Annotated in this window: 33 protein-coding genes and 2 pseudogenes; 12 read left to right on the top strand and 23 right to left on the bottom strand. The window is 70.0% G+C overall.

Features of this window, described 5'->3' with window-relative positions; translation table 11 throughout:
* Nucleotides 1–31 precede the first annotated feature (31 nt).
* The 8 genes from fxsT to ACFU53_RS21375 all read right to left on the bottom strand — a co-directional run bounded on the left by fxsT (nucleotide 32) and on the right by ACFU53_RS21375 (nucleotide 12,227).
* On the bottom strand, nucleotides 32–3,985 hold the full coding sequence (gene fxsT, locus ACFU53_RS21410; protein ID WP_383994563.1) for an FxSxx-COOH system tetratricopeptide repeat protein: 3,954 nt from the start codon (nucleotides 3,983–3,985) through the stop codon (nucleotides 32–34).
* Nucleotides 3,982–5,322 carry an FxsC protein gene (gene fsxC / locus ACFU53_RS21405; protein WP_383994560.1) on the bottom strand — a complete coding sequence of 447 codons (1,341 nt, stop codon included), beginning with the start codon at nucleotides 5,320–5,322 and terminating at the stop codon, nucleotides 3,982–3,984. Before fsxC ends, fxsT begins: the two co-directional genes overlap by 4 nt.
* Nucleotides 5,323–5,326: 4 nt before the next feature.
* Nucleotides 5,327–5,914, bottom strand: coding sequence for a TIR-like protein FxsC (locus ACFU53_RS21400; protein WP_383994557.1), 588 nt, complete (start codon nucleotides 5,912–5,914; stop codon nucleotides 5,327–5,329).
* Between the two features lie 237 nt (nucleotides 5,915–6,151).
* Nucleotides 6,152–8,620: an FxsB family cyclophane-forming radical SAM/SPASM peptide maturase gene (locus ACFU53_RS21395; RefSeq protein WP_383994554.1), complete on the bottom strand. Its 2,469-nt coding sequence runs from the start codon at nucleotides 8,618–8,620 to the stop codon at nucleotides 6,152–6,154.
* A 33-nt stretch (nucleotides 8,621–8,653) separates the two neighbouring features.
* Nucleotides 8,654–8,809 (bottom strand): FxSxx-COOH cyclophane-containing RiPP peptide, encoded by a 156-nt coding sequence (gene fxsA / locus ACFU53_RS21390; RefSeq protein ID WP_383994551.1) that lies wholly within the window; start codon nucleotides 8,807–8,809, stop codon nucleotides 8,654–8,656.
* A gap of 333 nt (nucleotides 8,810–9,142) precedes the next feature.
* Nucleotides 9,143–10,117: an ATP-binding cassette domain-containing protein gene (locus ACFU53_RS21385; protein WP_383994548.1), complete on the bottom strand. Its 975-nt coding sequence runs from the start codon at nucleotides 10,115–10,117 to the stop codon at nucleotides 9,143–9,145.
* A gap of 8 nt (nucleotides 10,118–10,125) precedes the next feature.
* Nucleotides 10,126–11,202, bottom strand: coding sequence for an ABC transporter permease (locus ACFU53_RS21380; protein WP_383994545.1), 1,077 nt, complete (start codon nucleotides 11,200–11,202; stop codon nucleotides 10,126–10,128).
* Between the two features lie 5 nt (nucleotides 11,203–11,207).
* Nucleotides 11,208–12,227, bottom strand: a complete 1,020-nt coding sequence (locus ACFU53_RS21375; RefSeq protein WP_383994542.1) for a sugar ABC transporter substrate-binding protein — start codon at nucleotides 12,225–12,227, stop codon at nucleotides 11,208–11,210.
* Nucleotides 12,228–12,559: 332 nt separating this feature from the next.
* Between ACFU53_RS21375 and iolC the strand changes: the two genes are divergently transcribed.
* The 3 genes from iolC (at nucleotide 12,560) to ACFU53_RS21360 (ending at nucleotide 16,626) form a co-directional block, all read left to right on the top strand.
* Nucleotides 12,560–13,516, top strand: a complete 957-nt coding sequence (iolC, locus tag ACFU53_RS21370) for a 5-dehydro-2-deoxygluconokinase (protein WP_383994539.1) — start codon at nucleotides 12,560–12,562, stop codon at nucleotides 13,514–13,516.
* A gap of 25 nt (nucleotides 13,517–13,541) precedes the next feature.
* Nucleotides 13,542–15,698 carry a 3D-(3,5/4)-trihydroxycyclohexane-1,2-dione acylhydrolase (decyclizing) gene (iolD, locus tag ACFU53_RS21365; protein WP_383994536.1) on the top strand — a complete coding sequence of 719 codons (2,157 nt, stop codon included), beginning with the start codon at nucleotides 13,542–13,544 and terminating at the stop codon, nucleotides 15,696–15,698.
* A 157-nt stretch (nucleotides 15,699–15,855) separates the two neighbouring features.
* Nucleotides 15,856–16,626, top strand: coding sequence for a GntR family transcriptional regulator (locus ACFU53_RS21360; protein WP_383994534.1), 771 nt, complete (start codon nucleotides 15,856–15,858; stop codon nucleotides 16,624–16,626).
* A gap of 44 nt (nucleotides 16,627–16,670) precedes the next feature.
* Here the strand turns inward: ACFU53_RS21360 and ACFU53_RS21355 are convergent, their stop codons facing one another.
* Nucleotides 16,671–17,822: a Gfo/Idh/MocA family protein gene (locus ACFU53_RS21355; protein ID WP_383994531.1), complete on the bottom strand. Its 1,152-nt coding sequence runs from the start codon at nucleotides 17,820–17,822 to the stop codon at nucleotides 16,671–16,673.
* A 143-nt stretch (nucleotides 17,823–17,965) separates the two neighbouring features.
* On the opposite strand from ACFU53_RS21355, the gene ACFU53_RS21350 reads away from it, so the two are divergent.
* The gene (locus ACFU53_RS21350) at nucleotides 17,966–18,970 is read left to right on the top strand and encodes a LacI family DNA-binding transcriptional regulator (protein WP_383994528.1); all 1,005 of its coding nucleotides are present in this window, start codon (nucleotides 17,966–17,968) and stop codon (nucleotides 18,968–18,970) included.
* A 47-nt stretch (nucleotides 18,971–19,017) separates the two neighbouring features.
* Here the strand turns inward: ACFU53_RS21350 and ACFU53_RS21345 are convergent, their stop codons facing one another.
* Nucleotides 19,018–19,509 carry a MarR family winged helix-turn-helix transcriptional regulator gene (locus tag ACFU53_RS21345; protein ID WP_383994525.1) on the bottom strand — a complete coding sequence of 164 codons (492 nt, stop codon included), beginning with the start codon at nucleotides 19,507–19,509 and terminating at the stop codon, nucleotides 19,018–19,020.
* Between the two features lie 189 nt (nucleotides 19,510–19,698).
* Between ACFU53_RS21345 and ACFU53_RS21340 the strand changes: the two are divergent.
* Nucleotides 19,699–19,845, top strand: a pseudogene (locus tag ACFU53_RS21340) (DoxX family protein); the annotation flags it as partial.
* 182 nt (nucleotides 19,846–20,027) lie between these two features.
* Here the strand turns inward: ACFU53_RS21340 and ACFU53_RS21335 are convergent.
* The 5 genes from ACFU53_RS21335 to ACFU53_RS21315 are packed head-to-tail and all read right to left on the bottom strand — an operon-like array spanning nucleotide 20,028 to nucleotide 24,216.
* A complete protein-coding gene (locus tag ACFU53_RS21335; protein ID WP_383994522.1) occupies nucleotides 20,028–20,447 on the bottom strand; it encodes an ankyrin repeat domain-containing protein in 420 nt (139 codons plus the stop codon).
* A gap of 42 nt (nucleotides 20,448–20,489) precedes the next feature.
* Nucleotides 20,490–21,098 carry a hypothetical protein gene (locus tag ACFU53_RS21330; RefSeq protein ID WP_383994566.1) on the bottom strand — a complete coding sequence of 203 codons (609 nt, stop codon included), beginning with the start codon at nucleotides 21,096–21,098 and terminating at the stop codon, nucleotides 20,490–20,492.
* Nucleotides 21,099–21,110: 12 nt separating this feature from the next.
* Entirely contained in the window at nucleotides 21,111–21,986 is an 876-nt protein-coding gene (locus tag ACFU53_RS21325) for a carbohydrate ABC transporter permease (protein WP_383994519.1), read from the bottom strand.
* Entirely contained in the window at nucleotides 21,983–22,924 is a 942-nt protein-coding gene (locus ACFU53_RS21320) for a carbohydrate ABC transporter permease (protein ID WP_383994516.1), read from the bottom strand. Before ACFU53_RS21320 ends, ACFU53_RS21325 begins: the two co-directional genes overlap by 4 nt.
* Complete coding sequence (locus ACFU53_RS21315; protein WP_383994513.1) at nucleotides 22,921–24,216, bottom strand: ABC transporter substrate-binding protein; 1,296 nt, start codon at nucleotides 24,214–24,216, stop codon at nucleotides 22,921–22,923. The genes ACFU53_RS21320 and ACFU53_RS21315 overlap by 4 nt, the downstream gene beginning before the upstream one ends.
* Before the next feature lie 64 nt (nucleotides 24,217–24,280).
* Between ACFU53_RS21315 and ACFU53_RS21310 the strand changes: the two genes are divergently transcribed.
* Entirely contained in the window at nucleotides 24,281–25,630 is a 1,350-nt protein-coding gene (locus ACFU53_RS21310) for a Gfo/Idh/MocA family protein (protein ID WP_383994510.1), read from the top strand.
* Nucleotides 25,631–25,668: 38 nt separating this feature from the next.
* Here ACFU53_RS21310 and ACFU53_RS21305 read toward each other — a convergent pair whose 3' ends face one another.
* Entirely contained in the window at nucleotides 25,669–26,970 is a 1,302-nt protein-coding gene (locus ACFU53_RS21305; protein ID WP_383994507.1) for a cytochrome P450, read from the bottom strand.
* 427 nt (nucleotides 26,971–27,397) lie between these two features.
* Here ACFU53_RS21305 and ACFU53_RS21300 point away from each other — a divergent pair, with 427 nt between their 5' ends.
* Both ACFU53_RS21300 and ACFU53_RS21295 read left to right on the top strand, forming a co-directional pair.
* On the top strand, nucleotides 27,398–27,853 hold the full coding sequence (locus ACFU53_RS21300; RefSeq protein ID WP_383994504.1) for an SRPBCC family protein: 456 nt from the start codon (nucleotides 27,398–27,400) through the stop codon (nucleotides 27,851–27,853).
* Between the two features lie 136 nt (nucleotides 27,854–27,989).
* On the top strand, nucleotides 27,990–28,643 hold the full coding sequence (locus tag ACFU53_RS21295; RefSeq protein WP_383994501.1) for a class I SAM-dependent DNA methyltransferase: 654 nt from the start codon (nucleotides 27,990–27,992) through the stop codon (nucleotides 28,641–28,643).
* Nucleotides 28,644–28,674: 31 nt separating this feature from the next.
* Here ACFU53_RS21295 and ACFU53_RS21290 read toward each other — a convergent pair whose 3' ends face one another.
* The 6 genes and pseudogenes from ACFU53_RS21290 to ACFU53_RS21265 all read right to left on the bottom strand — a co-directional run bounded on the left by ACFU53_RS21290 (nucleotide 28,675) and on the right by ACFU53_RS21265 (nucleotide 35,268).
* Nucleotides 28,675–29,454 carry a hypothetical protein gene (locus tag ACFU53_RS21290; protein WP_383994498.1) on the bottom strand — a complete coding sequence of 260 codons (780 nt, stop codon included), beginning with the start codon at nucleotides 29,452–29,454 and terminating at the stop codon, nucleotides 28,675–28,677.
* Between the two features lie 87 nt (nucleotides 29,455–29,541).
* Entirely contained in the window at nucleotides 29,542–30,696 is a 1,155-nt protein-coding gene (locus tag ACFU53_RS21285; protein WP_383994495.1) for an XdhC family protein, read from the bottom strand.
* Between the two features lie 26 nt (nucleotides 30,697–30,722).
* A pseudogene (locus ACFU53_RS21280) lies at nucleotides 30,723–31,235 on the bottom strand (NCS2 family permease); the annotation flags it as partial.
* A gap of 132 nt (nucleotides 31,236–31,367) precedes the next feature.
* Entirely contained in the window at nucleotides 31,368–33,755 is a 2,388-nt protein-coding gene (locus ACFU53_RS21275) for a xanthine dehydrogenase family protein molybdopterin-binding subunit (protein WP_383994492.1), read from the bottom strand.
* Between the two features lie 2 nt (nucleotides 33,756–33,757).
* Nucleotides 33,758–34,378 carry a (2Fe-2S)-binding protein gene (locus ACFU53_RS21270; RefSeq protein WP_383994490.1) on the bottom strand — a complete coding sequence of 207 codons (621 nt, stop codon included), beginning with the start codon at nucleotides 34,376–34,378 and terminating at the stop codon, nucleotides 33,758–33,760.
* Complete coding sequence (locus ACFU53_RS21265; RefSeq protein ID WP_383994487.1) at nucleotides 34,378–35,268, bottom strand: FAD binding domain-containing protein; 891 nt, start codon at nucleotides 35,266–35,268, stop codon at nucleotides 34,378–34,380. Before ACFU53_RS21265 ends, ACFU53_RS21270 begins: the two co-directional genes overlap by 1 nt.
* Nucleotides 35,269–35,674: 406 nt before the next feature.
* Between ACFU53_RS21265 and ACFU53_RS21260 the strand changes: the two genes are divergently transcribed.
* Both ACFU53_RS21260 and ACFU53_RS21255 read left to right on the top strand, forming a co-directional pair.
* A complete protein-coding gene (locus ACFU53_RS21260) occupies nucleotides 35,675–37,357 on the top strand; it encodes a PucR family transcriptional regulator (protein ID WP_383994484.1) in 1,683 nt (560 codons plus the stop codon).
* A 304-nt stretch (nucleotides 37,358–37,661) separates the two neighbouring features.
* Nucleotides 37,662–38,438 carry a hypothetical protein gene (locus ACFU53_RS21255; protein WP_383994482.1) on the top strand — a complete coding sequence of 259 codons (777 nt, stop codon included), beginning with the start codon at nucleotides 37,662–37,664 and terminating at the stop codon, nucleotides 38,436–38,438.
* Between the two features lie 210 nt (nucleotides 38,439–38,648).
* On the opposite strand, the gene ACFU53_RS21250 is transcribed toward ACFU53_RS21255, so the two are convergent.
* Nucleotides 38,649–39,539 carry a GntR family transcriptional regulator gene (locus tag ACFU53_RS21250; protein WP_383994479.1) on the bottom strand — a complete coding sequence of 297 codons (891 nt, stop codon included), beginning with the start codon at nucleotides 39,537–39,539 and terminating at the stop codon, nucleotides 38,649–38,651.
* 198 nt (nucleotides 39,540–39,737) lie between these two features.
* On the opposite strand from ACFU53_RS21250, the gene ACFU53_RS21245 reads away from it, so the two are divergent.
* Complete coding sequence (locus ACFU53_RS21245; protein ID WP_383994476.1) at nucleotides 39,738–40,604, top strand: (2Fe-2S)-binding protein; 867 nt, start codon at nucleotides 39,738–39,740, stop codon at nucleotides 40,602–40,604.
* Between the two features lie 337 nt (nucleotides 40,605–40,941).
* Nucleotides 40,942–41,997 carry a DUF2637 domain-containing protein gene (locus ACFU53_RS21240; RefSeq protein WP_383994473.1) on the top strand — a complete coding sequence of 352 codons (1,056 nt, stop codon included), beginning with the start codon at nucleotides 40,942–40,944 and terminating at the stop codon, nucleotides 41,995–41,997.
* Nucleotides 41,998–42,020: the final 23 nt, after the last annotated feature.

Below are 42,020 nucleotides of genomic sequence, written 5' to 3'. Positions count from 1 at the left end.
GGCGACGACCGCACAGCCACACTCGTCATGGCTAGATGGGGTGCGGCTCCAGGTCGAGACAGCTGAGTCTCCATTCCTTCAGGCTGTACGTCCGGGGATGATCCTCGCCGATGCGCTTGATCAGCGCGGCCACCGTGGCGTGGTGCTTGGTGTGGGCCTCGTCGGACCGGCCCAGATGACTCAGGATGACAGCGAGGTTGCCCGCACAGGTCAGAGTCGACGGGTGCAGGGGATCGAGAACCTCCTTGAGCGCCTGGTACGCGGCATGGCTGGTCATACGGGCGTCAGCCCACCTGCCGAGCGCTGCCTCCGCGACGGCCAGGTTCGCGCGGCAGATCAGCGTATAGGGATGGTGCTCGCCATTGAGTCTGGAGAAGCTTTCCTGCGCCCGGCGCAACAACTCCTCTGCCTCGACGGCCGCTTCCAGGCGAATGGACCCCACGTCATGGAGCAGCATGACCGCGTAGTTGACGGAGCAGGCCACCGTATGGGAGTGGCTCTCCCCCAGGCTGTCTCTCAGGCCTGCCTGAACCGTGCCGATCAGCTCCAGGCCCTCGCCGACGCGGCCCTGGGCAGCCATGTCACCGGCCAGGCTCATCTGCAGCAGCAGCTGTTCCGAGGACGACTGCTGCTCGTCGTCGGGGGTGCTTCTCATCACATGCCGCACGAGCTCCTCGGCCTCCGCCGCCCGTCCCGCCCTGCGCAGGGAACCAGCCAGGCCCTTGGCCGTGTTCAGCACGGTCGGCGACCCCTGGGTAAGCCGAGGATTGCGCAGACAGCGCTCGTAGGCGAGCCGCAACAGGGTGACGGACTCCTCGTATTCTCCGCAGTCACGCAGGTCACGGCCCAGGTTCACCGATGACTCGATGGTCAGAGGGTGGTCGTGGAGCTGGATCGACTCACGGAGTTCCAGCGTCCTGCGGTCGTAGGCGCGGGCCCTGGAGTAGTCACCGGAGAGCCTCAGGGCGACAGCGAGGTTGTTGGCCGCACTGAGAGTGCGCGCGTGGTCCTCTCCGTAGTTCTGTTCGTACCTCCCATACGTCTCCTCGTCGTACCGTAGAGCCTCCTTCAGCCGGCCCAGCCCTCGCAGGTCGGCCGCGATGCTACTGGTGGTCATGAGGATGTGCTGGTCGTTCTCGTCACCGAACACAGCGCGCTGTCGGTCCAGGACGTCCTGGTCCACGGCGAGGGACTCCTCGTATCTTCCCTGGGCGCGCAGAATGTTGGCGATCTGGAAGCGCATGTGCAGCGTCCAGCGTTCGTCCGGCGACCCCTCCACCGACCACGCGGTCACTCGCTTGTGGCTGTAGTCCATCGCCTGGCTCAGCTCGCCCCGGCGGCGCAGCTGGCGGACCCGGTCCACGAAGAGTTCCTTGATGCCTTCGTCGGGCGCGACCTCGGCCCAGGCCGTACCGAGATGCGGCCAGATGATGCGGTACTTCTCCCAGGTGTTGGGGTTCTCCGGGTCATCCCCGCTCGGTCTCGCGGCGATCAGCGAGCGATAGACGACCCCCCGGGCCGCCTCGCGCTCCGCCTCGGTCATGTCCTCCCGCATGGCGCTCTGCATCATCCGGTGCACCGTCACGGTACGTGCCCTGCGGTCCACCGTGACCAGCGAGAACTTGCTCAGCTCCTTGTAGGCACGTGAGACGGTGAGAACCCCGCCCAGCGCCTGGGAGATCTCGAAGCCCTCCAGCAGGTCCATGGAGATCGGCTCGGGACTGTAGTAGGAGCAGATCTGCAGGAGCTTCACCGCCGCCGGGAAACTGTTCCTCAGCTGCCGGAGACCGAACTCCCAGGTGTTGGTGCTCGACTTGACGAGCCCGCCGACCTGGTTGTCGTCGGGGGCTCCGGTGGCTTGGGGCTGGAGTTGCTTGATGTAGCCGCGGACATCGGCTCTGGTCTGCTCGATGTACGCGGCGGCCCGCTCGATCGCGATCGGCAGGTCGCCCAGGGCTTCGGCGATCTGGTCGGCCTCTGGCCAGTCACAGTCGGGCAGTCGGCTGTGCAGGTGGGCGATGCTCTCGTTCCGCTCGAAGACGGGCACCTCGACGGTGTCCACGAATCGTCCCCAGCCCTCGGCGCGCTGGCTGGTGACCAGGACATGGCCACGTCGGCCGTCCATCATGTAGTCGGGCAGGTGGTCAGCCTCCGTGACGTTGTCCAGGATCAGCAGCCAACTGTCGTACTTGTCACTCTCGTTGAGTACCTCGTACACGTTCCTGGCTGTGTCGCTCGGATTCGTCCGAACGGGCAGACCGAGCTCCTCGGCCATGGCGGCGTACCGTTCGACGGCCAGGATCTTCTGCTCAGCCTGGATGTGCCAAACGATGTCGTAGTCGCTCTGGTAGCGGTGCGCGAACTCCTGGGCCAGCAGGGTCTTCCCCACCCCGCTCATGCCTTTGAGTACGAGAGCATGGGTCTCGTCCTTCGACAGCTTCTCCCGGATCTCCTCCAGCAGTTGCGTACGGCCGGTAAAGGACGACGTACGCAACGGAATCCCGAAAACCAGGGGTTCGGTGTTCGGGAATCGAGGCAGTTCCGGCTCGGTCCCGGTGAAGTGGCTGTGCGTCAGCGATTCGGTGCTTCGGCCGAACCAGGTCAACAGGGCGTCTCGCCCCTCTTCTCCGGTTTCGCAGCGTGTCATGTCGACGAGTTGTTCCCTGAAGGGCGCTTCCAACGACACCTGTGGGTCGATCTGCATCGCGACCAGCTGGTGCGCACGTCGGTCGCTCTCCGCGTAGACCGCTTCCCACGTGGTGCGGAAGCGGGACGACCTGCGATAGGTGTCGGAGAAGATGAACAAGGTGTGCGAAGCCGACTCGACACCACGTTCGACCTCGTCCCTGACCTGGGCCCCATCGGCCATGCCCTCCTGTGCCAGATGGACCTTGAAGCCGGCCTGTTCCAGGACGGCGCCCGCCCAGTTGGCCCAACTCCGGTCCTGGGGAACGAAGCTGACGTACACATCGGAGATGCGCGGCGGGCGATGGCGGGTGTACCGGTCGAGCGTCTTGCGGCGCAGTGGCTCGTCGATGCGTGGCATCGAGTCGACGTGACCGTCCGTGATGACCGCGGTCAGCCTCTCGTAGGCGGCGAGCAGGCTCTTCGGGTCGCCGGGCTGCTCACGGAACGGAGCCAGCGTCTCCTCGTAGGAATAGATGGGCCGGTAGGGGATCTCCACGCTGCCCCAGTAGTCGTCCGGATCCCGGTCGGTGATGTGCTTGCGCACGATCCGGTCGAAGCGGTACTGGATCTGCCCGCGTGCTGCGTCCAGCCGGTCGGCCTCGGCGTTCTCCACCCGCATGGGGACAGGAAGGATCCGAATGCCTCGGTTCTGGTACATGCCGTCGATGCGTTCGGCGACACCCGCCGCGCCCTCGATGCTCTGGCTGCTCGGGGTGAAGCAGGTGACCAGGGTGTGCGGCAGGCTGACGGTGCAGATGTCGGAGATGTCGTTGAGGCCGGTACGACTGTCGATGAGGACGTAGTCGAAGTTCTCCACGAACTCACGCTTCAGACCTTCCAGGAACCTGGTGGGCAGGTCCCCGTCCATGAAGGGCTTCCAGTCGAACTGTGAGAACGCGGAGAGGTAGCCCTTGTTCTTCGTACCGGCCGGAAGATAGTAGAGCTGACCTCCTACGGGGAAGTCCCAGTCGACCTGAATGAGGCAGCTGTTGAGGGGGATCCCGTCGGTCGACCAGATGTCGGCCCCGGCCGACGGCCCAGCACCGAATTCGGCCTGACGCTGCATTGAACGGCTGAATAGTTCGAGCACCCCTGGCTTGGTCCGCAGTTGACTCTCATGCAGGAAGGGGTGCAGGAAGCGGTCCAGACCCGGAGCGTCGAGGTCCCAGTCGACGACCAGGACGGTCTTGCCCGCGGACGCCAGAATCCAGGCCGTGTTGGCGAGCGCCATCGTCCGTCCCGTACCGCCCTTGTACGAGTAGAACGTGATAATCCTGCCCGCGTCGTCGCCGGTCATGGCCTGCCCTCCATGCGACGTCCGTCGCTCGGTGCCCCGTTGCCCCTGCCGGCGTCGGGCCGTCGTGGCAGGTCCGCACCGGATTCCGGAACATCCCGGGCGTCAGCGCCGCTCCGGGATAATTGCGAATGAATGTACCGCAAATAGCGGATCTTGGTTGCCTCAGCCAGCTCGCTGAACCAGCGGGTGAAGACATCCGCCCCGGCCAGACCGCGTACCGCTTCCTGCTCCCCCGCCCGGCCCTCGCTGAGGAAGCGGGGGAAGTGCGTCAGCAGCAGCCCGCGCAGTCGATCGGACTGCTCCTTGGTCTGCAGATCGTCCCCCGCCAGGGTACTCAGCACCCCCGTCCACGGTTGCCGGGCCCTGTCGAACTCCCGTGCCTGGCTTGCCATTTGGGGATTCTCCAAGGCCCAGGGGTCCACGACCAGAATCCAGGGAGCCGTCGGGATCTCCGCGCTCCTCAGCTCGGCCTGATGCTTGTGGAAGGGATGCACGGTGGGCTCGAAGCCGAGATTGCGGGCCAGGGCCTCCACCTGCTCGACCAGAGGTCCCACCGCCTGGCCGTAGGGCCGCCAGTCGTCGACACGTGGCCCATAGCGCGTGTTGTCACGGCCGACCGGTAACTGTTCCTCGGTCGGGGCGAGCACGGTGATGTGCAGCGGTGAGGCGAAGGGCGGGTCGGCGAAGGCATCGTCCAGCCCGGCCAGTGTGGTCGGTTCGGTCGCCCGCCCCCCGCCGGAGAACATCCGGGGCCGCCTGGGCACCGTGGCCGCCTCATCGACGATGCGCCTGGCGAGCCAGTCGGTCATCTGGGCGACCTGGGCGGAGAACTGCGCCGCCGTGTGCTCGTCCTCCTGGTCCGGCCGTTCACCCAGGTCGAGCACCTGGTCGAGCAGTCGGTGCAGCCCCATGGAGGCGTAGTTCTCGGCGGCTTCACCGAAGCCTTCCGGCATTTCGGGGTACTGCTCCTTGACCCTCTCGGGGAGCGACGTGGGCGAATACGGCGTCCACAGCACCGGGACGATACTCGGCCGAGCCCCTTGAGCGGTTCCCTGGGTGACGGCGGTCCACTGCCGCCCGCACTGCGGATTACTGAAGTACCGCTTCGAGTACAGCGGGACGAAGACCTGGCAGCCGAGGAGCGCCTTGATCGACTTCTCCCCCGGTGCCCCGGGCCGCTCGACGAAACCGGCCTCCTCCCGCGACACTCTCGCGTGGCGCGCCACTTTCCCGCACAGTTCGTCGAAGAACTGGAAAACCAGACGATTGGGGTCCTGCGAGATGTCCCGGTGTCGGGGAGCAGGAACCCGCGCATAGCTCAAGAAGAACATCGGCATCCCGCTACTCCCCCTCGAAGACGTTCCGGAGGTCACTGAACAGCTCCACGTCACACGGTTCAAGGCTGGTCTGCTGAGCCACTTTGACGATCATCTGGGCGAGCGCCCATACAGAGCTGCGGTACTTGGCGTGGCGGCCCGCCTGCTTCAGTCCGTAGAGGCCGGACTGCAGGTAATCCTTACCCAGATCGGAGTGGGCGTACTGCACCTTGGCCGCCACGGTCGGCAGAGTCAGATGCTGCTCTCCCACCCAGAGGACGGGGATGATCGCGTTGCCCGTGTACGGCCTGGTACGGAGCTGCTGACGCCGCGCGAAGGCGTCCCATTCCTTTCCGCACCATTCTCTCCTGAAGTACCGACTGTTGTAGATCGGTACGAAGACCCGGCAGGTGGCCAGGGCCTGTTTGAGTCTGCCCTCCCAGTCGTCGCCGGGATGCATTCTCCTGTCCAGGAACCCGGGCAATTCCTGACCGTCGTGGTCGGTCAATTGCATGATGTCGCTGCATAACTGGACATGGAACTGCTCCAGCGCCACATCCGACGCGTCTTTTTTGACCCGCACCCCCGCCAGCGGTGTCCGTGCGTAGCTCATGAAGAACACGTACGGATCGGAGGAATCCGCAGACTGAGTTGCTCGAGAAGCCACCTGAACCATGGACTCGCCTTTCCCCTCCCCCGTAGCCCACCGCGGGCCCCTCCCAGGCCCCGGACATCGCAGCTGGATCTCCTCCGGAATCCATTGGAACGCGAAAACCACTGCCGGTGCCAGGGGTTGGGCCAGTGCAAGTTGTACCGGACACCGGTGCGGGGAACGGGAGTTGGCTGACCATTACACCGCGATCGGACCGGTTTCGGCCACTCCACCCAGCGTTTCGGCCTCGCCCCGAAGCCCGCGCACGAAGCGGTGCCCCAGTGCGGTCAAGGAGCCGGTTCCGGCCACGGTGGCAAGGGCGTCCAGCACGGCCGTACGCCACTTGTCCGCCTCCACGCGGGAGCGTTCGTACAGGGCGGCGCCGACACCGGCCGCACCGCGGCGGACCCTGATCCGCCACACATCGGCGACCGCGAGATGGGCGTACGCGCCCTGGACGATGGCGTCGAGCGGCCTGGGCTCGGGCCGCCACAGCACTCGGTAGCGGCGCTCGTCGAGGCCGTCGAGCAGGTCGAACATGTCGAGCATCGCGCCCAGTTTGACGTGCTGGTACTCGTGGATGAGCAGCATGGCCAGGTCCTCGGCCGAGCGGGGCAGCGCGATGCCGACCGCCCCGAAAGCGTGCCGGGAGGTGGCGCTGACGTCGTCTCCGGACGGTGCGGGCGCGAGCGGGGTCACCGTGGTCAGGCCGGCGGCGATCCCCTGTGCGTAGTCGGGGTATTCGGTCCGGATCAGCTGCCAGGCTTCCCCGAACATCGCCTCCCACCGTCGGAATTCGGCCTCGGCCAGTCGGGGCCGGGGCTGGTAGCCATAACAGTCACGGGAGGGATCCAGGTCGTCCAGTGCCACTTCCAACCCGTCCGCGGACAGCTGCCGCAGCGGCTGCCAGATCATGCTTTCCGGCGGCTGCTCCCGGCCCAGGGTGCGCCCTTCGACAGTGATCGCGGTGTCGGCAGCCGTCACAGTGACGGTCCGGGACAGCCGATCGCGGCTGTCGGTACGCAGCAACAGCCGCCCGACGCCGGGCAGATGGATCGCCGAGCCCTCGGGCCCGTGCCGCAGTGGGACGGCCAGGGTCAGCTGCCCGCCGGTGCGCGCGACGGCCGACAGCGCGGCCTCGGCCGGGTGGCCCTCGGCCCGCCGTCGCACCGACTGGCCGCAGGCGAGGGCCCACACGCGTAGATACGGGTCGGCCAGCAGCACGTCCAGTGCGGCGGCGGGCAGGGCGAGGATCGCCTCCCAGCCGCGTGCCGAATCCGCCGAGCCGCCGATCCCCGGGCCAAGCCCGGTACCTGAACTTGGACCCAGTCCTGTACCTGGCCCCAGCCCTGTAGCTGTAGCTGTAGCTGTACCTGGCCCCAGCCCGGGGCCCTGGGTGTCCGCACGGCGGGCGGCCGCCAGCAACGCCCGTCGCTGGCTGTTCTGTGCCGCGGCCAGTGACCGGACGGCCGCCGAGCTGCCGTACCCGGCGGCCAGTTCGTCGAAGTGGGTCCAGGACAGGCCGTGCCAGCCGTGGCGGACGTCGGCGTCGTTGCGTTCCGTCGTCTGGACGTACTCGATGATCTTCAGCAGGTCCGCGCAGTAGACGGAAGGGTTGTCGAAGGCGTTGGACCTACGGTGGCGGTGTCCGTAGAGGCCGCCGCCGCAGACCGACACGACGGGGCAGGCGCGGCACTGCGCGCTCAGCCCGTCCAGTCCGGCGCGGCGGGCCTGGATGCCCCGGTGTTCGGCGGCCTCCCCCAGGCGGTGGGTAGCGATGTGCATGCCGGTCGCGGGGGCTCCCGGATAGGCCGTCTTCAACCAGTCCGCCTGCTCGATGGCGCCGTCGGTCTCCACCACGAGCAGGTCCGAACTGCCCAACCCCAGTGCCTCGGTGAGGCTGCCGCGGCCGCGGCTCAGGCGGCTGATCGACTCGAACATCCGGATCCGCATCGGCATGCCGTCCGCGGTCCACTGCTTGTGCACGGCGATCAGCCAGTCGGCGTATTCGGAGCCGCTCTCTCCGCCGGGGCGGGGCGGCGGGGACTCCCAGGTGGCGTGCGGCAGCAGGAAGTCGATGGCGGGCGGGCGGAGTTCGGCCAGCGCCCGGTACACCTCCACCGGGTCGTTCTCGACATCGATCGTGCAGAGCAGCCCGCCGAAGGCACCGCGGTACGCCGGTGCGGCCAGGAGGCGCACCGCGCGCACCACATCCCGGTAGGAGCCGGAGCCGTCCCGTCTGATCCGGTGCCGGTCGTTGGACGCCTCGTCCCCGTCGAGCGAGATGCTGGTGCCGATGGACTCGTCGACGAGCATCGCGCAGAACTCGTCGTCCAGTCGGAGTCCATTGGTCTGCATGCGCAGATCGAGTTCTGCCACGTCGCGCAGCGCCGAGCGCAGGTCGCGGGCGAAGCCGCGTAGTCGTTCCCGACCGGCGAGCAGGGGCTCGCCGCCGTGGAGCACGACATGGACGCGGGTGAGCCGGTGTGCGGCGGCATGCTCGGCGATCCGCTCGGCCGTACGACGGAACGTTTCCTCCGACATCGTCACCGGACGCCCGCGCCAGCTCTGGTCGGCGTGCTGGTAGACGTAGCAGTGGTCACAGGCCAGATCGCAACGGCTGTGCACCTTGATCACAAACTGGCGGAAGGGCCGCGCCACCGTCACCGGTACGATCCCTGGTCGTTCCGGCCAGGCCGGTCAGAGCGACGACTGGAAGGCGGCCACCGGCTCTCCGCCGTTTGCGAGCATCCTTGCCATGGTCGAATCCTGAGCGGACTCCGGCACCTCACCGAGTGAGGTGTCGTGCAAGTCCCTGACGACGCTCGTGGCGAAGGGCTGCTCGTACCTGTCCATAGGCGTCTCCTCGGGCGTACGGCTCCGGGCGGCACACCTCATGGTGACGGCCCGGTAACCGAACATCAAGGCGATCGCCAGCCAAGTGCGCGAATCGAAGAGACACCGTCAAACGGCTTGGCACAGCGCTGAAACGCGGGTTCCGGGCTCTTGAGCCGCACTGATCGGCAGCGGACTCGCCGCCTGAAGCACCGTCAGCACGAGCGGCCGCGATCGTCAGGATGCCCTTCCTGGACGCCCCTTCGGCAGAAGGGGCCGTCGTACCAGGAAAGTCGTCCTGACGACCCGGCCGTCGTCATCGGCGTGGCTGCCCGCCGGGAGCAGCCGCCACCGTTACGCAGCCCCGTCCTTCGAGGAGACCACGGGTGCGGTGAGGTCCTCCTCCTCGGGGAGTTCCTCGACGTCGACGCCGCGCACTTGGGCCAACTCGTGTTTGAGGGCGGCGAGTTCGGTGCCGCCGGCCATGTGGTTGGTGAGTTCTTCGAGGCTGACCTGGTCGCGGGCGGCGCTGAGTTCGAGGGTGCCCAGGCGCAGGACGCTGAAGTGGTCGCCGACCATGTAGGCGTGGTGAGGGTTGTGGGTGATGAAGATGACGCCGAGGCCGCGGTCGCGGGCGGCGGCGATGTACTTCAGCACCACGCCCGACTGCTTGACGCCGAGGGCGGCGGTGGGCTCGTCCAGGATCAGGACGCGGGCGCCGAAGTAGACGGCGCGGGCGATGGCGACGCACTGGCGCTGGCCGCCGGACAGGGTGCCGATGGGCTGGTCGAGGTCGTCCAGGACGATCCCCATGTTCCGCAGTTCCTCGTCGGCCGTCTTCTTCATCTTCTCGATGTCGAGGCGGCGGACGGGCCAAGGCCCCTTGGTCATCTCCGAGCCGAGGAAGAAGTTGCGCCACACCGGCATCAGGGGCACGGTCGCCAGGTCCTGGTAGACGGTGGCGATGCCCGCGTCCAGCGCCTCGCGCGGGGTGGAGAAGCGCACCGGTTTGCCGTCGATGACGAACTCGCCCTCGGTGTGCTGGTGCAGACCCGAGATGATCTTGATGAGGGTGGACTTGCCGGCGCCGTTGTCGCCCAGGACGCAGGTGACCTTGCCGGGGTGGACGGTGAGGTTCACACCGTGCAGGGCGCGGATGTTGCCGTAGGCCTTGCCCGCGTCGCGCAGTTCGACGATCGGCTTGTCCTGGCCGGGCGCCGCGTCGTGGACGACATCCTTGCCGGTGTCTTTACCGGTGTCCTTGCCGGTGTCCTTGGTGACGTCCTTCGCGGGCGCACCGTTGGCCGCGGATCCGTTGGTGTTGGTCATGGGGTGGTTCACCTCCGGGTCGCTTGGCTGCGGACCCACAAGTTGACGAGGGCGGCGATCAGGAGCATCACGCCGAGGAAGGCCTTGAACCAGTCGGGGTTCCAGTTGGCGTAGACGATGCCCTGGGAGACCATGCCGAAGATGAAGGCACCGATCACCGGGCCCACCGCCGAGCCGTAACCGCCGGTCAGCAGACAGCCGCCGATCACCGCCGCGATGATGTACAGGAACTCGTTGCCCACGCCCTCACCGGACTGGACCGTGTTGAACGAGAACAGCAGGTGCATCCCGACGAACCAGGCGCCCGCGCCGACACCCATGAACAGGGCGACCTTCGTGAAGTTCACGGGCACGCCGACGGCCCGCGCACTGTCCTTGCTGCCACCGACCGCGAAGATCCAGTTGCCGAACTTGGTACGCAGCAGCAGCCAGGTGGCGATCGCCGCGAAGGCCAGCCAGTAGAAGACCGTGACCTTGACATCGACGCCGCCGATGCCGATCTCGGAGGCGAAGACGCTCTTGGCCTGGTCGAAGCCGTCCATGTCGCTGATGGAGTCGCTGGCGACATTTTCGGTGAAGATCTTCGTCACCGCCAGGTTCGAGCCCTGCAGGATCAGGAACGACCCGAGCGTGACGAGGAAGCTGGGCAGCCCGGTCTTGATCAGCAGCCAGCCGTTGAACGCGCCCACCGCCAACGACACGATCAGCGCGACGAAGACACCGGTCCACACGTTGACCGTCAGCTGGAAGCTGATGATCGCGGCGGTCAGCGCGGAGGTGGTGACCGCGACACCGGCGGACAGGTCGAACTCCCCGCCGATCATCAGCAGGGCCACCGGGATCGCCATGATGCCCATGACGGAGGCCTGGTAGAGCACGGTCGCCAGCGAACTGGCCTCGCGGAAGGACGGGGCCACCGAGAAGAAGAAGACGTACACACCGATCGCGGCGATCAGCGCGCCGACCTCGGGGCGGGCCATCAACCGGCGCCCGAGCGAGCGCTGCACGGTGCGCCCGTCCTTCTGCGTGCCGGCCGGCGGAGCCGGCGGCGAGGAACTCGCCGCCGGTGCCGTTGCTTGGGTCATTCAGATCACCGGGTACCCTTCGCGGCGAACTTGGCGATCGTGTCGACGTTCTTCTCGTCGACGAACGCGGGGCCGGTCAGCACCGCTTCCTCGCCGCCGCCGCTGTAGTTGCCGTTGTTCTTGTAGAGCCACAGCGAGTCCACGGCCAGGTAGCCCTGCAGGTACGGCTGCTGATCCACCGCGAACGCGATGTCACCGCTCTTGATCGAGTCCGTCAGCTCCTTGTTCAGGTCGAAGGTGGCGACCTTCGCCTTGCTGCCCGCGTCCGCGACCGACTGGACCGCGGTCAGGGCGTAGGGGGCACCGAGGGCGACCACGTAGTCGATGGCGGTGTCCTGCTTGAGCTTGGCGGTGATGGTCGACTTCACGGACGGCATGTCGGTGCCCGTGACGTTGAGGATCTCGGTATCGCCCTCGAAGGTCTTCTCCACACCCGCGCAGCGCTGCTCCAGGCCGACGTTGCCCTGCTCCTGCACGACACAGACGGCCTTCTTGGCGCCGACGTCGTTCAGCCGCTTGCCGAACGCCTCGCCCGCCACGCTCTCGTCCTGCCCGAAGAAGGACATCAGACCGAGGTTCTGCCAGTCGCTCAGACCGGAGTTCAGGCCGACCACGGGGATACCCGCCTTCGTCGCCTTGGCCACGACGTCCTTCATCGCGTCGGGCTTGGCGAGGGTGATGGCGATGCCGTCGACCTTCTGGTCGATCGCGTTCTGCACCAGGTTGGCCTGGTTGCCGGCGTTCGGGTCCGCCGAGTAGATGAGCTCGATGTTGTCCTTGTCGGCCGCCGCCTGGGCGCCCTTGCGGACGATGTCCCAGAAGGTGTCGCCGGGGGCCTGGTGGGTGACCAGCGCGACCTTCATCCGGGCGGTGTCGGCCTTGCCCGCGGAGGCGTCTGCCCCGCCTTCCTCGGACTCCTTGCCGCCGGAACCACTGGAGCAGCCGGCTATCAGCAGCGCGGATGCCGCGGCCATGGCGAAAAAGGGGGCCACTCTGCGTGAGCGGAGGTGAAACGTGCGGTCCATCTTTCCTGCACCTCACTGTGCGACAGGGGGAAAGGGAACGGGACAGCGTCGGGCGGAGTGCCCGCGCGGGCCCGGACTTCGAAAGTCCGGATCATTGTGCCGGTAGGCCGACTGCGCTGTTTCGTTGGGACGGGATACAAACCCCTGGCGGGCCCCTCTGTCAAGACTTTGTTAAGACATCATTTCACGTGCAGGTCAGGATGTCAGTACAAAGCCTTGACAGAGGGTCGCTTCGGGTCCTACACCTGGGATACATCCGGACCCGAGTGCTCGCATCCCCGCGCGCCGCGGTCCTCCGGTGGCCCGCATCCCCCACCCGAGGAGCGACGCGCATGCCCGAGTCCGCCGAATCCTTCGATCTGATCACCATGGGCCGTATCGGAATCGATCTCTATCCGTTGCAGATCGGCGTCCCACTGGCACGCGTCGAGTCCTTCGGAAGGTTCCTCGGCGGATCGGCCGCCAACGTCGCGGTGGCCGCCGCGCGGCTGGGCAACACCACCGCCGTGATCACCCGGACCGGCGACGACCCCTTCGGCACGTTTCTGCGCGAGGCGCTCAAGGAGTTCGGTGTCGACGACCGGTTCGTCACGCCCGTGGCGGAGTACCCGACCCCGGTCACGTTCTGCGAGATCTTCCCGCCGGACGACTTCCCGCTCTACTTCTACCGCCGCCCCAAGGCCCCCGACCTGGAGATCCGCACCGACGAACTGGACTGCTTCGCCATCCGCGCGGCCCGCATCTTCTGGATCACCGGCACCGGTCTGAGCGAGGAGCCCAGCCGCTCGGCCACGCTCGCCGCGCTCAAGGCCCGTGGCAGGTCCGGCATCACCGTCTTCGACCTCGACTGGCGGCCGATGTTCTGGGGCGACCCCGAGACCGCCCGCCCGTACTACGCCGAGGCCCTGCGGCACGCCACCGTGGCCGTCGGGAACCTCGACGAGTGCGAGGTCGCCACGGGGGTCCGCGAACCGCGGGCATGTGCGGAGGCGCTGCTGGAGGCCGGTGCGGAGCTGGCCGTCGTCAAGCAGGGCCCCAAGGGCGTCCTCGCCGTCCACCGCGACGGCACGGTCGCCGAGGTGCCGCCGGTGCCGGTGGAGGTCGTCAACGGGCTCGGCGCGGGCGACGCGTTCGGCGGCTCCCTCTGCCACGGGCTGCTGCGCGGCTGGGACCTGGAGCAGATCATGCGCCACGCCAACGCGGCGGGTGCGATCGTCGCGTCCCGGCTGGCTTGTTCCGCGGCGATGCCTACCGAAGGGGAAGTCGAGGAGCTGCTGACGGGTGGGTGACCATGCGGTTCGCCCTCGTCTGCGGGTGAGTGGGGGAACCGCGGGAACAAACACCTGGCTCGAGCTGCCCGTCACCGACGATCCCGACGCCATGGCCGAGGTCCTGGAGACCTCCACCCTGCCGACCGTGCTTCTCGGCGGCGAAGTGGGCAAGGATCGGGAGGGCGCCCACGAGAAGTGGCGCAAGGCCCTCACGAACCCCGCCGCCCACCAAACCCCCGTCCCACGCAAGCCCCGCCGCACCCGAAACCCCGTCCCACACAAGACCCGCCCCCACAACACAACCCTTCGCCCCTGTGAGGTCCCGATGTCCCAGCCCACCCGCCGTCTGACCGTCGCCCAGGCGCTGGTGCGGTTCCTGTCCGCGCAGTACACCGAGCGCGACGGTGTACGCCGCCGGCTGATCGCCGGGACCTGGGGCATCTTCGGCCACGGCAATGTCGCGGGACTGGGCCAGGCCCTCCTGGAGGCCGGTGAGGAGACGATGCCGTTCCACCAGGGCCGCAACGAGCAGTCCATGGTGCACGCCGCCGTCGGCTACGCCCGCCAGCTGAACCGCCTCTCCGCACAGGCGGTCACCACCTCCATCGGCCCCGGCGCCACCAACCTGGTCACCGGCGCCGCCCTGGCCACCATCAACCGCCTGCCCGTGCTCCTCCTCCCCGGCGACTACTTCGCGACCCGCACCGCCGACCCGCTGCTCCAGCAGCTGGAGCACCCCACCGAGGCCGATGTCTCGGTCAACGACACCCTGCGCCCGGTCTCCCGCCACTTCGACCGCGTCACCCGCCCCGAGGCCCTGATCCCGGCCGCCCTGAACGCCATGCGCGTCCTCGCCGACCCCGCCGACACCGGGGCCGTCACCCTCGCCCTGCCGCAGGACGTCCAGGCGGAGGCGTACGACTGGCCGGAGGAGTTCTTCGCCGAGCGCGTCTGGCGCGTACGGCGTCCCGCGCCCGACCCGGTCGAGCTGGCGGAGGCGGTCCGGGCGATCCGCGCCGCCCGGCGTCCCCTCATCGTCGCGGGCGGCGGCATCCACCACAGCGAGGCCGAAGACGCCCTCAAGGCGCTGGTCGACGCCACGGGCATCCCCGTCGCGTCCACCCAGGCGGGCAAGGGGTCCCTGCGGTACGACCACCCGGCCGACCTCGGCGGCATCGGCCACACCGGCACCGCGGTCTGCGACGACATCGCCCGCACCGCCGACCTGATCGTCGGCGTCGGCACCCGCTACACCGATTTCACCACCGCCTCCAACACCCTCTTCCAGAGCCCGGACGTCCGTTTCGTCAACCTCAACATCGCCGCCTTCGACGCCCACAAGCTGGGCGCCCGGACGGTGGTCTGCGACGCGGAGGCCGGTCTCGCGGCGCTCACCGGGGCGCTGGACGGCCACCGGGTGAGCGAGGCGTACGAGGCCGAGTACCGGGCCGGCAAGGAGCGCTGGGAACAGATCGTCGAGGCCGCCTACACCCCGGCCGACGAGCACGCCGTACCGACCCAGACCCAGGTGCTCGGCGCCCTGGACGCGGTCGTCGGCGACGAGGACGTCGTCATCAACGCGGCCGGCTCGCTCCCCGGCGACCTGCACAAGCTGTGGCGCGCCCGCAGCCCCCGCCAGTACCACCTCGAATACGGCTACTCCTGTATGGGCTACGAGATCCCGGCCGGAATCGGTGTCCAGCAGGCGGCCCCCGGCACGGCCGTCTGGTCGCTGGTCGGGGACGGCACGTATCTGATGATGCCGACGGAGATCGTGACGGCCGTCCAGGAGGGCCTGCCCGTCAACCTGGTCCTCATCCAGAACCACGGATACGCCTCCATCGGCGGCCTCTCCGAGTCGGTGGGCGGCGAGCGCTTCGGCACCGCCTACCGCTACCGCGCCGCCGACGGCACCTTCTCCGGCGCCCCGCTCCCGGTGGACCTGGCGGCCAACGCGGCCAGCCTGGGCATGGACGTCATCCGCGCCAAGACCGTGAAGGAGCTGCGTGACGCGCTGGCGACGGCCCGCGCCTCGGACCGGCCCACCTGCGTGTACGTCGAGACCGACCCGGCGCCCACCGCTCCCCCGGCGGAGGCCTGGTGGGACGTCCCGGTCGCGGAGACCGCCTCCCGCCCGGCGGCCGTCGAGGCGCGCGTGACGTACGACCGCGAGGTGGCCAACCAGCGCCGCCACCTCTGACGACAGTCGCCGACGGTCACTCCGAGGGGCCCTCTGACCGGCCTCTCCATGGCCCCCCAGGTGGCACTCCGGTGAACCCTCTCCGGCCACACCTCCCGGTCATGTAAGGACAATGCGATGACAGGGGTTCCTGTCATCCGGACGGACGGATACCCTCATGGGCGTGACCAGCGCGACTACGGGGAGTACAGGGAGTCTCGGCCTCAGCGTCGACCGGAGCAGCCCGGTGCCGCTGTACTACCAGCTGGCCCGGCAGCTGGAGTCGGCGATCGAGCACGGTGCGCTCGGCCCGGGCAGCCTGCTGGGCAACGAGATCGAGCTCGCGGGCCGTCTCGGTCTGTCCCGGCCGACCGTACGGCAGGCCATCCAGTCGCTCGTCGACAAGGGCCTGCTCGTACGCCGTCGGGGCGTCGGCACGCAGGTGGTGCACAGCCAGGTCAAACGGCCGCTGGAGCTGAGCAGCCTGTACGACGACCTGGAGGCGGCCGGTCAGCAGCCCGCGACCAAGGTGCTGCTGAGCGAGATCCGGCCGGCCTCCGCCGAGGTCGCGGCCGCCCTGGGCATCGCCGAGGGCGCCGAGGTGCACCTCTTCGAGCGACTGCGCCTCACCCACGGCCAGCCGGTGGCGTTCCTGTCCAACTTCGTCCCGGCCGGGCTGCTGGCCCTCGACACCGAGCATCTGGAGTCGACCGGCCTGTACCGGTTGATGCGCAACGCCGGCATCACCCTGCACAGCGCCCACCAGAGCGTCGGCGCCCGCATCGCCACCCCCGAGGAGGCCGACCGCCTCGGCGACCCGGAGGGCGCCGCACTCCTCACCATGCAGCGCACGGCGTACGACGACACCGGCCGCGCGGTCGAGTACGGCACCCACATCTACCGGGCCTCGCGCTACTCCTTCGACTTCCAGCTGCTCGTCCGCAACTGAGGTTCGGGCAGAGGCAGTTCAGGGGACGGGAACGGTTCAAGGGCTCAGAGATCCACCCATGCCCCGGTCTCGGCGGAGCGGCTCATGGCGTCCAGCGCGGTGGCGCTGTGCACGGCGTCCGCCAAGGTGGCGCCGTGCGGGGTGCCCTCGGCGATCGAGCGCAGGAAGTTGTACGCCTCCACGACCTTGAGGTCGTCGTAGCCCATGGCGTTGGCGGAGCCCGGCTGGAAGGCGCCGAACGCGCCGTGGTCGGGGCCGACGAAGATGGTGTGGACGGACTGGTCCTGGTAGACGTCACCCTTGCTGAGGCCCAGTTCACCCATGCGGCGGAAATCCCAGAAGACGGCGCCCTTGGTGCCGTGGATCTCGAAGCCGTAGTTGTTCTGCTCGCCGACGGAGACCCGGCAGGCCTCCAGGACACCCCGGGCGCCGGACGCGAAGCGGAGCAGGCAGTTGACGTAGTCCTCGTTCTCGACGGGGCCCAGTTCGCCGCCCGAGGCGCGGGTGTGGCCGGCGGTGGCGCCGGTGGGCCGGGACCGCTCGGGGACGAAGATCGCGGTGTCGGCGGTGAGGGAGGCGATGTCACCGAGCAGGAAACGGGCCAGGTCCACGCCGTGCGAGGCGAGGTCGCCGAGGACGCCGCTGCCGCCGCGCTCCCGCTCGTACCGCCAGGTCAGCGCGCCCTCCGGGTGGGCGGCGTAGTCGCTGAAGAGACGGATGCGGACGTGCGTGACCGTGCCGATCTCACCGGCGGTGATCAGCTCGCGGGCGGCGGAGACCGCGGGCGCGTTGCGGTAGTTGAAGCCGACGGTGCCCTGGACGCCGGCCTTCGTGACCGCGTCGGCGACGGCGCGGGCGTCGGTGGCGGTCAGCCCGACCGGCTTCTCGATCCAGATGTGCTTGCCCGCCTCGGCCATGGCGACGCCGATCTCCCGGTGCAGGAAGTTCGGCGCGGTGATGCTGACCGCCTGGATCCGTGGATCAGCGGCCACCTCGCGCCAGTTGCGGGCGGTCGTGGCGAACCCGAACTGCCGGGCCGCCTCCTCGGCGCGGCCGGGCACCTCCTCGACGACGGTGACCAGCTCGGGCCGCAGGCTCAGCTGCGGGAAGTGGTGCGGCACCCGGGCGTACGCCTGGGTGTGCACCCGTCCCATCCAGCCGAACCCCACGACGGCGACACCGAGCGCACTCACCATGACTGCCCTTCTTCGGACCCGCACTGGAATCCCGGACCTCGTTTTGGACCGTTCCAGAGCCTACGCCGCCCACTGTGCGAGGCCGTCTTCGCAGCTGTCAACCCCTTTGACAACGACGCTCCGGCTATGGAACGGTCCACGCCATGAGACCCCCGACGATCCGCGATGTCGCCGAGCGGGCCGGCGTGTCGAAGTCACTGGTCTCCCTGGTGCTGCGCGGCTCCGACCAGGTGCGCCCCGAGAAGCGCGATGCCGTGCTGACGGCCGTGGACCAGCTGGGCTACCGGCCGAACGCCGCCGCGCGCAGCCTGAGCGAGCGCCGCACCCGCACGGTCGGCGTCCTCCTCAACGACATGCGCAATCCCTGGTTCGTCGAGCTGCTGGACGGCCTCAACGCCCGCCTGCACGACAACGGTCTGCGCATGCTGCTGGCCGACGGCCATCTCAACCGGCGGCTCGGCGAGGACCTCACCCGCACCTTCACCGAGCTGCGGGTCGACGGGCTGATCGCGGTCGGCACCCTGCCGCCGTCCGAGGCCCTGCGCACGGCGGCCGGTCTCATCCCGACCGTGGTCGCGGGCGCCCGCGAGCCCACGCTCCCGCATGTGGATGTCGTCGCGGGCGACGACCAGCACGGCGCCCGCCTCGCCACCGAGCACCTCATCGGCCTCGGCCACCGGCGTATCGCCCACATCGCGGGGGACGGCGTGGTCGGGGCGCTGCGCCGCCGCAGCTTCGAGACGGTGATGCGCGAGCACGGGCTGAGCGACACGGCGGCCGTCGAGCGGGGCGACCTGACGGAGGAGGGCGGCTACCGCGCCACGGTCCGACTGCTCGGCATCCCCGAACGCCCCACCGCCATCGTGGCGTTCAACGACATGGCCTGCGTGGGCGCCCTCTCCGCCGCCGAGGAACTGGGCCTGAAGGTGCCGCGCGACCTCTCCCTCGTCGGCTACGACAACACCTACGTCTCACGCCTGCGCCACCTCTGGCTCACCACCGTGGACAACGCAAGCCACGACGTCGGCCGCGCCGCCGCCCAGTGCCTCCTCGACCGCATCGCCGACCCGACCCGCCCCGGCAAGGTCGTCCTGACCACCCCGGCCCTGGAGGTCCGTGGCACGACCGGCCCGCCGGCCGACCACTGAGGCGGCCGCCGCGAGCCGCCGCCCCGCCCCCAGGGGTGGTGAGCCGGTCAGTTCGGCGGCAGCAGGCAGTGGTCGTCCGGCGCGACGGTCTGCCAGATGCGTCGCCCGATGTCCCGCAACTGCCGCTGCTGGGTCTTGGTGAGAGCGTCGAACACATAACGTCGTACGGCGTCGGCGTGGCCCGGCGCGCTCTCGACGACCTTGGCGTATCCGGCGTCCGTGAGGACGGCCAGCGTGTAGCGCCCGTCGGTGGGGTCCGGCTCCCGGCGCACCCACTCACTCTTCTCCAGCCGCTTCACGAGATGGGACAGCCGGGACAGCGACGAACCGGCGTACCCGGCCAGGTCGCTCATCCGCAGGGTGTGTTCCTCCGTCTGGGACAGCATCGCCATCACCAGGTACTCCACGTGGCTGACGCCCGAGTCCCGCTGCAGCTGCGCGTCCAGCGCGCTCGGCAGTCTGACCATCACGCCCGCCAGCGCGTGCCAGGTCTCCATCTCCTCATCGGTCAGCCAACGCGACTGGTGCGGTGTCTCCATGGCGCCCACTCTACGTGCCGCTTCAAGTGATCAAGCGCCGGATTACTTGACTCTTCAACTCACACGACCCTACGTCGATCGCCCCGCTTCTCTTGAATACTCAATTCATAAACCGGAAGAGTCCGCCATGAACGTCACCCTCTGGATCATCGCGAGCCTGCTCGCGGCGCCTTCTTCGCCGCCGGCCTGATGAAGACCGCCCGGTCCAAGGAGAAGCCGGCCGCCTCCGGCCTCGCCCGGGGCGAGGACTTCTCTCCGCGCATGGTCAAGACCATCGGCGCTCTGGAGGCCCTGGCGGCCATTGGCCTGATCCTCCCGGCCGTCCTCGACATAGCCCCGGTGTTCGTTCCGCTCGCGGCGACCGGTCTCGTCGTCACCATGATCGGCGCGGTCGTACGTGCACGTCCGCCGCAAGGAGAACCAGGCGATCCTCCCGAGTGCGGTGCCGCTGATCCTGGCGGCCGTGGTGGCCTGGGGACGGTTCGGGCCTTACTCGTTCTGACCGGTCCGTACGCGCTCTACGAAGGACGCGCCCCCGCGGCGAGCAGCAGGGCCGTCGTCTCGGGGTGGGGGCCGGTGGCCGCCCAGTCGAGTGGGGAGCCCCCCGTGCCGTGGTCCTCGCGGAGGTTCGGGTCGGCGCCGTGGGCCAGGAGCGCGCGCACCGCTTCGGTGTGCCCCCAGCACGCGGCACCGCACAGCGGTGTGCCTTCCGCGCCGCGCCCGCTCTCGATGTCGGGCGAGGCCCCGGCCGCCAGCAGCCGGCGGACCGTGTCGGCGGCTCCGTGCACGGATGCCGCGTAGAGGGGCGTCGTCCCCTCGGCGTCGGTCGTCTCCGCGGGGGCTCCGGCGCGCAGCAGCGCGTCGACACCGGCGGTGTCACCGAACATCGCGGCCAGCACCAGCCGTTTCGACAGTTTCTTCCGCCGCCGCCTGTTCACCGTTGCGCTCACCCTCCAGAAGTCACCCGGGCCGCCAGCCCATCACACCCCTTCCTGCGGAGCGACCGCTTTTCCGCGTACGTCGACTGCGGTGAGTGCCAAGGCCAGCAGCCCCGGTACGAGGAACACGAGCGGCAGCAGCATCCAGGCGCTCGACGCGGCCGTCGCCACGGCCAGAACGACCAGTCCGCTGCCGCCCGGATCGCGCACCGCGTCCCGGGCCGCTCCCCGCACCGCAGCCGGCCAGTCGTCGACCGACTCGGGGCGTCCGCAGGCGCGCAGGCCGACCACGGCGGCGCCGGTGCCGATGGCGGCGGCGAGGAGGGCGAAGGCCCGGCCGCCGGGGAGGCCGGCACCGGCGAGGGCCAGATCGGCGAGGACGAGGGCCAGGCCGGTGAGGGCCACGAGCCCCGCAACCACATCGCCGGGCCGCAGTCGCCGCCGTAGGGCCACGAGGAACCGGCCGGCCGTGGCCGGGCGGTCCTCCCGTACGCCCCGCAGGACCGCGCAGGCGGTGGAGAGGGCGGCGGGCAGTGTCACCAGCGGCAGGCTCACCACCGCCACGGCGATCCCCACGCTCAGCACATCCGCGAACAGCGTCATACGGGGACCGAAGATCTCGCCCACTTCCCGTTCCCTGCTCGTGCCCATCATGCTCACCCCTTATCCCTTGATCCCGGAGTTGGCCATGCCCTCCACAAGGAACCGCTGGAAGGCGAGGAAGAACAGCACGATCGGGAGGAGGGCGATCACCGACATGGCGAACATCGGGCCGAAGGCCGAGGTGCTCGACGCGTCCACGAAGGACCTGAGCGCCAGGGTCAGGGTGAACTTCTCGGGCGAGAAGAGATAGATCAACTGGGTGAAGAAGTCGTTCCAGGTCCAGATGAAGGTGAAGATCGCGGTGGTGATCAGGGCGGGACGGGTCAGCGGAAGAATCACCGAGAAGAAACTCCGGAACGGTCCACATCCGTCGATTCGTGCCGCTTCCTCCAATTCCCTGGGCAGTCCGCGCATGAACTGCACGATGAGGAATACGAAAAAGGCTTCCGTGGCGAGGAATTTCGGCAGGATCAGCGGCCAGTAGGTGTTCACCATGCCGAGCTGGTTGAAGATGATGTATTGCGGGATCAGCACGGCGTGATGCGGCAGCATGATCGTCGCGATCATGAAGGCGAAGAGCGGTCCACGGAAGCGGAATCGCAGGCGGGCGAAGGCGTACGCGGCCAGGGAGCAGGACAGGACGTTACCGACGACCGCGCCGCCGGCGATCAGCAGGGAGTTGCCGAGCAGCCGGCCGACGGACACGTCGTTGACGCCGTCGAGCGCCGTCTCGTAGTTGGACCATTCCAAACGGCTCGGCAGCAGATCGAGGCTGGCGATGACCTCGTTGGCCGGCTTCAGGGAGGTCGCGAGGAGCCAGGCCAGCGGATACAGCATGACGAGGAGCGCGGCCAGACAGCCGACGTGCAGGGCCACGCGTCGCCAGGCAACCGGCTTGCGTACGACGGGCGTTGAGGGCGTGGTGGTGGTCGTCATCGGTCCCCCTCGGAGGCGTAGAAGACCCAGGAGCGGGAGGTGCGGAACAGGATCGCGGTGACCGCGCCGATGGCGAGCAGCAGGACCCAGGCCATGGCGGAGGCGTAGCCCATGTGGGAGGCGACGAAGCCTCGGTCGTAGAGGTAGAGGGTGTAGAAGAGGGTGGAGTCGGCGGGTCCGCCCTTGCCGGCGCTGATGGCGAAGGCCGGGGTGAAGACCTGGAAGGCCTGGATGGTCTGCAGGACCAGGTTGAAGAAGATCACGGGCGACAGCATCGGCACCGTGATCGACAGGAACCGGCGCCAGGCGCCCGCGCCGTCCACCTCGGCCGCCTCGTACAACTCCCCCGGGATCTGCTGGAGTCCGGCGAGGAAGATGACCATCGGGGCGCCGAACTGCCACACCGTGAGCAGGGCCACCGCGAGCAGCGCCCAGCCGGGCCGGTTGACCCAGCCGCCGGTGCCGAGGAGGTTGTCGACGGTGCCGCCGTCGTTGAAGATCGCCCGCCAGACCAGGGCGATGGACATGGAGGCGCCGAGGAGGGAGGGGGCGTAGAAGGCGGAGCGGTAGAAGCCCCGCCCGCGTTTCATGTTCTTCAGGGCCAGGGCCACCAGCAGGGCGAGGGCCAGTTGGAGCGGTACAGCGATGACGACGTACATCAGGGTCGTCATCACCGAGCGCCAGTAGCGCGGGTCCTCGGTGAACATCTGGGTGTAGTTGCGCAGGCCCACCCAGTTGGGGGCGTTGAACAGGTCGTAGTCGGTGAAGGAGAGGTAGAGCGAGACGGCCATCGGCAGGAGGGTCAGAAGGCAGGCCCCGAGCACCCAGGGGGACAGGAACACCCAGGCCGCGCCCTCGCGTCGGCGTCGCCGGGCGGAACGGCCGGGCGGGGTGACTCCCGTCCCTCGTGCGCTGGTCGGCAGTTGCGTGCTGGTCATGACCTCAGCTCCGCCTTCGCCTCGGTGATGTAGTTCTCGGCGGCCTCGCGCGGGGACATCCGCTCGTAGGAGACCTGGTCGTAGTCGCGCTGGAAGGTGGTCTGCAGGGCGCTGTCGCCCGAAGGAGGCGCCTGGGGCGGGGGGTTGAGCTTTCCTTCGACCGTGGCCTGGTAGTCGTAGATGGTCTTGTCGAAGTCCTTGAGGTCGGCCGCGATGTCCGCGCGGATCGACTCGTTGACGGGGATGCCCCGGGTGGCGCCGAGGATCTTCGCGGCTTCGTCGTCGTTGAGCATGAAGTCGACGAGCCGGGCGGACTCCTCGGGGTGGCCGGAGTCGGCGGCCACGCCCATGAACATGGAGGGCTTGAAGTACTGGCCGGGGGTGCCGTCCTCGGCCGCCGGCGTGGGGGCGAGAGAGATCCCGGTGGGCACGAGGGCGAGGTAACCACTGGCGGGAGCGTCCCAGTTGACGTCCGAGGCGGCCTTGCCCCGGCCGAGCGGGGTGTTCTCGACCGTGCCGTCGAGCTGCGTGGTCTGTTCGGCGGGCGAGACGGCGCCCTCGCGGCGCAGCTCGTCGGTGAAGGTCCACCAGCGAGTCAAGTCGGCGGCGTCGAAGCCGAGTTGCTTGTCTTCGGTGTACAGGCCCTTGCCCTGCCCGCGCAGCCAGATCTCGAAGGCGTCCTCGCTCTGGCCGGGATCGGTGCCGCCGGGCTCCCCCGTCTTTTCCGCCACCTTCCGCATGGCGTCGGCCCAGTCGCTCCACGTCCAGCCCACGCGGGGCGGTTCGAGGCCGGCGGCCCGCCACTTCTCGGTGTCGTACACCATGGTCTCGGTGCCGCGCCCCTGCGGCACGGCGTACTGCTTGCCGTCCACCTTGCCGGTGGCGAGGAGTCCCGGCTCGAACTCGGCCGTGTCCAGGGCCGGTTGCTGCTCGGCGAGGTCAAGGAGAACGCCCCCGGACGCGTACTGGTCGATCATCCGGTAGTCGAGCTGCATCACGTCGGGCGCGTCGCCACCGGCGGCCTGGGTGGCGAGCTTCTGCTTGTAGGCCTCGTAACCGGCGAAGGAGGTCTGTACGTCGATCCCGGGGTTCCGCTTCTCGAAGAGGTCGACGGCCGCCTGGGTTCTGGCCGCCCGGTCCGGGTTGCCCCACCAGGTGTAACGCAGGACGACATCGCCGCCGACACTGCCCGACCCGTCCGGTCCGGAGCAGCCGGTGAGCAGCGCGCAGAGCGCCAGCGCGGTGGCCGCCGCACGGGGTTTCCAGGACTTCCTCGTCCTGATTCGGGGCATGAGTGGGTCACCTCTTTCACTAGAAAGCGCTTCCACCCCCTGTATGACCCTAGGGAAGGTCCGGATGTCAGAACAAGACCCCTGCACCACCTCCATGCGACACCGCCGTGCCGCCGTGGTGGGGCTCGGTGCCCGTGCGCGGATGTTCACCGAGGCGCTGACGGGACCCTTCGCGGAGCGGATCGACCTGGTGGGCTTCTGCGACCCGAACGCGCACCGCATGGCCGTCCACAACGCCTGGATCGCGGCCGACCACCCGGGCCGCGCGCCCGTGCCGGCGTACGCGGCCGACGACTTCGAGGAGATGCTGCGGCGCGAGCGGGTCGATCTGGTCGTGGTGTGCGGTGTGGACCGGTCCCATGACCACTACATCGTGCGCGCGCTGGAGGCGGGCTGCGATGTCGTCACCGAGAAGCCGATGACCACCGACGCCGAGCGCGCCCGCCGCATCATGGAGGCCCGGCGGCGGACGGGCCGTGAGGTGCGTGTCTCCTTCAACTACCGCTACAACCCGGTGCATTCGGCCGTACGGGAGCTGATCGCGAGCGGCGAGATCGGTGAGGTCGGCTCGGTGCACTTCGAGTGGCTGCTCGATCTGCGGCACGGCGCCGACTACTTCCGCCGCTGGCACCGCAACAAGGCGAACTCCGGCGGCCTGCTTGTCCACAAGTCGACCCACCACTTCGACCTGGTCAACTGGTGGCTCGGCACGCACCCCGACACCGTCTTCGCCCAGGGCGGCCTCTTCTTCTACGGCGACGAGGCGGGCCGCCGCCGAGGCCTCGCCCGGGACTACACCCGCGCCCACGGCTCCCCGGCGGCCGGGATCGACCCCTTCGCCCTGCACCTCGAAGACTCCCCCGTCCTCACATCGCTCTATCTGGACGCCGAACGGGAGGACGGCTACCACCGCGACCGGAACGTCTTCGGCCCCGGCGTGACCATCGAGGACGACATGGCGGTCCTCGTCCGCTACGCCTCCGGCGCCACCCTGACCTACCACCTGACGGCCTACTCCCCCTGGGAGGGCTATCGCATCGCCTTCAACGGCAGCGAGGGGCGCGTCGAGCTGCTGGTGGAGGAGTCCACCTGGACCCGCCCCCACGTCCGCACGACCGGCGCGAGCCCGGTCATGCACGGCGCGGAAGCCGGCGACGAGGCCGGCCGGACCGAGCTGCTGGTACGCCGCTTCTGGGAGCGGCCGCGCGAGGTGAAGGTGACGACGGGCGAGGGCGGGCACGGCGGAGGCGATGTGCGGATGCTGGCCGACCTGTTCGGTGAGCGCGTCCCGGACGAGTTGGGGCGGGCCGCCGATGCGGTGGATGGGGCACGGTCGCTGGTGACGGGGCTGGCGGCGAACCGGTCGCTGGAGACAGGAGTGCCGGTGGCGGCGCGGGAGTTGCTGGACGTGTGAGTCCGCACCGCCCAGCGTCGGGGGGGTGTCTCAGGAGGTCACCAGACCAGTTCGAGGCGCTCCGGGGAGCGGTGGATCAACGTCGGGCGCATGGTGATCCGTTGACCTTCCGCGAGGCGTAGGCCGGGCAAACGGCTGGTCAACTGTTCCAGTGTGACGCGCAGTTGCTCGCGGGCGAGTTGGGAGCCGGGGCAGGTGTGGGTGCCGAAGCCGAAGGAGAGGTGGCGGCTGCCGATGGGGCGGGTGATGTCGAAGTCGTCGGGGCGCGAGTGACGGGAGCCGTCGCGGTTGGCGCTGCCGAAGGCAAGGAACACCGGGGCCCCGGCGGGAAGTTCGGTGTCGGCGATCGTGACCGGACGGGTGGTGACGCGGCGGAAGCCCTGCAAGGCGGTGTCGTAGCGCGCGGCTTCCTCGATGGCGGCCGGGATGCGCTCCGGTTCGGCGCAGAGCAGCTCCCACTGCCGGCGGTCGCGCAGGAGGTGGAGGAGGGTGGTCCCGATGAGGGCCGTCGTGGTCAGGTGTCCGGCGATGAGCAGATTCTGCAAGTGGCCGACTATCTGGTGGCGTTGATCGAGCGTCAGCTCGTCGGCGTCCGGTCCGGCGACGGACATGATGAGTTCGGTGCCCAGGTCCTCGCGTGGGTCGGCGTGCCTGGCGCGCACGAACGCGTCGAGGCGGTGGGCCGTGGCGACCACGTCCTCGGCCGCCGCGATCTGTTCGGCCTCCGCCATGGGCCGGAACAGCAACTGCTCGGCCCGGTGACCGCCGTGGACCAACGCCGGTACGTCGTCCGGGTCGAACCCGACGAGGCGCCCGATGACCTCCCCCGGCAACCGTCCCGCGTAGGCGGACATCAGCTCGACCCGGCCGCCCTCGCCGCCGTCCCCCTTGCCGTCCTCGCCGTCCGCCTCGCTCCTGCTGCTGTCGCCGCCCCCGCCCTCCTCGCCGTTCTTGATGAAGCCGTCGACCAGGGCGGCGGCCCGTTCGGCGGCGTACGGCAGGACGGCGGCGACCCTCGCGGGTGACAGCCCCCGCACGATGGGGGCGCGCAGCTCCTGGTGCAGGGTGCCGTCGGCGGTGACGACGACGGGGCGGCCGCCGAAGCCGCCGCCGAGCACGGCCAGCGCGGCGGGTGCCGGCATGACGTCCGGGCGCAGCGCGTTGGCCGAGGAGAAGTCCTCCGGGCGCCGCAGCACCTCCCGTACGTCGGCGTCCCGCGCCACCAGCCAGGAGTCCAGCTCGGGGGCGTACGTCAGCCCCTGCGCGGCCCTGGCCCGCGCGTAGTGCGGATACGGATCCCGCTGCAACTCGTCGAGTCTGTCGTGCAGTTCAGGGTCCACGGGAGCACCTTCCGGCCAGGGGCGGGCGTGCGGTCGCGCTCATGGTGCCGTACGGCCGGGCAGGGCGGTAGAGGCTCTGCGGCCGGACTGTCCCACGGTTCGGGGGAAGGGCGTCCGACGGGTCGAGGGAGGTTGGACCGGTCCCGTCAGAACACCACAGTCCAGTCCCCCGGCCGCCGTGGTTGCCGAGTTGGGCGCCGTCGGTGAGAAGGACGAGGAAGGTGGCGCCAGGGGCGAGGGGGCGCGGCAGGCCGGTGCCGCCGTGGCAGAGGCGGTCGACGATGCGCCGGCCGGTGAGGTCGACGGGGTCGGGGGAGGCATGACGCCTTCGGTCCTCAGCGGCATGTCGGACCACATCCCCCGTGCTCCCCCGTGGAACGGTCCGGGGCGCCCGCCCCATCCGCAATTGTTCACTTACGATCACCCCGTGGTTCTCTTCCTCCTCGAACGCCTCCCCCGGCTCCCCGCCGACCGCGCCTGGCAGCGCCTCACCGACTGGCCCCGGCACGCCGATGCCGTCCCGCTGACCCGCATCACCGTGCGCACGCCTCCCCCGACCGGCGAGGGCACGGTGTTCGTGGCCCGCAGCGGCATCGGGCCACTCGCCTTCGACGACCCGATGGAGGTCACGGTCTGGCAGCCGCCGGAGGGGGAAGTTCCCGGTAAGTGCCGTCTCGTCAAGCACGGCTGGTTCGTCACCGGGTGGGCCGAGATCGAGGTTCATCCCTACGGAGACGGCGCGTCCCGTGTGGTGTGGCGCGAGGACATCCGGGTGCGATGGCTGCCGGGCCTCTTCGACCGGCCGCTGGGCCTGCTGGCGCGGCGGATGTTCGGGCGGGCGATGGACGGGCTGCTCGCGGCCGTTGGCCCGACTTCGAACTGAGTCCCAACAGGCCTTCTGCCGACCGATGTTCAGAGGTCGTTGTCAAATTCCTCCGGCCGGTGTTCGAGGTCGTTGTCAGATTCCTCCGGCCGGTGTTCGAGGTCGTTGTCAGACCCCCCGGTTACTGTCCCGAACCATGACCACACATCACGTGCACGCCACCCGGGCGTCCTACGACACCGTCGCAGCCGACTACGAGAAGCTGCTGAGAGACGAGTTGGCGAACAGTCCGTTCGAGCGGGCCATGCTGGGGGTCTTCGCCGAGCGGGTGCTGGGCGCCGGGGGCGGACGCGTCGCGGATCTGGGGTGCGGCCCGGGGCGGGTCACCGGGCATCTGGCCTCGCTGGGACTCGACATCTGCGGGATCGATCTGTCGCCGGAGATGGTCGCCGTGGCCCGCTGGGCCCACCCTCGGCTGCGGTTCGACGTGGGCACGATGACCGCGCTCGACTTCGAGGACGGTTCCCTGGCGGGCGCCCTCGCCTGGTACTCCACCGTGCACACCCCGCCCACCGAACTCCCGCCGTTTTTCCGCGAGTTCTACCGGGTCCTGGCGCCCGGCGGCCTCTTCGCGATGGCCTACAAGGTCGGCGACGAGTCCGTACACCTGTCGCACGCGTACGGCCACGACCTGGACCTCGACGTCTATCGCTTCCCACCGGATCTGATCGCCGAGCTGCTGGCGGACGCCGGTTTCGTCGAGTCGGCGCGGCTGGTGCGGGAGGCCGACGGACCCGACACCACGGCGAACACTCCGCAGGCGTACGTGCTGGCGCGCAAGCCGGGGTGACCCGCCGGGAGTCCTGAGGACGGGTGCCGGGTCAGGACGCGCCCGGGTCCCCGTTCCGGGCGGCGGCCAGGCCGTCGCGGCGGTCGCGGTCGCCGTCGCCGGTGGTGCTGAGGAGGGTGTCGCAGATCTCGCGGAGCTTGTCGGTGGCCTGCTTGGAGAACAGTCCGCAGAGCCCGGCTATGCCGGAGAAGCCGTACGGGTTGGTCGCGCCGGCGCCGGAGCTCCCCGCGAACAGGCCGCCGCGCAGCAGGAGATAGACGAGGAGGGCGAGGGCCACACCGATGCCGGCGCGCAGGAGGTACCACCACAGCCAGCTCGCGTAGAGCCGCCGGTTGCCGACGTAGGTCGCGAAGGACGTGGCCGCGTGGACGAAGCTGCCGAGCGCGCTGCACACGACCACAGCGAGCAGCATCGCGGTGTCGGCGGTCAGCGCCCAGTCGCCGAGGCCGAAGGGCGACCAGCGTGCGGTGGCCGTGGGGTCCGCCCCGGGCTCGACCGTCGCCAGCACCGCCGGCCAGAGCGTCACGAGGGCTCCGCAGACGAAGACGACGTCGGCCAGGAGAAAGAGGCCCAGCAGGGTCGTCGACACCGTCGACAGCCGCCGCTTGTCTCGGGCGCCGGCGGCTCCGGACTCGGCCGAACCGTCGTCCGCGCCCGAACCACCGTTGTCCGCGCTCTCGTCCGGGCCCGCGCCGCCGTCGTCCACACCACCGGCCTCAGGCTGACCCGATCCGCCGTCGTCGACCCCCGAGCCGGAACCGTCGTCCGGACCCTCCTCCATGCCCGCGCCCGCACCCTCTGCGGTGGTCACCCTGGTCAACTGTCCGCCCCCGTTGTGCTGTTGCCGTATCGCAAACGGTCGGCCCTGCCGTCCCGGAGGTCAAGTCACAAGTCCGGTTCAGGAGACCCGAAGGCTCGGCAGCTCAATGACGCCGGGCGTGCCGTCGTGGTGGATCGGGGTGTGCGCGCCGGCCAGTGAGACCCCACTCCCGCCACGCCGGTCGGCGACGATCTCGGCGGCGATGGACAGGGCGGTCTCCTCCGGCGTGCGCGCCCCGAGGTCGAGTCCGATCGGGGACCTGAGCCGGGCCAACTCCAGCTCTGTGACGCCGACTTGACGGAGCCGTTCGTTGCGGTCGAGGTGGGTGCGGCGGGAGCCCATCGCGCCGACGTAGGCGACGGGGAGCCGCAGGGCGAGCCGGAGGAGCGGGACGTCGAACTTGGCGTCATGGGTGAGGACACAGAGCACCGTGCGGGCGTCCACCGACGTCCGCTCCAGGTACTTGTGGGGCCACTCGACGACGATCTCGTCGGCCTCCGGGAACCGCGTTCGGGTGGCGAAGACGGGGCGGGCGTCGCAGACGGTGACGTGATGGCCTAGGAACTTGCCGACGCGGACCAGTGCCGACGCGAAGTCGATCGCGCCGAAGACGATCATCCGGGGCAGCGGGACGGACGACTCGACAAGCACCGTGAGCGGTGCTCCGCAACGTGAGCCCTGCTCTCCGATCTCCAGGGTGCCCGTACGGCCGATGTCGAGGAGGGCGCGGGCCTCGGCGGCGACCGTACGGTCCAGTTCGGGGTGGGCGCCGTAGCCGCCGTCGTACGAGCCGTCCGGGCGGACCAACAGGGCGCGGCCCCGCAGGTTTGCCGGGCCGGAGACGATCCGGGCCATGGCCGCCGCCTCCCCGCTCGCGGCGGCGGAGAGGGCGGCGGCGACCACCGGGCGGACGGGGTCGCCCACCCGCACTGGCGTGACGAGGATGTCGATGATTCCGCCGCAGGTCAGGCCGACGGCGAAGGCGTCCTCGTCGCTGTAACCGAAGCGTTCGAGGACCGGCTCGCCGTCCGCCAACGACTGTTGGCACAGGTCGTAGACGGCACCCTCCACACAACCGCCGGAGACCGAGCCGATCGCCGTGCCGTCGGCGTCCACCGCGAGCGCGGCGCCCGGCCGGCGGGGCGCGCTGCCGCCGACGGCCACCACGGTGGCCACGGCGAAGTCACGCCCCTGCTCGACCCACCGGTGCAGTTCTTCGGCGATGTCCAGCATCTCGGTCTCCTTAACGAACTAACGAACTAACGGGCTGGCGGGCTGGCGGGCTGGCGGGCTGGCGGGCTGGCGAGCGGACTGACGAGCGGACTGACTGACCGGCCAACGCACGAGCAGACGAACAACATGAACGCGCCGGTCTCCCGCGCCCGGCCCTGGGCGAGCTTGATGGCGGCGTAGGAGACGACTCCGGCGGCGACGCCCGCGGTGATGGAGTACGTGAGCGGCATGATCACGACGGTCAGGAAGACCGGGATCGCGGTGGCGCGGTCGGACCAGTCGACGTGCCGGGTCATCATCATGGCGCCGATGACGACGAGGGCGGCGGCCGCGACCTCGCCGGGCACGATCGCCGTGAGCGTGGTGAAGAACAGACAGGCCGCGAAGAACAGGCCGGAGACGACGGAGGAGAGACCCGTACGAGCGCCCTCGCCGACGCCGGTCGCCGACTCGACGAACACCGTCCGGCCCGGGCCGTCGGCCACGCCGCCGATCGCGCCGCCCGCGCCGTCGGCCCCACACCCCTTGAAAGCCCCGGGCGCGACCCGGGCCGTCAAGGGGCGCAGGGCTGTGTTGGATCTGCGGCCACCGCCGGGTGGGCGCGAACAGCCCCCACCCACCCGCACACGCCTACGAACCGCACCGCCCGAGCTCATACGCGGCCGAACCGACTACGCCGTACCCGTCAGGTATTCCGGGCGTACCGGTGTCCTGTTCAGCTCCAGCCCTGTCGCGTTCCGAATCGCCGCGAGGACGGCCGGAGTCGACGACAGGGTCGGGGCCTCGCCGACGCCGCGCAGGCCGTACGGTGCGTGGTCGTCGGCGAGTTCGAGCACGTCGACGGGGATGGTCGGCGTGTCGAGGATCGTGGGGATCAGGTAGTCCGTGAAGGAGGGGTTGCGGACCTTCGCTGTCTTGGGGTCGACGATGATCTCCTCCATGACCGCGATGCCGAGTCCCTGGGTCGTGCCGCCCTGGATCTGGCCCACCACGGAGAGCGGGTTGAGGGCCTTGCCGACGTCCTGGGCGCAGGCCAGTTCGACGACCTTGACCATGCCCAGCTCGGTGTCGACCTCGACGACCGCCCGGTGCGCGGCGAAGGAGTACTGGACGTGGCCGAAGCCCTGCCCGGTCCGGAGGTCGAAGGGTTCGGTCGGCCGGTGCCGCCACTCGGCCTCGACCTCGACGGCCTCGTCACCGAGGACGTCCACCAGGTCGGCCAGGACCTCACCACCGTCGGTGACGACCTTGCCGCCCTCCAGCAGCAACTCGGCCGTGGCCCAAGCGGGGTGGTACGTACCGAACTTGCGGCGACCCATCTCCAGGACCTTCTCCCGGACCAGCTCGCAGCTGTTCTTGACCGCGCCGCCCGTGACGTACGTCTGGCGGGACGCGGAGGTCGAGCCGGCCGAACCCACCTGCGTGTCGGCCGGGTTGATGGTCACCTGGGTGACGCCCAGCTCGGTGCGGGCGATCTGCGCGTGGACGGTGATGCCGCCCTGGCCGACCTCCGCCATGGCCGTGTGGACGGTGGCGACGGGCTCGCCGCCCACAACCTCCATACGGACACGGGCGGTTGAGTAGTCGTCGAATCCCTCGGAGAAGCCGACGTTCTTGATGCCGACCGCATAGCCGATGCCTCGTACGACGCCCTCGCCGTGCGTGGTGTTGGACAGGCCGCCCGGCAGCTGTCGTACGTCCGCCGCCTCTCCCGCCGCGAGCCACTGCTGCTCGGGCGGCAGGGGCATCGCCTTGACGCGGCGCAGGAGTTCGGCGACCGGGGCCGGGGAGTCGACGGCCTGGCCTGTCGGCAGGAGGGTGCCCTGTTCCATGGCGTTGATCTGCCGGAGTTCCACCGGGTCCATGCCGAGCTTCGCCGCCAGCTTGTCCATCTGCGCCTCGTACGCGAAGCACGCCTGGACCGCTCCAAAGCCTCGCATCGCGCCGCAGGGCGGGTTGTTGGTGTAGAGCGCGATGGCCTCGATCTCCACGTCGTCGACGACGTACGGGCCCGCGCCGAGCGAGGCGGCGTTGCCGACGACGGCCGGGGAGGCGGAGGCGTAGGCGCCGCCGTCCAGGACGATGCGGGCCCTGAGGTGCGTGAGCCTGCCGTCGCGCGTCGCCCCGTGCTCGTAGTACAGCTTCGCGGGGTGGCGGTGGACGTGGCCGAAGAAGGACTCGAAGCGGTTGTAGACGATCTTCACGGGCTTGCCGGTGCGCAGCGCCAGCAGGCACGCGTGGATCTGCATCGACAGGTCCTCGCGACCGCCGAAGGCACCGCCGACGCCGGACAGCGTCATCCGGACCTTGTCCTCGGGCAGGCCGAGCACGGGCGCGATCTGACGCAGGTCGGAGTGGAGCCACTGGGTGGCGATGTAGAGGTCGACACCGCCGTCCTCGGCGGGCACGGCGAGCCCGGACTCCGGGCCGAGGAAGGCCTGGTCCTGCATACCGAAGACGTACTCGCCCTCGACGATCACATCGGCGCGCTCTCGGGCCGCCGCCACGTCACCGCGGATGATCGGCTGGCGATGGACGATGTTCGGATGCGAGACGTGCCCCATATGGTGGTCGTCGCGGCCCTCGTGGACAAGGATCGCGTCCGGCGCGGTCGCGGAGGCCTCGTCGGTGATGACCGGCAGTTCGCGGTACTCCACCTTGATCTTGGCGGCGGCGCGGCGCGCGGTCTCCGGGTGGTCGGCGGCGACGATCGCGACGGGCTCGCCGTGGTGGCGGACCTTGCCGTGGGCGAGGACCGGGGTGTCCTGGATCTCCAGGCCGTAGTGCTTCACCTCGGTCGGCAGGTCGTCGTACGTCATCACGGCGTAGACGCCGGGCGTGGCCAGGGCCTCGGCCGTGTCGACGGAGACGATCTCGGCGTGGGCGACCGTGGAGCGCAGGATCTGGCCCCAGAGCATGTCCTCGTGCCACATGTCGGACGAGTACGCGAACTCGCCGGTGACCTTGAGGGTGCCGTCCGGGCGGAGCGTGGACTCGCCGATGCCGCCCTTGGTGCGCGAACCCTGGGTGATGTTGGTGGGCAGGCCGGTGGTTCCCATGATCAGACCCCTTCGGACTGCCGGGCGGCCGCGAGGCGGACCGCGTCCATGATCTTCTCGTAGCCGGTGCAGCGGCACAGATTGCCCGACAGCGCCTCGCGGATGTCCGCGTCGCTGGGGTTGGGGGTCCGCTCCAGCATCTCGTCGGCGGCGACGAGCAGGCCCGGCGTGCAGAAGCCGCATTGCACGGCACCGGCGTCGATGAACGCCTGCTGGATCGGCGAGAGCGTCGCACGCGGGGATGAGCCGCCTCCCTCGCCGACCTGTGCGTCTGTCCCCTGCGCGGCCCACTGCTGGGCCGCGTCGAGCGAAGTCCCGCCCGCACCAGCCGTGCCGCACGCACCCGTCCCACAACCGCCGTGCTCCGCCCGCTGCTTGGCGTAGTCCGCCAGCCCCTCGACGGTGACGACCTCGCGGCCCTCCACCTGTCCGGCGGCGACCAGACACGAACACACCGGTACGCCGTCCAGCCGGACGGTGCAGGATCCGCACTCGCCCTGCTCACAGGCGTTCTTGGAACCCGGAAGACCCATCCGCTCCCTCAGCACGTACAGCAGGGACTCGCCCTCCCACACGTCGTCGGCTTCCTGCGGACGGCCGTTGACCGTGAAATTGACGCGCATCACGCGACTCCCTCCGTGCGGGCGGCGGTGCCGCGGTAGGACTCCCAGGTCCACATCAGTGTCCGGCGGGCCATGACGCCGACCGCGTGCCGGCGGTAGCTCGCGGTGCCGCGGACGTCGTCGATCGGGTTGCAGGCGCCGGCGCACAGGTCGGCGAACTGCTTCGCGACGGACGGGGTGATGATCTGGCCGTTGTCCCAGAAGCCGCCCTCGTCGAGCGCCGCGTTCAGGAACTCCTCGGCGGCCTTGGCCCGGACGGGGGTCGGCGCTGCCGAGCCGATGCCGGTCCGTACGGTGCGCGACGACGGGTGCAGGGCGAGCCCGAAGGCGCACACGGCGATGACCATGGCGTTCCGCGTGCCGACCTTCGAGTACTGCTGCGGGCCGTCCGCCTTGTCGATGTGCACCGCGCGGATCAGCTCGTCCGGCGCGAGGGCGTTGCGCTTCACTCCGGTGTAGAAGCCGTCGATGGGGATGAGCCGGGAGCCCCGAACGGACTCGGCCTCGACCTGCGCGCCCGCCGCGAGGAGGGCCGGGTGGGCGTCGCCGGCCGGAGAGGCGGTGCCGAGGTTGCCGCCGACGCCGCCGCGGTTGCGGATCTGCGGGGAGGCGACCGTGTGCGAGGCCAGGGCGAGGCCGGGCAGCTCGGTACGGAGGTTCTCCATGATCCGGGTGTACGGGACGGACGCACCCAGGCGAACCGTTTCCTCGCCGACCTCCCACTCGGAGAGTTCGCCGATGCGGTTCAGGTCGAGCAGATACTCGGGCCGACGGTGGTCGAAGTTGATCTCGACCATCACATCGGTGCCGCCGGCGATCGGCACAGCGGTGGGGTGCTCGGCCTTCGCGGCGAGCGCCTCCTCCCAGCTGGCGGGGCGAAGGAAGTCCATTGACCGGCTCTCTTCTTCGTCTTGTGTCGTTCTGTTTGAGCCAGATCGTGTGCGGCGGGCCCGGCTCGTTCATGTGCGGTTCAGGTGTCTCGAGCTTCAGTACACAGCGCCCTCCTCCACCCCGGTCAGTCACGGAAAACATGAAGGAGTTGGCTGGCCAGGGGGCGCATCTTGTAGATTCGTATGAACGGAGCCCATCAGCAACCTCTTCGTTTTTCACTGGAAACATCCAGCACACATCCGTGCCCCGAGGACTCGGATTCCGAAAGCCCCAGGCCACCGCCCCGGACCCGCCCCGGCCTCCACGACCACCCTCCTCCGGAAGCCACGGGCACGCTTCCCGGGCGAACCGAACGTTGTTTTCGAGACACCTGAACAACACGACACAAGAACGGCGGCGACGAGAATGCGCCTGCGCGCACTGCTGGACACCGACGCGCTGGGTCTGCGGCTGCTCGGCGGCGAGGACGAGCTGAACCGCACCGTGCGCGGTGTGATGACCACCGACCTCAGGGACCCCAGCCGCTACCTCTCCGGCGGCGAGCTGGTGCTCACGGGCCTCGCCTGGCGCCGTGACGCGGCCGACTCCGAGCCCTTCGTACGGCTCCTCGTCGGCGCCGGGGTCGCCGCGCTGGCGGCCGGCGAGGCCGAGCTGGGCGACATCCCGGAGGACCTCGTCGCGGCCTGCGCCCGGCACCGGCTGCCGGTGTTCGCGGTCAACGAGTCGGTGGCCTTCGCGGCGATCACCGAGCACGTCGTACGGCAGGTCTCCGGTGAGCGCGCCGGAGACCTGGCGGCCGTGGTGGACCGCCACCGCCGGATGATGACCTCCGGCCCGGCGGGCGGCGGCCCGGACGTCGTCCTGGACCTGCTCGGCTCCGACCTCGACCTCCGCGCCTGGGTCCTCTCGCCCGCCGGCCGGCTCGTCGCGGGCCCCAAAATCGCCGGACCCGCCCTGCCCGCCGAACTGTGCGCGCGACTGGCCGCCGAACACCTGGCGGCGACGCGCACGGGTCGGCGCGGACCGCACCGTGTGGCCGTCGGCACCACGACGTACTCGCTCTTCCCGATCAGCAGCGCGGGCCGCGGCACGGGCCCCGGCGGGGCGGCGGCCCGTGACATGCGCGGCACCGTGCTGTCCGACTGGCTCCTCGCGGTCGAGGCCGACGCCGGCGACTGGCCCGCCGAACGGCTCGACCTGCTGTACGGCGTCACCCAGCTGATCGCGATCGAGCGCGACCGGCGCGACGCGGCCCGTACGGTACGGCGCCGCCTCGCCCAGGAGGTTCTGGAGCTGGTGCAGGCGGGGGCGGCCCCGGCCGAGATCGCGGCACGGCTGCGGGTCGCCGCGCCGGTGCTGCTGCCCGGCCTCGGGGCGGCACCGCACTGGCAGGTGGTCGTGGCCCGGGTCGAGTGGGACGGCGGCGAGGTCGACAGCGGCCCCATCACCCAGGCGCTCCTGGAGGAGATCCTCGTCGATCCCGAGTCGACGGGCCCCGAGCCCTCGGACCGGATCGCCGTCGCCCACACGGGTGAGGAGGCCATCGCCCTCGTCCCCCTCCCGGCGGTCTCCTCGGAGCACGACGGCTCCGAGTCCGGCATCCACGCCGACACGCTCCTCGCGGCCGTACGGGACCCGCTGACCGCCGGCCTCGACGACGGGCGGCTCACCCTGGGTGTCAGCGCGGCCGTGCACTCGGCGGAGGGCCTGCGCGGCGCCCTGGAGGAGGCCCGGCACGCCCGCCGGGTGGCGGCGGCCCGCTCCGGCCGGGTGTGCGCGGCCGGCCACCAGGAGCTGGCCTCGCACGTGCTGCTCCTCCCCTTCGTCCCCGACGACGTACGCCGGGCCTTCACGGCCCGTCTCCTCGACCCCCTGCGCGACTACGACCGCCGGCACCGCGCCGAGCTGATCCCCACCCTGGAGGCGTTCCTGGAGTGTGACGGCTCGTGGACGCGCTGCGCGGCGCGGCTCCACCTGCACGTCAACACGCTGCGGTACCGGGTGGGCCGCATCGAGCAGTTGACGAGCCGGGACCTCTCCCGGCTGGAGGACAAGCTGGACTTCTTCCTGGCGCTGCGCATGAGTTGAGGCCATGGGGCGGTGCGGGCGGCGAAGGCCGCCCACACCCCATGACTTCGTCACCATCCGCCCTATGGGCGCGGGACCGATGACGCGGCCCCACACCGGGGAGACCCCGGTGACGCCAGTCCGGTCGACGCCGACTACAACCGTGTCCCCGGGTAACCGGTTCGTGCCTTCCAAGGGCGCACAGACTCGCCTCGGGAGCGTAGCGCAAGTGAAAAGTTTCACACACCCTCTTGGCCGCGCCCTGCGATCCATGTTGAGATGCGCCCACCACTCAAAGCTCAAAGGCGTGCTCGGGGAGGGCAACGTGGCGCATACCGCCATGTCTGGTAACGGAACGACCGCCGGTGACGATCCACTCCAGACCGCGGTATGGCGGCTGCGCTCACGCGCCTGCTGGGTGGATGCCGCCGCCCTGATCCAACCCGTCACTCCACAGGCCTCGCTCCAGCGGACCGCGCTGCTCGTGGAGCGCTGTCTCTACACCGAGCAGGGCTGGGAGGAAGCCGAGGACGCGCTGCGCACGGCCGAGGCGCAGGCCCGGACCGACGACGAGCGGGGTGCGGCGGCCTGTGAGCGCGGCCAACTGGCCTACGCGGCCACGCTGCTCGGCGTCCGGGACCGCTCCGACGAGGCGCGGGCCGCGCTCGGCCGGGCGGCGGCCCTGATCGCCCCGGGCGCACCCGGCCGGGCCCTGCTCGACTTCCGCCGGGGTGTCCTCGCCGAGAACCTCGCCCGCTCCCCGCAGGCCGCCCGCGCCGCGTATCGCCGGGCCCATGCCGGTGCCACCGCCCACGACGACCTGCTTCTGCAGTCCTTCACCTGGCGTCACCTCGCCGGACTGGCCCTGCGTGACGGCGAGTTGGCCGAGGCCCGCCACGGCTTCGCCGAATCCCTCCGCCTCCGCGAGGAGTTGGGCTACCTCGTCGGCACCGCCCCCGCGCTCGTCTCCCTCGCCGACACCGAATCCGAACCGGAGGCGTCCCGCCTGCGCGAGGAGGCCGGCCGTCTGTTCCGCCTCCTGGGAGGCGTACCGACGTGGTTGGCGAGGCAGTTGGCACCACCACCGGCTGCGACGGCATGACCGCCGGACAGGTGGTCGTCCGTCCGTGGGTGCGTGGGGGCCGGTCGCGCAGTTCCCTGCGCCCCTGAAAGACAACAGCCCTGCGGGCCGAAAAGCGAAGCGGGGCACAGCCCCTGCTCTGCTTCTCAGGGGCGCGGGGAACTGCGCGACCAGCCACAGCCGACCGGCGGTCGAAAACGCTCCGCACCCCCAACGGCGCCGAGTGGTCCCTTACCCCACCGTGCCGAAATGCTTCTCCACCAGACAGCAGGCCGCTTCCAGGTCCTGCGCCATGAACGCGTCCAACAACGCGATGTGCTCCGCCGCATCAGCCATCAACTCGACGCGGCCGCCGCTCCCCGTTCCACCCAAGTGGCCAACCACCAACGGCAGTTGCGTACGCCGGTGGAGATCGTCCGCGATCTGCAGCAGCTGTTCGTTCCCGGCCAGCCCCAGCACCCCCCGGTGAAAGGCCCGGTCCGCCTCCCCGTACGTCGCCCGGCACCCGGACGACGCGGCCCTGGCCGTCTCGTCGGCGAGCGGCCGCAACTCACCCCAGCGGTCCGCCGACAACGTGTGCGCGAGCCGCATGATCACCGGCACCTGGAGCAACGCCCGCACCTCCGCGAGCTCGGCCAGCTCCCGGGCACCCCGCCGTACGACCCGGAACCCCCGGTTGGGCACGACCTCGACCGCGCCCTCGATGGCCAGTTGCTGCATCGCCTCGCGCACGGGGGTCGCGGAGACCCCGAACTGCTCACCGAGCGCGGGCGCCGAGTACACCTCCCCCGGCGTCAGCTCCCCGCCCGCGAGCGCGGCCCGCAGCGCGTCGAGGATCTGTCCGCGCACGGAGGCCCGCTGAACGACCGGGCGCTCCTGCGTGCGCGGCAGCGGGATCGGCGTCTCGCTGTGCGTGTGCTCGCCCCGGGCCGCGTCGGCGACGGGGCCGGTGTCGCCGCGTACCGCGGCCGGGCGGCCGTCCGCCGCGATGCCCCGCTCCCGGTCGACGTCCGCGACTCCGGGCTGCGCGGGCACGCGATAGGCCGACGCCGGACGAGCGGCGGCGGCGTCCGGCGCACTCGCGGCGGCGGCCTGGCGCGAGCGCGGTCCGGCCTGCTCCACGGGTTCTCCTCCGAGCCGAGTCGTGTGTCGGGTAGGTCGAGTAGCGCGGCCGACTGGGTACATGGGGGCGCTTAGGTCACTACTGGGGTTGTTACCGGTCGTAAAGCACCATAGGCGCACATGCCCTCAGTTCAAACCTCGACCACCTCGGGTAAGGTAAGCCTTACTTGGCAGCGATGGTGAAACGGCGGTCTCCGTATGGCCCACTCAGCACCGGCACCGGCCCCCACGTCGCGCACGTCGCCCGTGACGGCCGCGTACGCCCGCCTGACCGAGGTCCTGCCGATGATGAGCGTGACAGAACTCTCCCCCATGGATCCGTTGCCCGACGGCGAGGGGTGGGTCTCCGCCGCCGGGCTCGCGGCGGCCGGAGGCGAGCTGAACGCGTTCCTCGCATGGGACGAGGCCCAGATACTGCGGGACTACGGCCGCGAGGGCCGCCCGGACGTGGTGGCGGCCTTCGGGCTGCACCGGTACTCCTGGTACGCCTGTCTCCTCTTCACCGTCCCCTGGTTCCTGGAGCGCCGGGTGCCGCGGTTCCCCGCCGAGCATGTGGCGTTCCAGCGCGAGCAGAGCCGGCTGGCGGTGCGTGGCGAAACGTTCAGCTGCCTGCCGGGCGATCCGGCGGCCGCCGAGCCGGGCGCCCGGGTGGTCCCGGACGAGAAGGCACTGCGGGCCGAGGTGCGGGCGGCGTTCGCCGAGCACATAGAACCGGTCCTCGGCGGCTTCGGCCCGCGGATGCGGCGGCGTGGGCGCGCGCTGTGGGGCATGGCGACCGACGAGATCGTCGAGGGGATCTGGTACATCGCCGAACTCCTGGGCGCCGACGAGCAGGAGCGCTGCCGCCGCGAGCTGGAGCTGCTGCTGCCGGGCGCGACCCGCCCGTACGTGGGCACCGCGGGCTTCCGTGAACTGACCGGCCCCGGCGGCGAGTCGCTGCCCACCCGCGACCGGGCGAGCTGCTGCATGTTCTACACGCTGGCCCCGGACGACACCTGTGCCACCTGCCCGCGCACCTGCGAGGCGGACCGGATCACCAAACTGACGGCCGCCGCCACCACCTGACGGCCCCTCGCGACCACCGGGACGCTCCCCACCGGGCGAGCTCCCGGCGATCGCCCGCGGCATGTGGCGTAAGATCGAATCCGGGTGGGACCCTCGTTGGGTTACAGGTGGTTCACAAATTCCTCACTTGTCGCAGGAACTTTCCGTGGAACCACTCGAACGGGTAACCTCACTCGCACTCTACTCCCGTCCCTCGCGCGGTAGTTCGAGCAGAATGCCGCCTGGCGTCACTCATTGCACTTCTTTGGCGGTCTCTTGTCCCGAAACCCCCTGAGGGCCGCGAGGATTGGGCCACCATGGCGGGCGTTACGCCCTATCCCAATGCAAGGGACCCCTGATGAGATTGACCGACATATCGCTGAACTGGCTGCTTCCGGGCGCCGTACTGCTCCTGGGCATGCTGGCGGCGGTTGCGGTGCTCGCGCGCGGCAAGCGCTCCGGGGAGCACGCGAAGACCGAGGATTCCTGGGAACGCAGTGAGGAGCGCCGCAGGCGCAAGGAGGCCCTCTACGCCACGGCCTCCTACATCCTCCTCTTCTGCTGTGCCGCGGTCGCCGCCGCACTCTCCTTCCGCGGCCTGGTCGGCTTCGGCGAGCAGAACCTGGGCCTCTCCAACGGGTGGCAGTACCTGGTTCCGTTCGGCCTGGACGGCGCCGCCATGTTCTGCTCGGTACTCGCCGTGCGCGAGGCCAGCCACGGTGACGCGGCCCTCGGCTCGCGGATACTCGTCTGGACGTTCGCCGGTGCGGCGGCCTGGTTCAACTGGGTGCACGCACCCAGGGGCCTCGGCCATGACGGTGCCCCGCAGTTCTTCGCAGGCATGTCCATGTCCGCCGCGGTGCTCTTCGACCGCGCGCTCAAGCAGACCCGCCGGGCCGCACTGCGCGAGCAGGGCCTGGTACCGCGCCCGTTGCCGCAGATCCGTATCGTCCGCTGGCTGCGGGCCCCGCGTGAGACGTACAAGGCCTGGTCGCTGATGCTGCTGGAGGGTGTGCGCAGCCTGGACGAGGCCGTGGACGAGGTGCGCGAGGACAAGCGGATCAAGGAAGAGAACCGGACGCGCAAGCGCGAGCAGGAGCGTCTGGAGCGCGCCCACCTCAAGGCCATCAGCCGGGGCCACCGGGGCCTGCCCGGCGGTGGCGGCGGTGGCGGTGGTGGCGGACGCCAGGTCGACACCACCGTGGAGCGCGTGCCGGCGGCCCAGGTGGCCTCGGACTCCGCCATATCGACGCCGGAACAACTGCCCGTGCGTTCGCGTCCCTCCCTGCAGCCCGTGCGCAACGGTTCCGACAAGTACACCGTCGACCTCACCGCGGAGGACGACACCATGGCCCTGCCGCGGCTCGACTCCCTGGAGCGCAAGCTCAAGGACCTGGAGCAGCAGTTCGGCTGATCACGAGCCACACATCGGACAGG

Origin of the sequence: Streptomyces sp. NPDC057474 (assembly GCF_042802555.1) — a bacterium.
Classification (GTDB): domain Bacteria; phylum Actinomycetota; class Actinomycetes; order Streptomycetales; family Streptomycetaceae; genus Streptomyces.
Note: the sequence above shows the minus strand (reverse complement) of the source record. Positions and strands in the feature narration are given on the sequence as shown.

Bases quoted from the DNA above. Each gene is read 5' to 3' on its own strand.
- ACFU53_RS21375 (WP_383994542.1), bottom strand. From the start codon at position 12,227: ATGGACCGCACGTTTCACCTCCGCTCACGCAGAGTGGCCCCCTTTTTC.
- ACFU53_RS21285 (WP_383994495.1), bottom strand. From the start codon at position 30,696: ATGCTGGACATCGCCGAAGAACTGCACCGGTGGGTCGAGCAGGGGCGT.
- ACFU53_RS21315 (WP_383994513.1), bottom strand. From the start codon at position 24,216: ATGCCCCGAATCAGGACGAGGAAGTCCTGGAAACCCCGTGCGGCGGCC.
- ACFU53_RS21380 (WP_383994545.1), bottom strand. From the start codon at position 11,202: ATGACCCAAGCAACGGCACCGGCGGCGAGTTCCTCGCCGCCGGCTCCG.
- ACFU53_RS21265 (WP_383994487.1), bottom strand. From the start codon at position 35,268: ATGGACTTCCTTCGCCCCGCCAGCTGGGAGGAGGCGCTCGCCGCGAAG.
- fxsA (WP_383994551.1), bottom strand. From the start codon at position 8,809: ATGGACAGGTACGAGCAGCCCTTCGCCACGAGCGTCGTCAGGGACTTG.
- fsxC (WP_383994560.1), bottom strand. From the start codon at position 5,322: ATGCCGATGTTCTTCTTGAGCTATGCGCGGGTTCCTGCTCCCCGACAC.
- ACFU53_RS21385 (WP_383994548.1), bottom strand. From the start codon at position 10,117: ATGACCAACACCAACGGATCCGCGGCCAACGGTGCGCCCGCGAAGGAC.
- ACFU53_RS21260 (WP_383994484.1), top strand. From the start codon at position 35,675: ATGCGCCTGCGCGCACTGCTGGACACCGACGCGCTGGGTCTGCGGCTG.
- ACFU53_RS21320 (WP_383994516.1), bottom strand. From the start codon at position 22,924: ATGACCAGCACGCAACTGCCGACCAGCGCACGAGGGACGGGAGTCACC.
- ACFU53_RS21295 (WP_383994501.1), top strand. From the start codon at position 27,990: ATGACCACACATCACGTGCACGCCACCCGGGCGTCCTACGACACCGTC.
- iolC (WP_383994539.1), top strand. From the start codon at position 12,560: ATGCCCGAGTCCGCCGAATCCTTCGATCTGATCACCATGGGCCGTATC.
- ACFU53_RS21240 (WP_383994473.1), top strand. From the start codon at position 40,942: ATGAGATTGACCGACATATCGCTGAACTGGCTGCTTCCGGGCGCCGTA.
- ACFU53_RS21355 (WP_383994531.1), bottom strand. From the start codon at position 17,822: ATGGTGAGTGCGCTCGGTGTCGCCGTCGTGGGGTTCGGCTGGATGGGA.
- ACFU53_RS21350 (WP_383994528.1), top strand. From the start codon at position 17,966: ATGAGACCCCCGACGATCCGCGATGTCGCCGAGCGGGCCGGCGTGTCG.
- ACFU53_RS21325 (WP_383994519.1), bottom strand. From the start codon at position 21,986: ATGACGACCACCACCACGCCCTCAACGCCCGTCGTACGCAAGCCGGTT.
- ACFU53_RS21330 (WP_383994566.1), bottom strand. From the start codon at position 21,098: ATGGGCACGAGCAGGGAACGGGAAGTGGGCGAGATCTTCGGTCCCCGT.
- ACFU53_RS21270 (WP_383994490.1), bottom strand. From the start codon at position 34,378: ATGCGCGTCAATTTCACGGTCAACGGCCGTCCGCAGGAAGCCGACGAC.
- ACFU53_RS21275 (WP_383994492.1), bottom strand. From the start codon at position 33,755: ATGGGAACCACCGGCCTGCCCACCAACATCACCCAGGGTTCGCGCACC.
- ACFU53_RS21245 (WP_383994476.1), top strand. From the start codon at position 39,738: ATGGCCCACTCAGCACCGGCACCGGCCCCCACGTCGCGCACGTCGCCC.
- ACFU53_RS21400 (WP_383994557.1), bottom strand. From the start codon at position 5,914: ATGAGCTACGCACGGACACCGCTGGCGGGGGTGCGGGTCAAAAAAGAC.
- fxsT (WP_383994563.1), bottom strand. From the start codon at position 3,985: ATGACCGGCGACGACGCGGGCAGGATTATCACGTTCTACTCGTACAAG.
- ACFU53_RS21345 (WP_383994525.1), bottom strand. From the start codon at position 19,509: ATGGAGACACCGCACCAGTCGCGTTGGCTGACCGATGAGGAGATGGAG.
- ACFU53_RS21310 (WP_383994510.1), top strand. From the start codon at position 24,281: ATGTCAGAACAAGACCCCTGCACCACCTCCATGCGACACCGCCGTGCC.
- ACFU53_RS21360 (WP_383994534.1), top strand. From the start codon at position 15,856: ATGGGCGTGACCAGCGCGACTACGGGGAGTACAGGGAGTCTCGGCCTC.